This is a genomic window from Rudanella lutea DSM 19387 (assembly GCF_000383955.1).
GTDB lineage: Bacteria > Bacteroidota > Bacteroidia > Cytophagales > Spirosomataceae > Rudanella > Rudanella lutea.
Genome location: NZ_KB913013.1, coordinates 5,375,859 through 5,433,529, shown reverse-complemented (window position 1 = coordinate 5,433,529; position 57,671 = coordinate 5,375,859). Strand labels below are relative to the sequence as shown.

Below are 57,671 nucleotides of genomic sequence, written 5' to 3'. Positions count from 1 at the left end.
GGCTCGTACGATGCCCTGCTGCGGCTTTCGGGGGGCGATGGGCGCAAGCTGCTCAACCTGCTCGAACTGGTGGCTTCGGCACACGTATCGGCCGACCCACTGGTGATTACCGACGAGGGCGTAACGACGGTGGCCCAACAGAATATTGCCCGTTACGACAAATCGGGCGAGCAGCATTACGACATTATTTCGGCGTTTATCAAGTCGTTGCGCGGCTCCGACCCCAACGCGGCTCTGTACTGGATGGCGCGTATGCTGGTGGCGGGCGAAGACCCCGTATTTATTGCCCGCCGGATGTTAATTCTGGCCTCCGAAGACATCGGCAATGCCAACCCCACGGCCATGATTATGGCGTCGGAAGCGGTGCAAGCGATTCGGGCCATCGGTATGCCCGAAGGCCGGATTATTCTGGGGCAGGTTGCGGTGTATCTGGCTACGTCGCCCAAAAGCAATGCAAGTTATGTGGCCATCGACGATGCCATTGCCCTCGCCGAAAAAACGGCGCATCTGCCCGTACCGCTGCACCTCCGCAACGCCCCTACCAAGCTCATGAAGCAGATTGGCTACGGGCAGGATTACCAGTATGCACACAATTACGAAGGCAATTTCAGCCAGCAAAATTACCTCCCCGACGAGCTAAAGGGCCACCGGATTTACGAGCCCGGCCACAACGCCCGCGAGGCCGAAATCCGGCGCAGTTTACAGAAATGGTGGGGCGACTGGTACGGGTATTAGGAGCCGATTTTTTTGTAGATTGGGGACGTATAAACACAACGATAGGCCCGTATTTTCTTATTACAAACACACCACTTTACCGAACATGAAAAGCTCTATTTTCAGAACCGTTTGGAGTATTGGTATCCTTTGGGCTCTGACACAGGCTGTTGCGCAGGCGCAACAGCCGGGCGAACCGTTTTCCTTTTCAACCCGTCGAATGCTTGACGAGTCTACCCGAATTATTGATCAGGAAACCGGTAAGCGAGTTTCTCTGCGCGACGCCATGCGTGTGGTCGATGCACAGCCCAGAAGCCACCATCTGGAACCCGTTTTTGATGAGTATGGGCAGGCCAGCAGCTACAAACTACGGCCGCTGACAGTAGAAGAAAAACAAACTGGAGCTGTAAACACCCGAGATCCGTCCAGAAGGCCGAAGGTGGGCGATATAATCCCTTTGTTCGTCATGAAAGATGTGAACAATAAGAGCTATCGTTCAACCGACTTACACGGGCAAGTTGTTGTTCTGACGTTCCTCCTTGACCTAAACGAACCATTCTGGAATGCAAATCAGGCAAAATCCATTGATAATTTGATAAACCCATCCCGCGCATCGGTTAACCCACTTGTACTGGGAGTGGTCAATACGTCGAAGGCAAAAGTTAGGGAGGTACTAAAAACAGCCCCCCTACCTTTCATACCCATTCCTGATGCGGTGGGATTTCATCAGAAATTTTCCATTATGGGCTTTCCATCGTACATCGTTATTGATCGCACAGGGAAGGTTGCTGCTGTCATCGAGCCGGGTGAAGGGGAACAGCTAAAAGAAATATTGTCCAAACTAAACTAACGTGAATTACGAACAACGTCTTTCCGCAAACAACTTCTTGTTCAACAGCACCTTACAGCAGGCATTATTCGTAACTCACGTTACATGCAGTACCCTATCAAAAACCAACCGACTTCAGTCGCAGACCCGCATCTTCGGGTAAACCAAAGACCAGATTCATATTTTGTACGGCCTGCCCCGACGCTCCTTTGGTCAGGTTATCGATTACACTCGTAATGAGCAGCTGATCGCCGTGCTTTTCCAGATGCACCAGCGCCTTGTTGGTATTTACCACCTGCTTCACATCAATGGGGGCCTCGCTCAGGTGCGTGAACGGATGCGAGGCATAATACGCCCTGTACAAGTCTTTTGCTTCGTCGAGCGTACCGCTGTAGGTTGTATACACATTAGCCATGATACCCCGCGTGAAGTTGCCCCGGTACGGAATAAAATGCACCGGATGGCTCAACTCAGGCTGCAGCATCGTCAGGCTCTGCCCAATTTCGGCCAGGTGCTGGTGTTCGAAGGCTTTATAAATCGAGACATTGTTGTTACGCCACGTAAAGCCGGTGGTGGGCACAAGGGCCTGCCCCGCGCCAGTACTGCCCGTAATGGCGCTCACATGCACCGCATCCTGAATCAGACCGGCGTCGGCCAGGGGCAACAGGGCCACCTGAATCGCCGTGGCAAAACAACCGGGGTTGGCAATCCGCTCCGACTGCCCAATGCGGTCGCGCTGAAGCTCCGGCAAACCGTACACAAAGTCCTCGGATTCGTCGCGGAAGTCGGCGCTCAGGTCGATGATCGAGACATGGTCAGGCACTTCGTTCTCGGCCAGAAACGTTTTGGATGCTCCGTGCCCCGAACACAGGAAAATTACATCCAACCCTTCCTGTTGCAACAACGGAGCCATATCCCCCCCGGCAAAGGTCAAATCGGTATCGCCGATCAGATCGGTGTGTGTCGACCAAACGGGTTTTCCTGCCTGACTTTGGCTATGCGCAAACGCAATGGCTGCAAACGGATGATGAATCAAAATCCGGAGCAATTCGCCCCCGGTATAGCCGGCCGCGCCGATAATGCCTACGTTTATGGTCATGTCAAATAAGGAGTAAGGAGTGATGAACGATGAGTTTGCTGATGTAAATCACTCATCGGTTATCACTTATCGTTCGATAAAGTTCGATATGCTCGCGGATAAAGCGGTCCCACGAAAACAGGGCAGCCCGCTCCAGCGCCTTCTGCGCCAGCTCGGCCCGGACCACCGACGAATTAATCAGCGTTTGTAAGGCCTGACAAAGAGCGTCGGAGTTGGTGGGGGGCACCAGCAAGGCCGCATCGCCAACCACCTCAGGCAACGACGACTGATCGGACGTAATCACGGGCAGGCCGCACTGCATGGCTTCGAGCGGAGGCAGCCCAAAGCCTTCGTATAGCGACGGGTACACAAACGCCAACGCGCCCGAGTAGAGCGGAGCCAGGTCTTCGTCAGGGACGAAACCCGTCAGAATAATGCGCGATTGGAGGTGATCGGTCCGATTGATTTCGGCCATAATCTGATCGAACTTCCAGCCTTTGGTGCCTACCAGAACCAGGTTAAAATCGTCGGGAATGCTACGGGTTTCTACCAGCCGGGCAAAACTCCGAATCAGGTGGTCAATGTTTTTGCGGGGCTCAAACGTAGCCAGGCTCAGAATATAGCTGCCTCCGCCAATCCCAAACCGCTCCTGCACCGCCAAAATACGGTCGGGGTCGGTAACGGGGTAAAACAACTCGCGCGAAGCCGCCAACGGAATTGTACTGACCTGCCGGGGATCAAAACCGGTATGGTTCAGAAAATCCGTTCGGGTAGCCTCCGACACACACACCACGTGCGTATCGGGCGTGAGCGACGCAATCACCTGCCGAACCGTTTGCTCACCGTCACGGAACCACTCGGGCCGTTGAATCGGGATCAGGTCGTGAATGGTCACCACTTTGCGGATATGCCGCGCCTGTGCGACCTCCTGCGGGATCGGAAAAAAAGGCGAGTGATAAATGGTACCGGGCGCCCACTTACCCACCGGTAGCGGACCGGGTTTGATGCGCAACGTTTGCCGAAACTGACCCAGCCCCGCCCGAATGGCTTTTGAGGGTTTGCTCCCCGGCGGCAAAGAGCGGAGTAAGCTGTTTTCCAGGGCCGCCCAACGCCGGTCGGCCGAGTCGTTGACCAGCCGGGGGCCGCTCCGCCCAAAGGTGTAATGCGCGTACCGCTGTGTTTCGGATACGTACGAGGGAGCCGCCAGTGACAAGTGTATCTCTTTCGACTGCCACAGTCCGCGCACCAACTCCTCCACGACCCGGCTCACGCCAGTTTTCGCTTCGGGGTGGTAAAATCCAATGCCCAACGGGCTGGCGTCGATGAATACGTTCAAAATAGTAGGCAGTTGCAGTAGGCAGTTGCAGTAGGCAGTGGCAGTAGGCAGCCTGTTTCGGAGTTACTGCCTACTGCCACTGCTTACTGCTACCCCTTTATGCGTTCGTAAATCATTACCTGGTTGGAGGCCACTTTCGAGAAGCCCCGCACGTCTTCGCCGGTCCAGGCGTTGTTCATTTCGCCGTACGAACCAAACTTAGACGACATCAGGTCGTAGGCCGACTCGATACCCAGCACTGTAAACCGGTAAGGGTCGAGCTGAACGTGAACTTTGCCGGTCACGTGGGCCTGCGTATCGGCCAGGAATGTTTCGATATTGCGCATGACCGGGTCCAGGAACTGCCCCTCATGGAGCATAGTACCGTAGAAATTACCCAGTTGATCTTTCCAGGTCAGCTGATGCTTGGTCAGGACGTGCTTTTCGAGGGTATGGTGCGCCTTGATGATAATAAGCGGAGCGGGGGCTTCGAAACCAACCCGGCCTTTGATACCGATAATGGTATCACCCACGTGAATATCACGACCAATGCCATACGGTCCGGCCAACTCCGTCAGCTTCTGAATAGCTCCTACGGGGTTATCGAACCGCTCAGCATCAATGCCTTTCAGTTCGCCATGCTCAAAATGCAGGGTAATGGTTTTGGGGGTGGTCTCGGTCACCTGCGTGGGCCAGGCCGACTCAGGCAGGTACTGATCCGAGGTAAGGGTTTCTTTTCCCCCTACCGACGTTCCCCAGAGGCCTTTGTTGATCGAGTAGGCCGCTTTGTGCCACTCCTGATCCACACCTTTGCTCTTGAGGTATTCGATTTCGGCCTCGCGCGACAGGCGCAGGTCACGAATTGGCGTGATGATTTCGGCATCGGGTGCCAGAATCCGAAACGCCATGTCGAACCGCACCTGATCATTGCCCGCACCGGTACTACCGTGGGCAATGGCCGACGCGCCTATCTCGCGGGCATATTCGCCAGCGGCAATAGCCTGAAAAAATCGCTCGGCACTCACTGAGAGCGGGTACGTATTGTTTTTCAGCACGTTACCAAACACCAGAAACTTCAGGCATTGCTGGTAGTATTCGTCGGTTTTTGAAACGGTCGCGTGGCTTTTCACCCCGAGGGAGTAGGCCCGCTCTTCAATCGCTTTCAGTTCGGCATCCGAAAATCCGCCTGTGTCGACCAGCACCGAGTGGACTTCCAACCCCCGATCTTCGGTCAGATATTTAACGCAAAACGAGGTATCGAGACCTCCACTAAACGCGAGAACAACTTTCTGAGACATAATAATCAGTGAACAACGAGCAGCGAACAGTCAACAACGAACAGGTAACAGTGAACAGGTAACAGTGAACAACCAGCAGTGAACAGTGAACAATGAATAGTGACTCCTTAGGTACTACGCTATTGTTCGTTGTTGGTTGTTAGTTGTTCACTGTTCCCTATTCGTTGTTCGCGGTGCAAATATCTGGCATTCTGCCCGGAAATACACAAAGGAATTATCTTTACGCGCCCTGCATGATTAAAGAAGGGCATCTACAGACCTTTACTGTGTGAAAGAGCGAATGAGCGAAAAGGCGTTGGGAGAAAGGAATCGTCTCGCCAACATCGCCCACTGCTTCCGCCTGTTCTCTCTTTCGCTATTTCACTTTTTCACTCCTTTTTATGCGACTTTTCCGCTTTGGCCCCGCCGACAACGAACAACCCGGTGTTGAACTCCCTTCTGGCAAACGCATCAGTGTAGCCGCTTTTGGTCACGATTACGACGAGGCCTTCTTTGCATCGGGCGGCCTCGACGGGCTGGCCCAGTGGCTCGAATCCAATGCCGACTCCTGCCCCGAAGTCGACGCGTCGGAACGACTGGCATCGTGCATCAAACGGCCTTCTAAAATTGTCTGTGTAGGGCTTAACTACGCCAAACACGCAGCTGAGACCAACTCGCCCAGCCCGGCCGAACCTATTTTGTTTTTCAAATCGACCTCGGCTCTCTGCGGCCCTAACGATAATGTGGTGATCCCGAAACGCTCGGAGAAAACCGACTGGGAAGTGGAGCTTGCCATTGTGATTGGCAAAAAAGCGACCTACGTTTCTACCGAAGATGCGGTTGACTACATCGCCGGGTACGCCCTCCACAACGACTATTCGGAGCGGGCCTTTCAGCTGGAACGCGGTGGGCAATGGGTAAAAGGCAAAAGTGCCGATACGTTTGCCCCCATTGGGCCGGTTCTGGTCACTAAAGACGAAATCGCCGATCCCAACAACCTGCACCTCTGGCTCGACCTGAACGGCGAACGGTTGCAGGACTCGAACACCAACGACATGATTTTCAACGTGCCGACGCTCGTGAGCTACATCAGCCAGTTTATGAGCCTGCTCCCCGGCGACGTCATCTCAACGGGCACGCCCGCCGGTGTGGGTATGGGTCTCAAGCCGCCCCGGTTCCTGCAACCCGGCGACGTGGTCCGGCTCGGTATCGAAGGCCTCGGCGAACAACAGCAAACGGCGGTATCGTATTCTTAACAGAAGGAGAAAGGGAAAAGGGAGGAAGGAAAAAGGAAAGCTAACCCCCTTCTCCCTTTTTTCCTTACTTCCCTTTCCTCCCCATTTCTATGACAATTGACGCGCATCAACATTTCTGGTTTTACACGCCCGAACGCGACACCTGGATTACCGACGATATGGCGGTGATCCGGCGAGATTTCTTGCCCGCCGACCTGGAGCCCGTTCTGAAAGCCAACGGCATCGACGGCTGTGTGGCGGTACAGGCCGACCAATCGGACGCCGAAACCACCCTGCTGGTGGGGCTGGCCAATGCCTACGACTTTGTCAAAGGCGTGGTGGGTTGGGTGGATCTGCGGAGCAATCAGTTGTACGACAAACTCGAAGTGTATTCGCAGTACGAAGAACTGAAAGGTTTCCGGCATGTAGCCCAGGCTGAGCCCGACGATTTCCTGATGCGGCCCGAGGTAATCCGGGGCATTCGGCAATTGGCAGCCTTCGACTTTACGTACGATATTCTGATCTACCCCAGCCAGCTCAAAGCGGCCTTGCATCTGGTACGGGAAGTGCCCGAAGTAAACTTCGTGATCGACCACCTGGCCAAGCCGTACATCAAGAAACAGGAGATTACACGCTGGTCGAACTGGATGGGCGAACTAGCCAAACACCCGAACGTACACTGCAAAGTGTCGGGTATGGTGACCGAGGCCGATTGGCACGGCTGGTCAAAAAAGGATTTTTTCCCTTACCTCGACGTGGTATTCGAGCAATTTGGCCCCGACCGGCTGATGTTCGGCTCCGACTGGCCGGTTTGCCTCGTTGCGGCTGATTACACCCAGGTAAAAACCTTAGTCGAAGACTACGTAGCGCCTTGGGGTGCTGAAGTCCGCCAGAAGGTATTTGGGGCCAATGCTGTTCGTTTTTATAAACTGTAGACCCTAGATGTATTGGGTGATTAGGTTGTTCTCGCAAGGAACCATTGGAAGGGTTTGGGTTGCTCACTCCCTGCCAGTGGTCGAAGACCCTGGCAGTGGTTGTACGGGACAGCCAAACGGAGAATAACCTTATCACTCAATACATCTAACGTCTCAAAATCTAACGTCTCAAACACCATGAATCTTAATCTTACCGACAAAGTAATCATTGTTACCGGCGGTGCCAAGGGCATTGGCGAAGGCATAAGCCGGGTACTCGCGGGCGAAGGCGCACTGGTGGCCATCGTGGGCCGCAACGAAGCCGACAACCAGAAAACCGTCGAGGCCATCGTACAGGCCGGTGGGAAAGCCGTCAGTATCGTAGCCGAACTGACGCGCCCAGAGGAGTGCCAACAGGCGGTAGAACAAGTATTGGCGCAGTTTGGTCGCATTGATGGGCTGGTGAACAATGCAGGCGTGAACGACAGCGTGGGCCTGGAAAAAGGCTCTTACGAAGCATTTATGGCATCGCTGCACAAAAACGTGGTGCATTACTACCTCATGGCGCAGCACGCTCTGCCCGCCCTCAAGGCGTCGAAAGGAAGTATTGTGAACATTGGCTCCAAAGTAGCCGAAACCGGGCAGGGCAACACCTCAGCCTACGCGGCCGCCAACGGTGGACGCAATGCCCTCACCCGCGAGTGGGCCGTGGAGCTGCTCCCGTACAGCATTCGGGTCAACGCCGTGATTGTGGCCGAGTCGTGGACGCCCCTGTACGAAAACTGGATCAAGACACTGCCCAACCCCGAGGAAACCCTCCAAAAAATAGTGAGCAAAATTCCGCTGGAGCAACGGATGACCACCCCGGAGGAGATTGCCAACATGGTTGCCTTTCTACTGTCGGACAAGTCGAGCCATACAACGGGTCAGCTTATTCATGTCGACGGGGGCTATACCCACCTCGATCGCGCCATCACGAACTAATTAGTTTGTATAATTGCCGTTCACTGTTTCCCCTTTGCCGTTATGCCTTCTCCTACCCCTTCGCTGAGTACTTCAAGCCCAACGGCTCAGGCCGGAAACCACAAAGTGGCGTTTGCGCTGGTTACCAGCCTGTTTTTTCTGTGGGCTTTTGTGCACAATCTGGAGCCTATTCTGATTCCGCACCTCAAAAAAGCCTGCCAGCTCACCGACCTCCAATCGGCCCTGATCGACTCGGCGGTGTACCTCGGCTACTTTCTGATGGCCGTACCAGCGGGGCTTATTATGAAGAAGTACGGCTACAAACAGGGTATTCTGGCCGGTTTGGCCCTCTACGCCCTGGGGGCACTGCTTTTTGTACCGGCGGCCAACACCCGTATGTACCTGCTTTTTCTGGGAGCGTTGTTCATCATTGCGTCGGGCTGTGCCTTTCTCGAAACGGCCGCCAACCCGTACGTGACCATTCTGGGGCCTGCCAGTACGGCCACGACGCGGCTCAACCTGAGTCAATCGTTCAACGGACTGGGGGCGTTTCTGGCTCCGCTTATCGGGGGTAAATTCATCCTGAGCGGCATTGAGCACAGCGAGGCCGAACTGGCCGCCATGACGCCCGCTCAGTTGGATCAGTACCTTCAGTTTGAGGCCGACTCGGTGAAGCTGCCCTACATTATTATTGCCATTGTAGTGCTGGCCGTGCTGGGCCTGTTTGTGATTACCCGAATGCCCGACGTACAAAATCGCGAAGCCGGAAACACAGCCTCGTTGCGCACGGCCCTGCGGCACAAACACCTGGTAGCGGGCATCTGGGCGCAGTTTTTCTACGTGGGCGCACAGGTCTGCGTAACGAGCTTTTTTATCCGGTTTGCCAAATACACGAGCAACGTACCCGAAAAGCAAGCTGCCGACTGGCTGGGCTACGCCATGCTGGGTTTCCTGATCGGTCGGTTTGTGGGTACGTTTCTGACCAGCTTTATCCCCGCCAACCGCTTGCTTACTCTGTATTCACTCATCAGCATGGGCTTGCTGGGTGTTGCCATGACCGTGGAGTCGGAGTTGGCGGTATGGGCCGTTTTTGCCGTTCCGTTTTTCCAGTCGATCATGTTCCCAACCATCTTTGCCCTCGGCATCGACCGGCTCGACGAAGACCGGGAATTGGGCTCGTCGCTGCTCGTTATGGCTATCGCGGGTGGCGCCTTGTTTCCGTTGCTCATGGGCTGGATCTCCGACCAAAGCAACATTCAGCTGGCGTACATTATCCCCCTGCTTTGCTTCAGCGTCGTAGCCTGGTTCGGCTGGCGGGGATATACAGTGAACAGTGAGCAATGAACAGCGTACAGTTGGTCACTAAGCATTGTAAACACGGTTCGTTGTTCATTGAAAACTGTTAACTGTTATGCGCTATTGTCTTGCCCTCGACCTCGTTGATGACCCCACTCTGATTGCGGAATACGAGCGATACCACCAAAAAATCTGGCCCGAAATTGAAGCCAGTATCCGCGACAGCGGCATTACCGATATGCAGATTTACCGGGTGAGCAACCGGCTCTTCATGATCATGGAAACAAACGAGACCTTTTCGTTTGCGGCCAAAGCCGAAGCCGACGCTCAAAACCCCAAAGTGCAGGAGTGGGAACGGCTCATGTGGCAGTATCAGCAAGCCCTCCCCGCTGCCAAACCGGGCGAGAAATGGATGCTGATGGAGCGTATCTTTGCACTATGACGCGATGCTCTCTGGCCTTTGTTGTTTGTCTGCTGGTTAACCTAACTGCCCAATCGCAGAGTCTCACCCTCATGTCGTACAACATCCGGCATGGGCTCAATACCCAAAATAAAAGTAACCTCGTCAGGGTAGGCCAACTGATTCGGGAGCAACGCGCCGACATTGTTGGTATTCAGGAGATCGACAGCGCAACAACCCGCAGTCAGGGGCGTAATCAGGTACAGATTCTGGCCAGGGCAACGGGCCTCAACGCCGTGTTTGGGCGGGCCGTTGCCGAAGCTCAGGGTGGGCACGGACTGGCTATTTTGTCGCGCCACCCCATTATTGCGAGCCAAACATTGCCCCTCCCCTCGCCCGAACCCGGAGCCAGCCGGGTGCTGCTGTGCGCGTACGTGGAGCTACCGGGGGGCAAAACCGTTCGGTTCTGCACAGCCAAACTCGACCCCCATTCTATCCAAAACCGGCTGGCGCAGGCGGCCGCCATTACGGCTTTGCTCAAAGACAGTATTCAGCCGGTGGTTTGGGTCGGCGACCTTCATGGCCATACCGACGACCCCGTTATCCGGCAAATGGCCCGCTACTGGCGCTACGCTGGCGTCAACAATGACGGGGTGACGTTTCCTGATCTGGTGTCACGCTTCGACTACATCATGACCCGACCCAACGGCGAGTTTGGGCAAACAGCCTACCGCATTGTGGAAGAAAACGTTACGTCGGATCATTACCCGGTGCTGGCTACGTTTCGCCTGCGTTGAAGCACCGCTTACCGAGGGCTTTTCCTCTTGAGCCTTTTCGCCTAACTTACAGCCTGGCAACCCCACTGTACGATGCGATTTCTGCTGCTTTTTCTCTTTTTTCTGACCAGTTCGGCACCGGCTCAGATTCGGCTTATTCCGCAGGCTCCTGTGGTACAACCCGAACGGGGCGAGTTTAGCATCCGGCCGGGCTTACGCATCTGGAGTTCAGCGGCCTGCACCTCCGAACGTAACATTCTACAAACTTACTGGCAACAGGCCGACCTGCCGGCGTTGACCTCGGCTGCCAAAGCCCGGCAAGCCGATATTCTGCTCACCGTTGATACCGCGCGCCGGGAAGCCCTTGGCCCCGAAGGCTACGAACTCCACATTTCGGCCCGGCGCATCACGCTCACAGGTGGCAGCTCTGCGGGGGTGTTTTATGGTTTGCAAACACTCCGGCAGGTGCTTCCGGCCACAGGCAACCGCCAGATTCCGGCCCTGCTCGTGCGCGATAAGCCCCGCTTTGGCTGGCGTTCGTTCACGCTCGACGAGCAAACGTACCGCGCCGGCACCGAGCCGCTCAAAACCCTACTCGATCAACTGGCCCGGTACAAATTCAACCGGTTTCATCTGCTGATAAACCCCGATACTTCCCCGGCCGGACCGACGGGTGGGACCTACAGCCCGGCGCAACTTCAGGAGCTGGTTCGGTACGCGCAGGAGCGGCATATTCTGGCTGTAGTGGAGCAGGTAAAACGAGTGGAGACCTCAACAGCCGAGACATCGCGCGTGTACCAACCCGCCACCGGCAGCCCGGTACGGTTCTGGCAAGGTTCGGCGAAGGGATTAGTCGACGCGGCCCGCACGGGTCAACGGCTGGTTAACGCCAGCCGTGCCGACACGGAGCTGAGTCAGCCCCTCAGCACGCTCTCGGTCGAGCGGGTGTACCGGTTCGATCCCATTCCCGACCAGATGCCCGAAGAACTACAACCGCTGATTTTGGGTGTCGATTACAGGTACATTCATCCCGGCCCGTCTAATAACCCATTTGAAGCCCTTCGGCCCCGTTTGGCCGCGGCCGCCGAGGTTGCCTGGACGTTTCTCCAGGCGAAGGACTGGGGGCTTTTCAGGCAGGCATTGCCCCGTTTATCGGCACCCCAACGCCCCTGAGATCCGCTTTTTCGTCATTTCTTTCCGAATACTCAAAAAATTCGGACTGACAAGTACAATATTCTATTTGTCAAGTTAGTTTTACACTTAAACAACTAAACTTGTCAATAGCCATGCTACACTCCTTGCTTTTCCCGTACAACGCCCGTTACGTGGGCTGGTTAATCTTTATCCCGGCCGCTTTGCTGGGCATCGCTACCCTCAACTTTGATTTTATCCTCGATTTCTTGACAGTTCCGTTACCTGAATTCTTCATCACTTCCGATCCACTCGCTGGACTTACTGTAAAAAAGGAACCACCGGTAATAAACCTCACGAATGAGTTAGCTGCAATTGGTACCCTTATCGGGCTGTTTCTAATCGCCTTCTCCCGCGAGCGTATCGAAGATGAATTCATAAGCCGTATGCGGCTGGAAGCCCTGCAATGGAGTGTGGTAGTCAATTACGCCATTCTGGCCTTACTCATCATTCTGGCACACGGGCTCGAATTCATTCTGGTGCTTTCGTACAACATGTTTACCCTGCTAATCGTATTTGTTGCCCGGATGCGGTGGCTCATGTACCGCCATAATCACCAACTGCTCACGCTATGAAAAACCGCCTGAAGGTGCAACGCGCCGAACACAATTTTTCTCAGGCCGACCTTGCCGAGCGCATCGGCGTGAGCCGCCAAACGATCAACTCCATCGAAACCGGCCGGTACGTACCCTCCACAATTCTGGCCCTGAAACTGGCGCACCTTTTCGGGGTACGGGTGGAGGAGGTTTTTCAGCTCGAAGAGGGGGATTGATTTTGGGGCCTGAGGGCTTAACCTGCCTTCAGGCCTAACTTCCAGTATTCGTGGCGTATCACCTTGCTACGCTTATTCAGCAGGGAGAGCTGGTTCATCGCCCCATGAGTAGCAACACTAACGCAACAAGATGCGTACCTGGGAATACAACTAAAATTCTCCCGATGCGTAAGTCTTTTTCGCTACTTGTTTTTCTCTCTCTGGCGGGCATCCTGACCATACTTTCCTGTCAGAAGGACGACTCGACCGTAACCCCAACCTCGGCAACCATTTCTACACTAAACTGCGCAAGCCCCGTTTTTTCGGCAACGGCCGTTAGCGGTAGTGCCTACACCGGCACCCTGACAATTCCGTACACTGGTGGCAACGGAGCAACCTACGGAGCTGGCACCACCGTAGCCTCAACGGGTGTTACGGGTCTAAATGCGGTTTTGCAGGCCGGTTCGCTCACCTCAGGAAGCGGCAATCTGACCTTTGCCATTAGCGGCACCCCATCGGGTGCGGGCACAGCCAGCTTTCCAATTAGTTTTGGGGGTCAATCGTGCAATGTTGCGCTCAGCGTGGGCGCTCCCGGCTCAGGAACCGGGACAACCACCAACTGCACATCGGCAACTGGCCTGGCCCGGGTGGTGTGTCTGGCCGAAGCCTTCAAAGCAACACTTACCGCCACTCAACTGACCACCGTACAGCTGACTTATACCAAGGCAAGCGCCATTCGCTGGTCGAACCTCCCCGAAGCCCTGTACAGTGCCAAACGGGTTGGTATCAATCTGGGCGCACTCAACGCTACGCAGCTTGCCGCTGCCAGGGCCCTTCTGGCGGCTATTATGGCCCAGGGCGTCACCGACGAGGGTTACGACGAAATGGAAGGCAACCTGGCCGCCGACGATTACCTCGGGGCTAATGGCGGAGGCAGCACCTACGGCGCTGGCCAATACTACCTGGCCTTTCTGGGAACACCCAGCACCACCGGCCTTTGGGAGCTTCAGTTTGGCGGTCACCATTACACCTTTGCCAATACGTACAACGGTGGTAAAGTGACCGGGGCCACCCCGGCTTTCCGGGCAGTGGAACCGATGGCTGCGGTTACGACCAATGGTCGCACCTACCAACCCGTGGAGCAGGAGCGAAAAGCGTTTGCCGACATGTTGGCCGGACTGAGCAGCACCGAACAAACAACCGCTAAGCTGTCATCCACGTTTACCGACATTCTGCTCGGCCCCGGCAAGGATGCTCAGTTTCCGGCAACCCGTCAGGGGCTTAAAGTTGGCGACCTGACTGCCGCCAAAAAGGCCCTGGTGCTCAATGCGATCAAACTTTATGTCAACGACCTCGACGCCGAGACAGCCGCTACCATACTGGCTAAATACACGACCGAACTCGACAATACCTACGTGGCCTACTCCGGTACGCTGACCATGAGCTCGGTAAACGACTACGTTCGGATTGATGGACCGAGTGTCTGGATCGAATATTCGATGCAGGGCGGCATTGTAATTCGCAACACACCACACCCTCACTCAGTTTGGCGCGACCGCACGGGCGATTACGGTGGCAACTAAAAACCCCTTTTCTCCTGCGCTGATCGGAATGTACCCTGCTTTTACACACGTAAAATGGGTTTCGAGAACCCATTTTTTCCTTCTATTTTGCCTGAGTCTGCTGGTCGGCCCGAAAGCCGGGGCACACCCCATGCCGAATACGCTGGTTTTGCTCACCGTGCACGACAACCGGATCGACGCGGCTGTGCAAATCCCTCTGAGCGAACTACAGGCCGCTTTTGGGCATGCCGTCAACGACTCGGCAGCCGGACTCATCCAGCGGCTGGGGCCTCAACTCCGGGCATATCTGAAGGCACACACACGCCTTCAAACGCCCGGGGGTAAACCCTGGACGGTGTCGGTGGGGCAGTTATCTGTACAGGAAACCCAAAACCCGATCAACGGCACTTACCGCGAACTGACAGCCCAGCTTCAGTTACTGCCACCGCCGGGCACCGACGTTCGGACGTTTGTGCTCCACTATGATGCCGTACTTCATCAGGTGGTGACGCACAAAATTCTGGTTTCCATCCGGCAAGACTGGGCGCGGGGGCATCTGGCTGAACAGGCTCCCGTACAGGTGGGCGTAATCGAGCTGGACATTGTGAACAATCAGATTCGGCCGTTGTCGGTGCAGCTCGAAGCCGGCAGTAGCTGGGCAGGTTTTGGTTCGATGGTGCGGCTCGGTATTCGGCACATTGCCGACGGAACCGATCATTTGCTTTTTCTGCTGGTGCTGCTGCTACCCGCCCCCTTACGGGTTGAGCACCGGCGCTGGGGGCGGTTTGGCGGTGTAGGCTACAGCCTGAAACGCTTGTTACGCATTGTTACGGCCTTCACCATCGGGCATTCGCTGACGTTGATTCTGGGCACTCTCGCCACGGGGTATGCAGGCCGGCTTCCGGTACCCGACCAACCCATTGAGGTAGCCATTGCCTTTTCCATTCTGGTATCAGCCCTGCACGCCGTTCGGCCGCTGTTTCCCCATCGGGAAGCCTGGGTGGCCACGGGGTTTGGCCTGATTCACGGACTGGCGTTTGCCAGTACGCTGGTTAATCTACAACTCGATACAGGCCCGCTGGCCCTGAGTATTTTGGGGTTCAACCTGGGTATCGAACTAATGCAGTTGGTTGTCATTGCCCTTACCATTCCGTGGCTGCTACTTTTGAGTCGCACGGCTACCTACGCAGCGATACGGCTGTTGGGGGCCGGGGGAGCGGCCATTGCCGCGCTGGCCTGGATGGTCGAACGCATCACAGGGCAAACCAATTCTCTGACCATGCAGGTCGATGCGCTGGCATCGTATGCGCCACTGCTGCTGATCGGTCTGGCCATACTCGCGGGGGTACTAAGCTGGCAACAACGCCAACGGATTAGCCACTGACGAACACCTTTGATTGACTCCGGCCGAACGAACTAACCGGGTCTAATTGATACGGTATCGGTATTTCCATTGATTATCCCCGACCCGCCGGAAACGTTCGGCGGGTTTTGGCTGTTAGGCTTCCAGACGAACGCTTTACCGATTTCCCTCGTGCAAGAAGAAACCAAGTCGGGCAAAATTTTTGACCTTGCGACCCTCCGCCGACTCTATACGTTTATCCGACCGTATCAGGGCCGGTTTTACCTGCTGGTGCTGATTATTATGCTGGCGGCCGCTCTGGCGCCCGTAACGCCCTTGCTGATCCGATACACCATCGACAACGAAATTGCGGCTGGCGACTACAAAGGGCTATCGCTCATGCTGGCCTCGATGGTCGGGGTGCTGGTGGTGCAGGCGGTGATGCAGTTTTCAAACACCTACCTCTCGGGCTGGTTGGGGCAACACGTTATTCGCGACATTCGGGTGCAGCTGTACCACAAAATTCTGCACCTCCGGCTCAAGTTCTTCGATAATACCCCCATTGGTCGACTGGTAACGCGCACGATCTCCGACGTTGAAACGCTGGCCGATGTGTTTAGCGAGGGCATGGCCGCCATTGCGGGTGATATTCTCCAGCTGATTCTGATCATTGGCGTGATGTTTTACACCGACTGGCGGCTGGCGGCCATCAGTCTGTCGATGGTGCCGCTCATGCTGATCAGTACCTACATTTTTAAGGAAAAGATCAAGGCCTCGTTCAACGAAGTCCGGACGGCGGTGGCTAACCTCAACGCCTTTGTGCAGGAGCACATTACGGGCATGAACATTGTCCAGATATTTGGTAGTGAGAAAATCGAGGCCGACAAGTTCCGCGCCATCAACGACGAGCACCGGAAAGCCAATATTCGCTCCATCTGGTACTACTCCATTTATTTTCCGGTAGCCGATATTCTGTCGGCGGCAGGCACAGGTCTGGTGGTCTGGTACGGGGCCCGCGAGATTTTGAACAGCGAGGTAACCTTCGGGACCGTTACGGCTTTTGTGATGTTCATTAACCTGTTCTTCCGGCCCATCCGAATGCTGGCCGACCGGTTCAACACCCTACAAATGGGTATCGTGAGCACCGACCGTATCCTGAAACTCCTCGACAGCGACGACTACACCCAGAACAACGGTTCGTACGTGCCCGAGAAACTCCGGGGCGAGGTGGAGTTTGAAAACGTCTGGTTTGCCTACAACGACGAAAACTGGGTGCTCCGCGACATATCGTTCCGGGTGGCTGAAGGCGAAACGGTTGCGTTTGTAGGGGCTACTGGCGCAGGAAAATCATCGATTATCAACCTCCTGAGTCGGTTCTACGACATCAACCGGGGGCACATCCGAATCGACGGCCGTGATCTGCACGACTACGAGCTGGGGGCACTACGCCGAAACATCGGGGTGGTCTTGCAGGACGTTTTTCTGTTTTCCGACACCATCGAGAACAACATTACCCTGGGCGACCCTACCATCAGCCGCGAAAGCATGATCGAAGCCGCCAAACTGGTGGGTGTGCACGAGTTTATCGAGCGGCTACCGGGCGGCTACAGCTACAACGTGATGGAACGCGGGGCTACACTCTCGGTCGGGCAGCGTCAGTTGATCTCGTTTGTGCGGGCCATGGTTCAAAACCCGCGCATCATTGTTCTGGACGAAGCCACGTCGTCGGTCGATACCGAGACGGAAGAACTCATCCAGCGAGCCATTGAAAAGCTTATGAAAGGTCGCACGGCCATTGTCATTGCCCACCGGCTTTCGACTATCCAGAAAGCCGACAACATCATTGTGGTGGATAAGGGGCATCTGGTGGAGCAGGGCACGCACGAGGAGCTTCTGCAACGGGAGGGCGCCTATGCCAACCTATATCGAATGCAGTACAAGGAAATGGCCTGAGTTGTTATGCTGGCAAATACACCAGAAATGTGGCCCCCTGTCCCGGTTCGCTACGGGCGGTGATGGCCCCGTTATGGTTCTCGGCCACTCGTTTGCAGGTAGCGAGCCCAATACCCGACCCCTCGTACTGACTACGGCCGTGTAGCCGCCCAAACATCTGAAACAGTTTGTCGAGGTATTTTTCTCCAAAGCCGATGCCATTATCGGCTACCCAAATTTCCCAGTACGGTTTGTCTGACTGCGTAAGGGATGCGGGCAACTGCGAAGCGTGAGCCTCCACCAGCCGACTCCCAATCTGCACCACAGGGTCGGTATCGGGACGAGTGTATTTGAGCGCATTGCCCATCAGGTTACTCAGCAGTTGCTGCATCTGCGTTCGGTCGGCCAACAGGGTGGGGAGTTCCCCCACGTCGATTTGGGCGTTTCGGGTCTGAATCGTCAGTTCAAGATCGGTCAGAACCTCAGCCACCACCTCGCCAAGCGACACCGGTTCAAAGTTCTGCGGCTGTGCCGACAGTGACTGCGTGGATAGTTTCGAGTAAGCCAGCAAATCCCGAATCAAATTCGCCATCCGTACCGACGCGTTCTGCATCCGCCGGAGCAAATCCTGCGCGGGCGTTGGGAGCAATTGGCCGTACTGTTCGAGCACATGCCCGCCGAAATATTGAATCTTGCGCAGGGGTTCCTGCAAATCGTGGCTGGCTACGTAAGCAAACTGTTGCAGGTATTCGTTGGATCGTTCGAGGGCCCGGTTGAGCTTCACCAGTTCGCGGGTACGGTCGGCTACTTCCTGCTCCAGTCGTTCGGCCGAAAGTTTTTGCTCGTGTATATCAATCCAGGAGCCCACGTAGGCAAACAACTCGCCATTGGGGTACTGGCTTGGTGCCCCCTGCGCCAAAAACCACCGGTACGAGCCGTCCTGCTTGCGAAGTCGGTGTTCGAGCGTGTACGGCTTCAGTGTCTGAATAGCCTGCCGGAAAGCCTGCCCAACCGATACGCGCTCATCGGGATGCAACAGATCGGTATAGCTAGAGGGTAAAAACTGAGCCTCCGACATGCCCAAATACGCCAGCACCTGCGGATTCATGTACTTGAACGATCCGTCGGGGTTACAGGTCCATACGAGCGTCGGGGCCGCGTCGGCCATGATTCGGAACCGCTCCTCACTTTCTCGAAGGGCGGCTTCGGCCTGTCGTTGCTGCGTTACATCCGTGTGCACACCTACCCACTCGCGTATAGTCCCCTCCCGATCGAACAACGGAATGGCGCGAATCGTGAACTGGCCCCAACGGCCACCTTTGGCCCGAACCCGATGCTCGAAAACAAACATACGCCGTTCGCGGACGGCTTCGTTCCAGGCCTGAATTGTGGGCAGGGCATCGTCGGGGTGTACAACCCTCGACCATCCGTACCCCTGGTATTCTTCGTACGATTGCCCGGTCAGAGCAGCCCAACCGGGTTGCGTCCCTTCCATTTCTCCGCGTGGATTATTCGTCCACAACGTACCCTGCACGGCCGCTATAGCCGCCCCAAACCGATCCTGACTCTGCTCAAGTTGTTGCCGGGCATACACCTGCTCTGATACATCCGTTGCTTGAATGACCAAATGCGTTGGGGTTTCGCCTTCGATGGCTACCGGCTGAAACACAAATTGAAAATACAAGACCCGGTCGTCTCCGTCGGGGGTCTGTACTTGAATCGGATACTCAGCAATGGTCAGCGGCTTTCCCGATTCACCTACCTCATCAATAGCGTACGCTGCACTGTCGGGCCATACCTCCCTCATTGAGCGCCCATTCAGCTGCCCGGATGAACGCCTGAAAAGCTTCTGATAGGGTGAATTGGTAAATACGAAGGTCAAATCGGGCCATTTCACCACCGCCATGGCTGATGGAGCCTGCATGAATACCGATGCTAACAATCGGTTCAAATGCGGTCCGTTTTCGTGTGGTTCAAGATGTAAAATAGAGTCAGGCATGGTACGAGCACAGCAAACCCGCCGAAAACTACCGGTAAAATCTGGGCGACAAAACGATTGGCGAGCAACAGCGTCAAATTAAGCATACTATTTTCTTCATACGAGAAAATAGTTAAAATATTAGGCAATGGGTTTACTTAATCCAAGTAGTCTTACTGCGCAGATTTGGAAAGGACACCAACTCAATCAGGTTTAAGATTATCCTCTTCATCGCGCAGGCTCGCACCGGTCGTTCCTTCCGTAATGGGCTTGTGTTCGGGACCAATAGGCCCCTGCTGCGGAGACACCGGGTTCGTTTCGCCCCGCCCCGAGCCGTCGAGGGCATACGCAATGGAGCTGGCTAAGTCGTCGACCGGAGTCGATTGACCGGCCTGAGGGGGCTCAACCGGGGCGCGTTGCAACTCGGTATCAGCGGCAGCCGGTTCTGCTCCGGTCTGGTCAATAATGTCTTCATCGGCCCGAACATCCTGTTCCATTCCGGTGGGTACCCGGCTGGAGTTCTGGTTCATCATATCGTCGGGACTGGGTGCGTAGCTTTCCATGTGTTGAGTCTGTTGGTACACGTATAATAACCACGTACCAGAAAAGCTGTTTTGGGTTGACCACGAAAAAACCCCGGCCCTGATGGACCGGGGTTTTACTATTGACAAACAACCCACTAAGCCGTTTCCAACTCGCGGTCGTGCCGACGGGCGCGCTGCCGATCCTGAAACCGGAGTAAGATCCGCTCTTTCAGCTTCATCCAGCGTTCGTACAGTTTCGATTCTTTCAGGAAATTCCAGTTTTCCTTCTTCTCCTCTTTCCGGTGTTGCTCGGGGTCGTAGAGCATGCCTGTACACAAGCAGTGCTTCCGGTTGGTCCGGTTCAGAATATCATAGTTCACACAGCTCGAGCAGCCTTTCCAGAACGCTTCGTCGGCAGGCAGTTCGCTCAGAGTTACTGGCTCATAACCGAGATCAGAGTTGATCTTCATGACAGCCAGGCTGGTGGTCAATCCAATGATTTTTGCATTGGGAAACCGCTTGCGCGACAGTTCGAATGCTTTGGCCTTGATCCGGGTTGCAATACCGCTTTTCCGATGATCAGGATGCACGATGAGGCCCGAATTGGCCACAAATTTACCGTGCTCCCAGGTCTCGATGTAGCAGAAGCCGACCCATTCGCCGGCCATTGTCGTAGCGACAATGGCCTTGCCCTCAAGCATTTTTTCCATGACATAAATGGGCGAGCGCTTGGCAATACCGGTGCCCCGGGCTTTAGCGCTGCGTTCCATTTCCTGACAGATGGTCTCGGCCAGACGGAGGTGATCCTCGCTGGCAATCTGTACGATATACTGGTCGTTGACTACTTCGTGATTAATCATCGTCATTTATTGGGCAACGAAAAACGTTGTGACGTTTACCGCAACCGGGGACGTTGTGACCCGTGTGTTGGCTTAGTGATGAATAAAAAAAGAATAGCGGAGGAGTTCTGCCACGTAGGCAAAAGCGATTAGATGGTCCTTTCGGACCTGACTCGATAGGGCGTTGTGTGATAAAAGGCCGCTATGTCGTTCGGTTTCGTCATCGCTGATTAGATAGGCCAAATGAGCCTGAAAAAGCCGACAATGTTAGAGAAATTGCCGGGCTTGTGCAATGAATAAAACGTATTTTTTTGCGCATGGTTCACTTTTAATGCCCAAATAATTAACAATCAATTATTGTAAGATTCGGATTTTATTTATATATCTTTGTCAAAATCAAGCGCCAGCCCAAAACTTAATGAATCAATTAACCGCCGACGATCTCATCTACGGTTACTTAAACGGTATCTTTCCGATGGCCGACGCCGATGGTACGTTATACTGGTACTCGCCCGACCCCCGGGCCATCATACCACTTGAAACGTACAAACCGGCCAAATCATTGCGCCCTGTTCTCAACAAGAAAGCCTTTGAAATACGCATAAATGCTGATTTTGAACAGGTTATGCGTCGCTGTGCTGTACCTCGCTCATCCGACGATAGCACCTGGATCTCTGAGGAAATTATCAGTGCCTACACCACGCTCAACCAGATGGGTTTAGCCCATAGTGTAGAAACGTATATAGATGACCGTTTGGTTGGCGGCTTGTACGGTGTGGCTCTCGGTGCTGCCTTTTTTGGCGAATCTATGTTCTATGAAGTCGACAATGCTTCGAAAGTTGCCTTCCACTACTTGATTCTGACCTTACGAAAACAGCGCTTCGAACTTCTTGACACTCAGTTTATTAATGATAATGTTCGACGCTTTGGCGCGATTGAAATCCCAAAGAATCAGTACCTCAAAATGCTAAAGCAGGCACTCAAACGGAAAGCCCGGTTTAGCGAACCCATGCTCGAACACTTGTTTAACTTTCACGCAGAAGATTAAACAACTTTTTTTGCATCCATTCCAACCTTTTACAGGCATCGAGGGTCTTCAGAACGACAACAGTAAACACGTTTACACATGCGTTCCACTCGATCAACTTCCTTTCTGGCCCTTCTGCTGGGCGGTTTAACCTTCTTCAGCTGCGAAAAAGAAACCTCCCTAAACACCCAATCGAACACCCAGCCCGTTGCGGTTGAACTAAATGGGTCGGCGCGGGTTGGCGGCAATGCCACCGTTCAGGTCAATTCCATTCAGGATAGCCGATGCCCGGCCAATGCCGTTTGCATCCGGTACGGCAATGCCGACGTTACGTTTACCCTCAGTCAGGGAAGCCTGAGTCAGTCGGGCAAACTATGTCTGGGCGAATGCGGGACTAAAGGCTTACACGACAAAGACTCAACCACGCTGCAACTGGGCCCCGACACGTACAAAGTTTTGCTAACTGAAGTCCGCCCCTACCCCGGTACTACCAACGACACGAAGCAAACCGCCCTGCTCAAGGTGACGAGGCAATAGCGCGATGCCTTCAGGCCTAGCCGAGAAAAGTGCAAAAAAGCAGCTCGCATGGGCTGCTTTTTTGCTACAGTGCCGGTCCACTCAAAACGGACCTGTAAACCGATAACCGTAGCATTTAGCTTATCACGACATCGTTACCGGGAACGATTGCGTAAAAAAAGTCAACGCAACTAAGGGTTCTGTCGTGTTTTTAGGGGCATCTTATCCGGCCGGGTTCGTTACATACCCCCCGGCGGGCAATACCTGTTCTTGCCATAATCTAATTTCAGGGCTAAACGATTTAACCGGTTTCGGTAATGAAATTCATTTCACGACTTGCCTTCCTGCTGATTCTGACGGCCTTCCGTCCGGCTGACGATAAACTGCGTATTTTTCTCATCGGCGATTCGACCATTGCCGACAAACGCCCGTTCGACGCGCCCGAAACGGGTTGGGGCATGGTGTTCCCCACCTTTTTCAACGAAGCCGTAGAGGTACAAAACCATGCTGTGAACGGACGAAGCACCAAAAGTTTCCGGACACTGGGCCATTGGAAAACGGTACAGACTAACCTCCGCCCCGGCGATTGGGTCCTGATTCAGTTTGGCCACAACGACCAGAAAGCCGACGATACAACCCGGTTTGCAGCCGCTCAGACCGACTACCGCAAAAACCTTATCCGGTACATTGAGGAAACCCGCGCCAAGGGGGCTAACCCGGTGCTGATTACCCCCGTGATGCGCCGTAAGTTCGATGAAGCCGGTCAGTTCGTCGATCAGCACGGTGAGTACCCTGGCGTGGTGAAAGCCGTGGCGAAGCAGTACCGCGTACCCCTTATTGACCTGCACAGCAGTAGCCGGGAGGCTCTGGTACAACACGGTGTGGAGGGCTCCAAAGCCCTGTTTATGCACTTGCCCACCAAAATGTACCCTAAGTTTCCCGACGGTAAGGAAGATAACACGCACTTTTCGCCCTACGGCGCGGCAGTGATGGCGAGTCTGGTGGCCGATGGCATCCGGCAGAATGTGAGTTCACTGGCAACGTTTCTGAAAGCATCGCCCTTTGCGGGCAAATACGCCTACGAGCTACCGCACGTAGCCGAACCGGCATTCCGGAAAGATACCTTCAACATTGTGCGGTACGGAGCCGTACCCGACGGGGTGACCAACAACGCCCGCGCCATCAACGACGCTATTGAGCAGTGTGCGCGGGCCGGGGGCGGCACCGTCCTGATTCCGAAGGGATTCTGGCTCACCGGCCCCATCGCGCTCAAAAGTGGTGTCAACCTGCACACGCAGGCGGGGGCACTGGTACAGTTTAGCCGCAACACCGCCGATTTTCCGTTGGTCAAAACCACCTGGGAGGGCGTGGAAGCCATTCGGGCACAGGCGCCAATTTCGGGCACCGACCTCGACAATATTGGCATCACGGGTCAGGGCGTGTTCGACGGCGCAGGTGAGGTTTGGCGGCCGGTGAAAAAAAGTAAACTGACGGCCTCGCAGTGGGCCAACCTGCTCAAATCGGGTGGTTTGCTCGACGCCGAAAAAACAACCTGGTACCCCACAGAGCGGGCTCTCAAGGGGGCATCGGCCAAACGCGGGGGCGTGATAGCCGAAGGGTACACCTTGCAGAATACCGAAGACATTAAGGAGTTTGTGCGGCCCAACCTGCTCGTACTCACCCGGTGCAAGCGCGTGCTGCTCGAAAACGTAACCTTTCAGAACTCGCCCGCCTGGTGCCTGCACCCGGTACTTTGCGAACATATCACCCTACGAAACCTGACCATTCGGAACCCGTGGTACGCCCAAAACGGCGACGGTATCGACCTCGAATCGTGCCGCAATGGGCTGGTAGAAGGCTGCACCCTCGATGTGGGCGACGATGGTATCTGTATCAAATCAGGCAAGGACGAAGAAGGCCGCAAACGGGGTATTCCGACCGAAAACATTGTGGTGCACAACAATACCGTTTTTCACGGGCACGGCGGCTTTGTGATCGGTAGTGAAATGTCGGGCGGGGTGCGAAATCTGTTTGTATCGAACTGCAATTTTCTGGGGACTGACGTTGGGTTGCGGTTTAAAACAGCCCGTGGACGCGGGGGCGTCGTCGAAAAGATTTATGTGTCAGACATCAACATGACCAACATTCCGGGCGAGGCTATCCTGTTTGATATGTATTACATGGCCAAAGACCCCGTACCGCAGGCCGGTGAGTCGAACGAACTGCCCACTATTGAGGCCAAGCCCCTGAACGACGGTACCCCACAGTTCCGCGATTTTCACATTCGCAACGTGGTTTGTCAGGGTGCCGAAACGGGCATTCTGATCCGGGGTCTGCCCGAAATGGCCATCAAAGACATCGACATCGAAAATGCCGTGTTGCAGGCCAATGCCGGGCTGGTATGCGTAGAGGCCGATAACATTCGGCTTAAAAACGTGACCCTGCTTACCAAAGCCAAAACCGTCATGACGGTGCAAAACAGCAAAAACCTGACCCTCGACGGAATCCGCTACGCCGACAATGCCGATTTGCTCTTGCGCCTGCTCGGCGACCGCTCGAAAAACATCCGGCTGTTGAACACCGACAAAACAAAGGCTAAAAAAGATGTCGAGTTTGGCGGTCAGGCTACTGCCTCGATGCTGTCTAAGTAAACGGATACCGACAACCTGTTTTACGTGTACACCCGGCGGGTCAACGTGCCTGATGAATACCGGGTTTAACGACCGATAGAATGCAACGAGAACAACGCTTTGTCGACGCAGACACACTGGCCTGGGAAGCAGCTGGCGAGGGTGTAAAACGCCAGATCATGACGTTTGACAACGACCTGATGATGGTAAAAGTAGCCTTTGAAACCGGCGGCATTGGCACGCTGCACAACCATCCGCACACGCAAATCAGCTATGTGGAGCGCGGACGCTTTGAAATCGAAATCGACGGCACCAAACGCGAGCTGAAAGCCGGTGATGCCTATTACATTCCGCCCTACGTGATGCACGGTGCCCTGTGCCTCGAAGCGGGCGTGCTGGTCGATGTATTTACTCCCATGCGGGAAGATTTTCTAAACCATGACTAAACGATTCACCCTTCTGGCGTGGCTGGGCCTGAGTATAGCCGCCTACGCCCAAACAGCGCCCTGGTCGGAGCGCATGGCCGCCACTGTGATGGCTACGCATGCCGACTCCATTGCGTACACCAAAGAGAAAAAAGACGCCCGCTGGGAATACGAAATGGGCGTAGTGCTGCGGGGAATCGAGCAGGTCTGGTACCGTACCGGCGACAACCGGTATTTCGAGTACATCCAGAAAAATCTGGACCGGTACGTTACGGCCGACGGCACCATCCGTACGTACAAACTGGAGGACTATAACATTGACCACGTGACGCCGGGCCGGGGGCTGCTACTGCTGTATCAGCAGTCGTTGCCGGGCAAGGAAAAATACCGCAAAGCCGCCGACCTGCTTCGGAAACAACTGGCCCAACAGCCCCGCACCAACGAAGGGGGTTTTTGGCACAAAAAGCGGTACCCATACCAGATGTGGCTCGATGGACTGTACATGGGTGAGCCGTTTTATGCCGAGTACAGCCTGCTGTTTGGCGAATCGAAAAACTTCGACGACATCGTGAATCAGTTTGTCTGGATGGAGCAACACGCCCGCGACGCAAAAACGGGCCTGCTGTACCACGGCTGGGACGAAAGCCGCGAACAAAAATGGGCCAATCCCCAAACCGGCAAGTCGCCCAACTTCTGGAGCCGGGCGATGGGCTGGTACGCCATGGCCCTCGTCGATGTACTCGATTATATACCGGCCTCGCACCCGCGCCGGGGCGAAGTGGTGGCGATTTTGCAACGGCTGATGCCCGCCGTCGTGAAATACCAGGACCCGAAAGAAGGCGCCTGGTATCAGGTTACCGACCGCATGGGCAGCCCCGGCAACTACCTCGAAGCATCGGGAACGGCCATGTTTGTCTACGCCTTAGCCAAAGGCGTTCGGCTGGGGTACCTACCCGCGCCGATGCTCTCCTACGCCCGCAAGGGATACGCCGGCATGCTCAAAAACTTTATATCGACGGATAGCAAGGGGCTGATTCATCTCGAAAAAACGGTGAGCGTGAGCGGCCTGGGCGGTACGCCCTACCGCGATGGCAGCTATGAGTATTACCTGAGCGAGCCACTCCGGCAAGATGACCTGAAAGGCGTTGGGCCGTTTATCATGGCGAGTGTTGAAATGGAAATTGCCGGGGCAGCCGGGCAAAATGCCGTCGGTGCAGGCAAAACCGTTGCCGTCGATACGTACTTCAACCACGAGTTTCGGAAAGGGATAACGGGCGAGCCGGAAGCGTTTCATTACACTTGGGACGACAAACTGCACTCGGGCTTCTGGTGGTGGGGCAATACCTTCCGCGACCTCGGTGCCAAAACCGTTTCGGTACCTACGGCTCCGGGAGCCGCGGCCCTGAAAAACGTAGACGTTTACATTATTGTCGACCCCGACACCCCGAAGGAGACCGCACAGCCCAACTACATTTCGGAGGCCGACTCCAAAGCCATTGCCGATTGGGTGCGGGCGGGGGGTACGCTTGTGCTGATGGCCAACGACACCGCCAACTGCGAACACAAAAACTTCAACCGGTTAGCGGCTCAGTTCGGGATTCAGTTTCTGCCCAAAAACCGCAACATGGTCCAGAAAGATCAGTTTGAACAGGGCCAAATTACGATTCCGGCCGGGGTTCCTATTTTCCCGTCAACCCGCACGGTGTATATCAAGGAGTTATCGCCCCTCGCGGTGAAAGCTCCCGCCAAGGCCGTTGTGACGGATAGCGGTGATGTGATTATGGCCGTTGCCAAGGTAGGCAAGGGAACGGTATTCGCCGTTGGCGACCCGTGGCTTTACAATGAATACGTGGACGGACGGAAGATTCCCGCTCGCTACGAGAACTTTAAAGCTGGTAAAGAACTCGCTACGTGGCTTCTGGAGCAGGTTCCCTCGAACGCAGCGGCTCTTCGGAAATAATTGGGAGATTGAGTGAAGAATTGGCACACGGATGACGCAGATTGGGCCGATTTTCGCGGATGTACTCATCAGCGCGAATTCGTTAAATCGGTGTTATCCGCGTGCCATTTAAATTCAGAAGAATTGGCACGCGGATGATGCGGATAACACCAATTTCCGCCGATTTACTTATCAGCGCGAATTCGTTAAATCGGTGTTATCCGCGTGCCATTTAAATTCAGAAGAATTGGCACACGGATGGCACGGATTGGGCCGATTTTCGCGGATGTACTCATCAGCGCGAATTCGTTAAATCGGCGTTCTCCGCGTGCCATTTAAATTCAGAGGATTGGCACGCGGATGACGCGGATCGGGCCCATTTTCGCGGATTGGTAATCCGTGGTCATCTGCCCGCTTCGCTTCATCTGCGTTCAATTTTTGGTTACGCCAATCGCTTAGGTATTCATTTTGTCCAGTACTACCCCCTTTTATTCGTCGAGATGGACGTTTCGGCTCCCCCTCCTGAAATCAGGAGGGGGCAGGGGGTGGTGTTAGGCCAACCGTTGATCAAGTTCCCAAAATCAGGAACAACCCTGTTAATAATCCAAGACACAGCAATTGGCTTGTTTACGGTCAAACCCCGCTCGACTGACGGGCGATTAGCTGCGTCGGAATACGGACGGTATCAACCGGGGCGGCTTTTTGCTTGCGTTCGATTAGTTCAATGAGCCGCTCGGCCGCCGTTTGACCGATTTCCTTCGCGGGCTGCACCACCGTACTCATCGGGGGCGACAGCAGGTGCGCTACCCCGATGTTGGTGAACCCCACAATCGAGACCTGTTCGGGAATCACAATCCGGCGAGCCTGTAACGTGGCCAGGCAACCGAGCGCCAGCCGGTCACTCGCAGCGAAAAACGCGTCGGGCGGGGGCGACTGTTCCAGCAAATCGTCGACGATAGGGTCAATTTCGTGCTGCCCAAAACCCACGTACCGAATCAGTGACTCATCGTACGGCAACCCGTTTTGTTCCAGAGCCGCGCGGTAGCCCGCCAGTCGCTCCTGTGTGATCGACATGTAGGGCGGAATAGTCACGTGCGCAATGCGCCGACGCCCCGACCGGATCAGGTGCTCGGTAGCGGCAAACGCCCCCCCGTAGTTGTCCGACACAATTTTTACGGTATCCAGCTCATCCGACACCCGGTCGAACAAAACAATCGGGAAGTTCTTTTGCCTTAATTCCTGCAAATGACTCACATCGTTGGTCTCGCTTGAGAGCGAAATAAGGAGTCCATCCACCTTACGCGCCACCGACTGCTGCACCGTAACCACCTCACGTTCAAACGACTCATGACTTTGGGCGATAATTACGTGGTAGCCCCGGTTGTAAGCAATGGCTTCGATACCGTTGATGGCCTGCGAGAAAAAATCGTTGGCAATCTGGGGCACAATCACACCAATCACCCGACTGCGGTTTTCTTTCAGGCTAAGCGCAATCGGGTTGGGCCGATAGTTCATCCGCTCGGCATACTCCATCACCAGCCGCTTGGTTTCGGGATTGATTTCGTAGCTTCCCCGCAGAGCCCTCGACACCGTTGAAGTCGACAGATTCAGGGCCCGGGCGATGTCTTTTATGGTAACTGCCTCCAAAGCGTATTCTCGCTAAAATCCAAAAAAAGATAAAGTAACCCGTCGTCGCTGAGTCATCAGTAGGAGGGTTTTAAGAACCAAATCTACTGATAAGCCCCCAACGCACGCACCGGAAGGCCAAATTGGCAACGTTCCCGATAACGATTGCATGAATAAATACAGCCTCACCCGTCGGATGAGCTTCCAGACTGGCTATTCTTAACCAATCCGGCTTTTTCAGAACCGGGCACTCTTTTTCGGTACAGATTGAAAAAAGACAATCCGGTTTATCACCGGCGACAGGGCTCAAGATGAATGATCTATCGCTAAAATACCTGCTGGACCAACCGGCCGCTACAAACGCCCACCCAACCCTTGAACAGTTGCTGCAACTGCCCGAAACGGTGCTCCAGTTCGGTACAGGGGCCTTGTTGCGGGGCCTGCCCGATTACCTGATCGACAAGGCCAATCGAGAGGGCCTCTTCAACGGGCGAATCGTAGTTGTCAAGTCAACCGACGGGGGCGACCTTACCGCCTTTCGGCGACAGGACAACCTCTATACGCTCTGCATCCGGGGCGTTGAAAACGGCCGTACCGTAGAGGAGAACGTCATCTGCTCGGCCATAAGCCGGGTTTTATCGGCCCGAACGGAATGGGAATCAGTACTTCAGCTGGCGGGTAACCCCGACCTGAAACTGGTGATTTCGAACACCACCGAGGTAGGCATTCAACTCGTACAGGACGACATTCGGCAAGCGCCCCCGCAATCATTTCCGGGCAAGCTCCTCGCCGTGTTGTATGCGCGCTACCGGGCTTTTGGGGGCGACCCCAACCGGGGGCTGGTGATTGTCCCCACCGAACTGATTCCCGATAATGGCACCCGGCTCGAAGCTATTCTGCTCGAACTCGCGCACCGCAACGGGCTTGAAAGTGATTTTATCGACTGGCTCGAATCGGCCAATACGTGCTGTAATTCGCTGGTCGACCGGATCGTACCGGGCCGCCCCGACCCCGCTACCCTGCACGACCTGGCCGACCAACTCGGCTACGACGACGAATTGCTGACCATTGCCGAAGTGTACCGGCTTTGGGCTATTGAGGTTCCCGACGGCCCTCATGCGAGCCGGGTAACCGAGGTGCTATCGTTCAGCCGGGCCGATGCGGGCGTGTTTATCCGGCCAAACATCAATCAGTTTCGCGAACTCAAACTACGATTACTCAATGGCACCCACACGCTGAGCTGTGGCCTGGCCTGGCTGGCAGGTTTTGATACGGTTCGTGAGGCTATGGACGACGAAACCATGGGAGCGTTTATCCGGTCGCTGATGCTGGCCGAACTGCTACCGGGTATCCCCTACCCGGTGGACGAAAAAACGGCCCAACGCTTTGCCACCGATGTGCTCGACCGGTTTCAGAATCCGTATATCGAACACCGTTGGCTGTCTATTACAATGCAGTACACCGCCAAAATGCAGATGCGCAACGTACCGACCCTGCTCCAGTACTATCATCAGTTGGGCACTACACCGACCTACATGGCATTGGGATTTGCGGCTTACCTCCTGTTTATGCGGGGCACGCATCAGCCCACGAAACCGGGTGAGCTCTGGTACGGCGACCGCGACTGTACCCCCTACCCGATTCAGGATGAAAAAGCCGGGTACTTCGCCGACCTTTGGGCACGGGCTACTCCGGCGCAGGTGGTCAGTACCGTATTAGGCAACAAATCAGTATGGGGCCACGATCTCACGTTGTTGCCGGGCTTTGCCGAGCGCGTACAGGAGGCTCTCGGACAGTTTCTCGATCAGGGTCTTTACGCCACTCTGAAGGCCCGTTTTACCAAATCCGTTTTGCTCGACAAATGAGTTAATCTGTGTAGGCCGAACCTTTAGATAATCACTACTTTCCCCCACTTTCTACATGGTAAACCCCACAAAAACCGGTTTTTAGCAAGGAGTTAGGGTAAGTAATGGCTTATAAATGCTCTTTGCACTATAATCCGGTTCGCCGGTTCAGAAAACCACTTTTTGTGAATGAGTAAAGTTTGTTGTTTTGGTGAGTTGTTACTCCGCTTTTCGCCACATGCCAACGGCGAATGGATTCGACAGGCAACCATGCCGGTTTTTGTTGGCGGAGCCGAACTCAACGTGGCCACCGCTCTGGCAAACTGGCATGTACCGGTTCGTTACAACACCGTGCTTCCCCTCAACGCCCTGGCCGACGATATGCTGAACCAGATCAATACGCTGGGGATCGACACCGCGGGCATGACCCGGTTTGGCAGCCGGGTGGGGAGTTACTACCTGCCGCAGGGCTCCGACCTCAAAAATGCGGGCGTCATCTACGACCGGGCCTACTCGGCTTTTTCGGAGCTGGCCCCCGGCAAAGTAGATTGGGAAGCCGTACTCGACGGCATCAGCTGGCTGCACGTGAGTGCCATTAGCCCGGCCCTGAGTCAGGCCGTAGCCGATGCCTGCCTCGAACTGCTACAGGTAGCCTCCGCCAAAGGCATCACCGTTTCGATGGATTTGAATTACCGCGCCAAGCTCTGGCAATATGGCAAGCGGCCGTGTCAGATCATGCCCGCCCTGGTGGAGCACTGCGATCTGGTGATGGGGAATATCTGGGCGGCACATACCCTACTGGATATGCCGCTCGACCCCACGATTACCGACGAATGGACGGCGGAACAGTACGTGACCCATGCCGCCCAAACTGCCGACGCGATTCGGGCGCGGTTCGGGCGTTGCCGGATCGTGGCCAATACCTTCCGGTTTGATAACCCGCCGGGGGGCATCCGGTATTATGCCACCCTGCATACCAACGGGCAAACGTATGTAGCGCCCGAATTTTTGCTCGACTCGGTCGTCGACAAAGTAGGTAGTGGCGACTGCTTTATGGCGGGCCTCATTTACGGGCACTACAACGAACACGAGCCGCAAGCCATCATTGACTTTGCTGCTGCGGCTGCCGTGGGTAAGTTGCAGGAGTTTGGGGATGCCTCGGCTCAGACAGAGACCGACGTACAACACCGGCTGCAACGTACCCGGTCGGCAACGACTACCCCTTAATGTATTTGTTTATCCAGTCTCTTTTTATCCGCCCCCAACCGGGCACCCCTATCGTTAAACGTCTTACCGTCAAACTTTTATGAACCAACCCAAAGGCGGCTATCGCTGGACCATTGTGGCCCTGCTTTTTTTCGCCACAACGATCAACTACCTCGACAGGCAGGTTATCGGCCTGCTCAAACCGGCTCTGGAATCCGAATTTAGCTGGACCGAAACCGACTACAGCCGCATTGTGATGGCCTTCTCGGCTTCGTATGCGTTGGGTCTGCTCCTGTTCGGCCGGGTAATCGACAAGATTGGCTCCAAAATGGGCTACATCATTTCGATTATCGTCTGGAGTATTGCCGCCATGCTGCACGCTGTAGCCACCAGCACCTTTGGGTTCGGGGTTTGGCGGGCCGTACTGGGTTTGGGCGAGTCGGGTAACTTCCCGGCCGCTATCAAGTCGGTAGCCGAGTGGTTTCCCAAGCGTGAGCGCGCCCTCGCAACGGGTATTTTCAACTCGGGGGCCAACATTGGAGCGGTGGTAGCGCCGGTTATGGTGCCCTGGATTCTGGGGGCTTACGGCTGGCAGGAAGCGTTCATTATTACCGGTGCCATTGGTTTTATCTGGCTTATTTTCTGGTGGATTTACTACGAATCTCCGGCCAAGCAGCCCCGGCTCGGGCAGGAAGAGTACGCCTATATTCACAGTGACAACGATGAAGAAGTGCCTACGGGCGAATCGGTTGGCTGGGGACAACTGTTCCGAATCCGGCAAACCTGGGCTTTTATCCTGGGCAAGTTCCTCACCGACCCGATCTGGTGGTTCTTCCTGTTCTGGCTACCCAGCTACTTCGCATCTACGTTTAATCTGGACCTCAAAAAGCCATCGTTGCCTCTGGTAGTGGTGTACACCGCTACCACGATTGGCAGTATCGGCGGAGGGTATCTGTCAGGCTATTTCATTAAACGGGGTATGCCTATTTTCCGGGCCCGCAAAACGGCCATGCTCATTTTTGCCCTACTCGTGATTCCGATTACACTGGCTCAGTTTGCTACCAACATCTGGCAGGCCGTTGCGCTGATTAGTCTGGCGGCAGCTGCGCATCAGGCCTGGAGTGCCAACATTTTCACCACGGCATCGGATATGTTTCCGAAGCGGGCCGTTAGCTCGGTGGTCGGTATCGGTGGTATGGCCGGCTCGGTGGGTGGTATCCTGTTCCCGATTCTGGTCGGGGCTCTGCTCGACAGCTACAAAGAAGCCGGCAACCTCACCGGTGGCTACAATGTTCTGTTTATCATCTGCGGCTTTGCGTACCTCGCAGGTTGGTTGTGCATGCACTTCTTTGCCCCGCGCATGGAGCCGGTCAAGCTATCGGCAGCTGAGCCGGTAGGCGTCAAATAAACAGCGCGACTTAGGTCTTTGAAACGGGGCACTACTCTTCGGGGTAGTGCCCCGTTCGTTTATCGGAATTATACAATTTGCTTAGAGCTATTGGGCAGCGTTTCCGCAAGGTCTGCCACGCTGCCGACAGATACACTGAGCGGATTATTCCAAATCCGTCTTTGAAAGTGTCTTTTTGGCAACGTTCCCGGCAACGATTGCGTAAAAAAAGCCAATTAAATAGTTGGCGGGTCCAACCGACGGGTATAAAATCAGGGAGGTATACAAGTGAGAGGGGGCTGATTTCCCATCCTTCTTTATTCAAATTATACAATTAGGGTTGTTTTCAAAAGCGATACCGGGTGGTGTCGGGCAATCCGAAGTTTCAAAATAACTCCCATGCATAAACTTCTAACGCTCACCTTACTGCTGTTTGGGTTGCTCTCGGTCGGCTACGCCCAGCAAACCCGGCTCGTTTCGGGACAGGTAAAAGACGGTGGAGCCAACAGCCCATTACCCGGCGTAAGTGTGGTGCTCAAAGGCACCTCGACCGGCACCACCACCGATGGCGATGGCAAATTCTCGGTGCGCGTGCCCGATACCGGCGCGGCTACCCTTACATTCAGCTTCATCGGCTACACCACCCAGGAAGTTGCCCTCGGCAACCGCACCGCTCTCGACGTTACGCTCGAACCCGACCAGAAAACCCTGAATGAGGTGGTTGTAATCGGGTACGGCACCGTAAACCGGCGCGATTTGACGGGCTCGGTTTCGTCGGTTGGCAGCAAACAGATCAAAGACATTCCCATCACCAACGCAGCCGAGGCCATCACGGGGCGGCTCGCGGGTGTACAGGTCACTACGGCCGAGGGTGGCCCCGGTGCCGACATCCGAATCCGGGTGCGGGGCGGCAACTCCATCACGCAGGACAACTCACCCATCTATGTGGTCGACGGTATTCAGCTCGACAACGCCCTCAATACCCTCAACCCACAGGATATTGAGACCATCGACGTGTTGAAAGACGCCAGCGCCACGGCCATTTACGGCGCTCGTGGGGCCAACGGCGTTATTATCATCACCACCAAGTCGGGCCGGACGGGCCGCACAACGGTCAGCTACAACGGCTCGTTTGGTTTTCGCGAAAACCTCAAAAAACTGGGCGCTTTGCAACCCTACGACTATGTGCTCTACCAGTACGAACGCACGCGGGGCAACGCCCAGGACAGCACGAGCTTTGCCAACCAGTTTGGCTCGACCTTCGATACGCTGAGCAATTACCGCAACGCCCCGTTTATCGACTGGCAGGACCGGGTATTTGGCCGGAAAGCCATGTACCAGAACCACAATATTTCGGTGAATGGCGGCAACCGCACCACCAATTACAACCTCAGCCTGACAAGCAACACCGAAGACGGTATTCTGCTCGAATCTGCGTTTGACCGAAAGTTGGTCAACTTCAAGCTCGACCATACCGTGTCGGACAAGTTTAAAGTCGGCTTTGTGGCTCGTTACCTCGGCCAGCGAATCGACGGGGCCGGCACCACCAGCAGTGGCACGGCGAGCACCAACCGGCTCCGGCACAGCATTCAGTACCAGCCGCTCGATTTGCCCCGCACAGGCGTCGACATCAACGAATTCGACGAAGACTATTACAACTCGACCCGACTGAGCAACCCCGTGCTGCTGACGCAGGCCGAGTACCAGCGCCGGAACCAGAACGCAACCAACCTGAGCGGCTATTTCAGCTACCAGTTTATCAAAGGTCTGACCCTGCGCGTAACGGCCGGGTACGATAACAACAGCGGCCGCGACGACCGTTTTTTCAGCAAGATTACGGCCACGGCCCGCAACTATGCCGCTCTGCCGGTAGCGTCCATCGGGACTACCAACCGCGTGACGCTCAACAACTCAAACGTACTGACGTACTCGCGCAAAGGGCTGGGCGGGCGGCACGACCTCGACCTGCTGGTTGGTCAGGAGATTTTTGAAGTGCGCGACCGGGCCACGGGCATCGAAACACGCTATTTCCCGTCTGACATTCAGGCACAGAAAGCTTTAGCCAACATCAACCTGGGTTCGGCACCAGCGGGGGCTATTCAGCCGCTGCCCACCAGCTCGGAGTCGCGTAGTACGCTGCTCTCGTTTTTTGGCCGGGCCAATTACGCCATGGGCGACAAATACCTGGCTACCGTAACCATGCGGGCCGATGGCTCGTCGAAATTTGCGACGGGGCAGCAATGGGGCTATTTCCCCTCGGGCTCGCTGGCGTGGCGGTTCTCGCAGGAGAAGTTCATGGAGTCGCTCAAGTTTATCAACGACGGAAAGTTCCGCGTGAGCTACGGGGTAGCAGGCAACAACCGGATTGCCGATTTCCTCTACGCCCAGTTGTTCAACACCACGGCGCAGTACGCCCTGGGCGAGTCGGTACTACCGGGCTTTGCACCGGCCTCGCTGGCACAACCCAACCTGACCTGGGAAACAACGCACTCGCGCAACATTGGTCTTGATCTGGGCTTGTGGGGTGGTCGGCTTCAGTTCTCGGCCGATGTGTACAACAACCGGACGAACAACCTGCTCGTAAACCTGCCCATCCCGTCGACGTCGGGCTACACTACCCAGATCAAAAACGTAGGAGCCACCTCAAACCGGGGGGTTGAATTTCAGCTAAGCTCAACCGTGCTGCGGACGAAGGACTTCAACTGGTCAGCCAACTTCAACGTGTCGTTCAATAAGAACCGGATCGAAGACCTCGGCCCCGTTCAGCGGCAAACCACTTCATCGGGCTGGCAGGGTTCCGACGGTGCCGACGATTACGTGTTGCAGGTAGGGCAGCCCGTGGGTCAGATGTACGGCTTTATCACGGATGGGTTTTACAAAGTGGATGACTTCAACTACAACGCTACCACCCGTACCTACACGCTGAAGGAAGGCGTACCCAACGGCACCGCCATTTTTGGAACGCCCCAGCCCGGTACCGTTAAACTCCGCGACCTGAACGGCGACGGTCAGATTCGGCTCGAAGACGACCGGACGGTAATTGGCGATGCCAACCCGAAGCATTTCGGCGGTTTCAACAACCAGTTTAGCTACAAAAACTTCGACGCCAGCATCTTCGTCAACTGGGTATTTGGCAACGACATTTACAACGCCAACAAGATCGAACTGACGTCTGGTTTTTACCGCAACGTGAACATGCTCGATGTGATGGCGGGCCGCTGGCGCACCGTAAACGACCGGGGTGCCGTAGTCACCGACCCCACCGAACTGGCCGCCCTGAATGCCAACGCGACCATCTGGCAGCCTATCACCAACAACCGGCCGTACCTGCACTCATGGGCGGTTGAAGATGGTTCGTTCCTGCGGGTCAATAACGTCACGTTTGGCTACACTGTACCCAAGGTAATTTTGACCAAGGTGCGCCTGCAAAACGCCCGTTTCTACGCTACAGTGAACAACCTGGCCACGCTGACCCGCTACTCAGGCTTCGACCCCGAGGTAAACGCCCGCCGGTTCAATCCGCTGACACCGGGCGTCGACTTTGCGGCTTATCCCCGCGCCCGGACGTACGTGTTTGGTGTCAACTTATCTTTTTAACCAACGAACGAGCGATTGAACGAGTGCGGGCTGTAGCCGAAACGTGTCTTCCCCAACCTATGAAGTAACCCGTTTGCTTTGGCGGCCGCACCCGCACTCATTCAGCCGCTTTACCTTTTACGTTCTGTTCCGACATGAAAAAGACTTCTTTCTATAAATCCATTGCTCTAGCTACGGTCATCGCCGTTGGTGGCCTCACTGCCTGCCAGAAGTACCTCGACGTAGCGCCTATTTCGCAGTTCGACAACGAAGCCGTTTTCTCCCACGTGAGCAACGCCACCCTCGCCGTACTGGGGGCCTATGACCTACTCTCGGGCGACCCAACCTACGGGATTCGTATCAGTATGTACTACCCGTATGATACCGATGAGATGATGACGAGCGGCTCGCTCGACAACGGTCGGCGGGGAATTGCCCGGTACAACCTGCTGGCTGGTAACACGGAGCTGGCCAGTTCGTGGAATGCCCTATATCAGGGTATCGAACGGGCCAACCTCTGCATTGCCCAGATCCCGAAAATGGCGCAATACAACAACGGCACCGCCACCGAACAACGTGAGCTCCGGCGGTTGCACGGCGAGGCCCTGACCCTCCGGGCACAGTACTACCTCGAACTGATTCGTACCTGGGGCGATGTGCCTGCGCCGATGACGCCCTCGTACACCCAAACCGACCTGTTTCTGGCTAAAGAAGACCGCGATAAGGTGTACGATAGCCTGCTCGAAGACCTCCGCGTAGCCGCCGACATGCTACCCTGGCGTACCGAAGCCGGTGCCCGCAACGAACGCATTACCAAAGGAGCCGCCAAAGCGCTGCGCGCCCGCATGGCCCTCTACCGGGGTGGTTTCTCGCTTCGGCGCGACACCAGGCAGATGGAACGCCGGGCCGACTTCGCGAAATACTACCAGATTGCCCGCGACGAGACGTTTGCCATTATGCAGCGCCGGGATCAGCACACGCTCAATGCCAACTTCGAAACCCTGTTTAAGCAGTTCGTCAACGGGATGCAGCCCGACCCGGCCGGTGAAATTATGTTTGAGGTAGGGTCGGCCGGTGGGTCGGCTCAATCGGACAGTAAGCTTGGGTATTACAACGGTCCCCGGCTCGATGCAGCTTCGCGGTTCGGTCAGGGCGGAGGGGGTATAAACCCCTTGCCCACGTACTTCTACGCCTTCGACTCGACCGATACCCGCCGTGACGTGACCATCACGCTGTATCAGGTAGCCGCTAACAACAACAAAAGCCCCCAACGCCTGACGACCATCACCGACGGTAAATTCCGGCGCGACTGGCGGGGTACGTTGCTGCCCGGCACGGCTCAGAACCTCGGCTACAACTGGCCCATTATCCGGTTTGCCGACGTACTGCTGATGTTTGCCGAGGCCGAAAACGAGCTTAAAAACGGCCCTACCGCCGAAGCCATTGCCGCCTTTGAAGAAGTACGCAAGCGGGCGTTCCGGGGAAACCTCAACCGGGTAGGCACTACACCCACCACCAAAGCCGCGTTTTTCGACGCTATCGTGAACGAGCGCTACCTGGAGTTTGGGGGCGAGGGTATCCGCAAGTATGACCTCATCCGGTGGAACCTGCTCAAGACCAAAATCGACGAGGCTAAAGCCAACCTGACCGACCTGCTGAACGCCCGGGGCCGGTACGCCAACGTACCGCAGTACATCTACTGGCGTCAAAACGGCGAAGAATATCAGCTGTTCAGCTCGCTGTACCGGCCCAGCCCCTCAACGGGTCAGATTACCGGCTGGACCCGCGTCGACTGGCGGCAGAACGTAACCGCTACGTACATCACCTCCATTGCGCAGTATTTCACGCCCAACAAGAGTGAGCTGTTTCCGATTAATCAGCAGGCCCTCGACGCCAATCCCAACCTGAAACAGGATTATGGGTATTGATTCGGAAAAACAGGGTATCGGGATGAACAGCACACGAAACCGTCAGACGCGCCGGTCAACAGTAGGGAGGTTGGAAGCCGGGCGTTTCTGGCGTGGCTCGTGGCTGCTTGTTCTCGGTCCCTTGTTTCTCTTAGCCTGTTGCCTGCCCAACCAAGCATCTGCCCAGCCTACCGTAGATACGGTGGCTGAGCGGATGCTCCTTTACCAGCGAGCCAACGGCGGATGGCCGCAACCGGGCGGCAACCGGATCGACTACGACAAACCGTTGAGCAAGGCCACCCAGAAAACATTGGCTGCCGAACGCGACCGGCTCGACACGACCATTGACGACGGGGCTACCACCCGCGAGATAAACTACCTCGTGAGTGCCTACGCCAAAACGGGAACCCCAGCCTACCTTCAGGCCGCCGAGCGGGGTATTGCGTTTCTCCTGTCGGCTCAGAACCGGGCAGGTGGATGGCCCCAGTTTTATCCCGATTCGAGTAAGTACCGGGGACAGATCACCTACAACGACGGAGCCATGATTGATGTCCTATGGGTGATGCACCGCACCGCAACGGGTCAGAATGGTTTCGATCGAGTCTCGCCCCGGTTGGTGCCACAGGCTCAGACGGCCGTAAAACGAGGCATCGATTGCATTCTGAAAACCCAGTACAGGCAAGGCGACAAGCTCACGGTCTGGTGCGCTCAGCACGACCGCCGGACCCTTCTACCCACCAAAGCCCGGGCGTTCGAGCTACCTTCGCTGAGCGGCAGTGAGTCGGTCGGGATTGTGCAATTTCTGATGCAGCAGGACAACCCCTCGCCCGAAATCAAAACAGCCATTCGGTCGGCGGTAGCCTGGTTTGAGCAAGTTAAGCTGGTGGGAATCGCCGTGAAAACTATCAATGATTCAAACCAGCCGTCGGGCCGCGATCAGGTTGTGGTGCCCGATTCGGGCTCTACGCTTTGGGCCCGGTTTTACGATCTGGAAACAAACCGGCCGTTTTTTACGGGCCGCGACAGTGTAATAAAATACAAGCTGGCCGATATCGAAAACGAACGACGGGCTGGATACGGCTGGTACGGAACCTGGCCCGCCCGGCTGCTGACCAAAGACTATCCGAACTGGGTAAAAAAATGGGGAAACTAATACGTAACCGCCTGTCTGGCGGAATTTGGATTTTCGGCCTGAGCCTGCTGTTGGCGTCGGTCGGTTATGCCCAGAAGAAACGGATTACGGTGGCACAGGACGGTTCCGGCGACTACCGCACGGTGCAGGAAGCCCTCCGCACCGTACCGGCAAACAACGGGAGCCCGATCACGATTTTTATCAAAAAGGGCGTTTACAAAGAGAAACTTACCCTTGACTCAACTCAGCATTTCGTCACGCTGATTGGGGAAGACAAGCAGAGCACCATCCTTACCTACGACGATTTTTCGGGTCGAACTGTCACCCTGCCGTCGGGCGTCTCGCAAAAGCTGACGACCTCCACTTCGGGCTCGTTTTACATCTTCGGCAACGATTTTCGGGCCGAAAACCTCACGTTCGAAAACACAGCCGGGCCCGTGGGGCAGGCGGTTGCCGCCTTCGTTACGGGCGACCGGGTCGTGTTTGTCAACTGCCGGTTTCTGGGCTTTCAGGATACACTGTACACGGGCAGTCCCCGGCACTGGGGCCGACAGTACTACAAAGACTGCTACATCGAAGGTACCACCGATTTCATCTTCGGGTCGGCTACGGCGATCTTCGACCATTGCACTATTTTCAGCAAAAAAGGCGGTCAGTACGTGACGGCCGCATCGACGCCCGAAAACCGGCCGGTTGGCTATGTGTTTCTGAACTGCACCCTCGTGGGCGATGCCCCCACGGGCAGTGTGTACCTGGGCAGACCGTGGCGCAACTTTGCCAAAACGGTGTTTATCAACAGTCAGCTGGGCGAGCATATTCACCCGGCGGGCTGGCACAACTGGAACAAACCCGACGCGGAGAAAACCGCCGTTTACGCCGAGTACAACTCCAAAGGGCCGGGTGCCGCCCCGCAGCAACGAGCCCCGTGGACGAAACAATTGACCTCTACCGAGAGAGACGGGTACCGCCCAAAGGCGGTATTCGGGGGCGATACGAGCTGGCTGAAGGCCCGGCGCCGATAAGCCGTATCCGGTTTGCGTTGATGCGCCTTTGTAGGCCATCCAGCTCCGAAAACCAATTTTTGCCCGGCTGCTCACGCACGAAGCCGTATATTTGCGGGCATGACGAAACCAGTACTTGTTTTAAAATTCGGAACCGCGTCCATTACCAAACCCACGGGCGAGCTCAACGAGCCCGTCATGGTCGATATTGCCCGGCAGGTAGCCGCCCTTACCCCCCATTACCGTATTGTACTGGTCTCGTCGGGCGCGGTGGGTGCGGGCAAATCGTTTATCCGCAATTATCAGGGCGACATCACCCAGCGTAAGGCAGCCGCAGCCGTAGGCAACCTCTTGTTGCTCAACATTTATAGTCGCTTTTTCGGGGTTTACGGGGTACGGATTGCCCAGAGCCTCTGCGAACGGCACCACTTTGCCCACCGCGATCAGTTTCTGCAACTGAAACAAACCTACGACGAACTGTGGGCTAATGATATTATTCCGATTGCAAACGAAAATGACGTCGTCAGCAGCCGGGAGTTGAAGTTTTCGGACAATGACGAACTGGCTACCCTGCTCGCCGTTGGGTTTGGGGCACAGGCGTTGCTGCTCTGCACCTCGGTGGGTGGCCTGCTCGACAACAACGGGCAGATTATCCGGCACGTACCCACCCTCGACGAATCGGTATTCCGGGTTGTCCGCACCGACAAGTCGTCGTTGGGTTTGGGCGGTATGTCGTCTAAGCTCACGTTTGCCAAGCTCGCTACCCGACTCGGCGTACCCGTAGTTATTTTCGGGTTGAACGAGCCCGACGGGATTCAGAAAGCGGTAGAGGGCCATATCGGGACGCGGTTCGATGCCCAGCCGGCTGGCCTTTCGGCCCGCAACCGGTGGCTCGGTAGTGGCAGCCTTGCCGTAGGTCAGCTACAGGTCGATGCGGGGGCGGTGCGGGCGCTTCAACGTCGGAGTAGCCTGTTGGCGGTGGGTGTGGCTCAGGTACGGGGCGAGTTCGAAGCCGGTGAAGTGGTCGAAATTCTCGATCCCGAGGGTCAGGTTGTTGCCGTTGCCAAAGCCCGCTTATCGTCGGAAGTACTGATTCAAAACCTTCAGCAACAAAACGTGGAAGCCGCACACGCCAATGATATTGTGCTGTTGTGATGCATTCCTCCCTTTTCCTCCGTTTAACCCGCTTTTAACTCACCCTTAATATCCGTTTAAAGGTAAGTGTAGAGATTTGGTGTCGAGTTGGCTTTGTGTCAACCAAACTCTACGTATGGAAACCTCTGTTCTTATCGTATCTGCTTTCGCCAGCCTGGTGGTTCCGTGGCTGCAAACGCGAGGGCGGGCCTTCTTCGAAGTGTTTGTGCATCTGCTGATTACCCTCACGGTTGGCTCACTCACCATCCGGGCCTTAAGTGGCGGAGGAATGCTTCTTATTCCGTTTATGGAAAATTGGCCCCATTCGCCCCTGATGCACCTGAGTCACCTCCGGGTGTATAGCATGTTGGCCATCAGCCTGACCACGCTTTTCACCGTTTTTGCTTTAGACCGTCGACTAATCTGGATGTTGCCCAGTCCAACGGGTCATTCACAACCGTTTGTCGGAACACCGGTCTCCTGCCTGTTTGGGATCTGGTTTCACGTTGCAGCCGTTTGCTTTCTGGCACTGGCGTAGGTGAATAATTGATTGGTAAAAGAATGGATAATGGACAGTGTATAATGAATAATGGATAAGCTGATAATCAACAGTATTTTCCATTATACATTATACACTTTTCATTACACATTATACACTTTTCATTACACATTCACCTATTTCCAAATAACCTCAGATGTAGCCAGCGCTGCCGCAGCCATCAGGGCAAGGCCAATGGCCCCTGTAGCGAGTAAAATCCCGCTCATAGCCCATCCTTTACCCCGAAACTCATCGCGCCGACGGGTTATTTTGGCTAATCCTGCCACACCCAGCAGAATCGACGCCAGCGGCACCATTACAGCCAGCACCCACACCAGCCCTGAAGCCGTACCAAACAGCACCAACCCCTGCGACAGAACTCCGCCCACCACCGAAGCCTTGGCTAGGCCCGGCACCCGACGTTTGGTTGTGGGTACGGGCGCTTCGTGCCGGGGCGCAAACTCCGTAACCGTCGGGTTGCTTTTCACACTCAACTCCCGCAGCCAGGCTGCCCGCTTCGGCTCGCGGGCCTCGGGGTTGCGCACATGATGGGCTTTGGGTCGGTAGGCGGGCGAATGGGCCGGGCCTGCGTCTGCCGCAATGGCTACCGTGGGTTGGGGGGCTTCATTCCGTTGAACCGTAGCGGGTAGGGTGTCGGTCCCAATTGGCCCGACCTCCTGCCGCTCCGTTGTCAGTCGGCTGTGAGCCGGTCGCTCATGCTGAACAATGGCGTAGTGGGTCGGTTGGCAGCCCACCGCGATCATGCCAAGGCCGATCGTTGCCAGACATGAAGCCATGCGGGCAAGAGCAGGAAAGGAAAGCATGCAGAAGTAAAGTTTTACAATAGGGTAGTATACAAGACGGTTTTCGTTGGGAAAACTACCAAAAGCACCCTAATTTTGCAACGATTTACAGAAGTTCTTTTTCTTATCGGTAGAGTTAATAGGATTTAGGCGGGATGATTAATAGACGATTGCTCCGAATTAAGGTCATGCAGGCGGTGTACGCCCTTCGGCAGGCTGAACTTTCCAACCAGCAAATAGCCCTCGACGGGATTGCTGAAAACTTCCAGCCCGACCTCAATTCGATGCAGCCCCAGGACAAACGTCAGCTGGAAGGACACCGAAAACTGGCCTCGGTGCTATTTGAAGAGGCCATCAAAGCGAACCAACCCGCTGAGGATGAAGATGCTCCCACTAAGGTACTAAAAGCCGCCAATGATGGACTGGTGTACTACCGACGCCGGGGTCAGAAAGACCGCACCCACCTCGCTCAAATGATGATTGATGAGGTACAGGGCATCTACGACGACTATCTCCGGGTGTTATTGTTGCTGGTTGAGCTGGGGCATGCGGCCCAAATTGATAAGGAGCGGCAGTACCGGGATGTTGACGAGGCCCCCTTTCCGTTTGAGTCGACCCTGTACGACAACTCGGTGGTGAAAGCCCTGGCGGGCCATCAGCCCCTGACCAACGAGGCCGTTCGGCGGAATGTAAACTGGACCGACGACCTGCTGTTTGTGCGTAAGGCCCTGAAAGAATCGCTCAAACAGGATGCAACCTACCGTGCTTACTGCGAAAAACAAACCCACACGCCCGACGAAGATCAGGCTCTGGTGCAGTATGTGCTGCGGACGCTCATTTTCAAGCACGAGCTGATCCGGGATTTCCTGGCCGAAATTGACCTGAGCTGGACCGAAAACAGCGAGGTAGTGCGCGGAATGGCCATCAAAACCCTCAAATCGGTGCAGACGATGGATGGCCTCAAGCTCGAAGCCCTCACCGACGACTGGGAGGAAGATCTGCTGTTTTTGAACACGCTCTTCAATAATGTGCTCGACAACGACGGGCAGTACGAGCAATTGCTGGCGGATCAGCTCAAAAACTGGGATGTGGAGCGGGTAGCCATGCTCGACCGGATTATCCTGAAACTCGCTGTGTGTGAACTGATGAGCTTTCCCGGCATTCCGGTGAAGGTGACCATCAATGAATATATTGAATTGGCCAAAGCCTACAGTACACCGAAAAGCGGTAAATTTGTAAACGGAATTTTAGACAACCTGTCCACCAAACTCCAGAACGAAGGCAAACTTCGCAAGAGCGGACGGGGACTTTTGGACAATAAATAAAGTTTACAGTTTTCTGTCTTCAGTTTTCAGTTATTCTACTGACTGAACTGAAAACTGTAAACCGAAAACTGTAAACTCATTTTCATAATGAACAAAACTGGCCGTGACTTAGCCCTCTTCCTGACCGGTGCCGCAACTGGCGCCATTCTTGGACTTTTATACGCCCCCGACAAAGGCGAAGTAACCCGCGACCGGCTCTCGTACCGACTGACCAAGTACCGCGATCAGCTTCAGCAGCTGGTTCAGGACCTGCTCAACTCGGCCGACCTGCCCGAAAATTTCCAGAAAAGCGAAGGGCAGCGGGTAGTCAACGATGCCCGCGAGAAAGCCGAGCGGCTGCTGGAAGACGTAGACCGGCTGATGGCCCAAATCAAGCAGCAGAACGCATGAAACAGGTAGCGTATCTGGTCATGCTGGCGGGCTTGTGCCTGGGGCAGGTTGCGTGCGACAACCGTAAGCAGGGTGAAGCGTCGCAACAGGCTGCCACCGGTAAAATGCCCAAAATGGAGTTTGCCGATCAAGGCGTGTACGACTTTGGGACCATTACCGAGGGCGATACCGTGGAGCACAACTTTGCCTTTACCAACACCGGTGAGTTTCCGCTCATTATCAACAACATTACGGCTTCGTGCGGGTGTACCACGCCCGAGTGGCCCCGCGAACCCATTGCGCCCGGCCAGAAATCGTCGATCCGGGTTCGGTTCGACAGCAAGGGTAAAGTAGGTGCGCAAAATAAAACCGTCACGGTTTTTGCCAATACCGAACCGGCCATGTCGGATCTTCAGTTTCGGGTGATGGTCAATGCCAAAGCAGGTGCCGATTCCACCAAATCCTAATCAAGTCTGAATTCTACCATGCACACAATTCTCGCTCAGGCGGCTCCCAATCAAACCGTGTTTACGGTGCTCCTCTATGCCGGTATCATTGGCGTATTTTGGTTCTTTATGATCCGGCCGCAGCAAAAAAAGCGGAAAGAGCAGCAGTCGTTTATTGAAAACCTCAAAAAAGGCGATGCTGTGGTAACCATTGGCGGACTGCATGGCCGGGTGGTTTCGGTTGAAGACACCACCGTGACGCTCGAAGTAGACCGGGGGATCAAGATCGTGTTTGAAAAGACGGCCGTTTCGCGCGAGGCCACGGCCAAGTCGCCGGAAAAAACCGCTTAAAATCGAATTTCTATTCGTTGTCGTTGGTAGTCCTTGTCCATACCGGTCGTTTCGGCGATCGAAGCAGACAACGACTACCAATGCCTGTTTTTTACTATTTCTGTGGCCTCTCCCAACGCTTCAACCCGTACGTTTCAGCCCATTAAGCTGCTGGCCTGCGTACTGGTAGCCGGTTTGTTCTGGCTCCTCAATGCACTGAACAAAGACGGATACTCGCTCAACGTGGAGTTTCCGGTTCGGTTTGTGTACAACGATTCGATGTACGTACCGACCTCGCCCCTGCCCAAAACGGTGATGGTCAACGTGTCGGGCAATGGCTGGAACCTGCTGGGCCATTCCTGGATGCCTTTCCGAACGCCGTCGGTCGATTATGTGGTCAGAAGCCCCCTGCGCGAGTCGACGCTGAACACCTCGGCCATGACGGCCTCGCTGTCGGAACAGATCAAAAATCTGCGCGTCAACTATGTTATTGCCGATACGCTCGAACTGGGCTTTGAGCAACGCATGACCCGCACCATACACCTCGTGCCCGATAGCCTGCACCTCGACATGGCCCCCCGGTTTGTGGTCACAAGCCTGATCAATATTCGGCCCGAAACGATCACGGTAGAAGGTCCCCGCCGACTGATTCAGGGCCTTTCGGATACGTTGCTGGTGCGTATTCCGGGTAAGCGCATCGCTGACAATTACGACGAGGAGGTGCCCATCAATCATTTCCGGCACCCCCTGCTTAAGGCAAGCGCTAACCGCGTATCGGTCAGTTTTGAGGTTGGTGAATTGCTGTCTACGCAATGAAAACACCCCTGCAAATCGGTGTTACGGGCGGCATTGGCTCCGGGAAAAGCCTTATTTGTGCGGTATTTGGGGCATTGGGCGTACCGGTGTATGCCGCCGACGACCGGGCCAAATGGCTCACCGAGCATGACCCTATCCTGAAAGCCGATATTGTTCGGTTGCTGGGGCCAGAAGCCTACACCCCCCTGGGGCAGTATAACCGGCAGTGGGTAGCGAGTCAGGTGTTTCAGAACCCCGAACTCCTCGGGCAACTCAATCAGCTGGTGCATCCGCGCGTGATGGCCGACACCGCCCGGTGGGTGGCGCAACACGCCCACCATCCGTATGTGGTGAAAGAAGCGGCCATTATGAAGCGCGCGGGCGACCACAACACCCTCGACAAGGTGGTGGTAGTACAGGCACCTATGGACCTGCGCATTGCCCGGATTCGGCTCCGCGACCCGCAGCGTTCCGAAGCCCAGATTCGGGGAATCATTCAGAATCAGATGTCGGACGAGGACCGGGCCGCCCTCGCCGACTATATTCTGATCAACGACGAAACTGCCCTCCTGCTCCCGCAAATTATAGCCCTGCACGACCAATTCAGGGCGGGCCGCTGACTCATGTACCGCCCCGTTTCAGTACCGCTTCAAAATCTTCCTTACTGCCCCAGTGCCAGACGGCCGTTGTGTTCGTAGAGGAGCTTACTGCCTGCGTTCAGGATTACTTTCTGCGCCCTGTACAGGCCATTGGCGGGGACTGTAACCGAGTGATTGATGTACACGGCATCGGATGCGTCGGGTAGGCGCGTACACGACCAGATGGTGGGGTCATCCCAGCGACCGGCGCGTATGGTCGTGAGCGGGCCGGGGGTGTAACCCGGCGGTACGCCCGCTCCTGAGCCATTGACCGTAATCGGCTCGCCCAGTTCCCCTATCACAGCGGGCGAAGTCGACCGAACGCGGAGCCGGTAGCGGCCGTTGGCCCACGACGGCAGCGTGACCGGAATCAGGTTACCCGTACCGCTGCCCACCGTAGCCAGGGCGCACCCCGACTCGCTCACCAGATCGACCTCGTAGGTATTGTCGGCGCGCGTAGGTACCGCCGATAGTAAGGGGACATTGACCGACTGACCGGGCGAGGTCACAAACGGGAAAACGTAGCCCGTTGTGAGCAGAATGGGGCGCGTGGGCAACGAGGGTTGTACGCTGGTAAAGAAGGCGTCGCTCAGAGTCTGACTCCAGATGTCGGCCAGACGAATACAGTCCTGCCCCCCAAAATGGACATGGAACGCATCTTCGACCCGGTAGTCGGGATAAATGAGCCCATCGGTTGCCGGGCCGGGCCAGTTGTTGGGTTGCGAAGCCAGAATATTCTGGGCCTCAATAATGTTGGGGTCGGTTTCATGATTGACATATTCGGCCCCAAACGAAGCGTGCAGATACGACACCCGCGACACCACCCAACCCAATTGGCTGAACCCCGACTGCTGCCGGGTGCGGTTGATCACGAAACCGATCTGCGAAACGTACTCATCGCGGGTGCGGTAGTAGTTATCACTCTCGCCCTGGTGCCAGAGAACAGCCCGCACGCCCGTCCGCTTGAGGTAATGCAACATAGCCGACCCCAGAGCACGGTACGGCGCATTACGGTTGTAGTAGCCGTTGCCAACATTTTGCTCGCCGGAAGCAGCCGCAAACCAGTCGGTTGAGCGAGACCCCGGATGCGAGCCCCCAAAAAACATAACTGGTACCCCTAAACGTTGTACCAATCGGTCGCCCAGAGCCCCCCACATGAACACAGGAGCTGCCGGAGCCATGCCACTCTGCCCCCCGGCTCCCAGCGTTGCCGCCACCGCATTGAGGGTGAGTTCGTGTTCTTCAAAATTGCCCGGGCCATTATAATAGGCATTGGGTTGCAGCACCATCGACACCCGATCTTCGAGGGCTTGCCCCTCCACAAAACTGCCACCCCAGGAGTTCGACTGGCCCGATACCACGAATACTTCGCCCACGCCCACACGGCCTACGTAGGCCGCACCAATCTCGGCAAACCCGTTGAACGCCTTAACATCCAGATCGTACCAGCCTCCCACGATGTCGAGGGCAGCTCCCTGAAAGGTACCATTGTCCGGCGCACCGTCGAGTACAAACCAGGGGGTCGATGTGCCACCCTGCCGGGCGCTGAGCCGGGCCTGAATTTGGGTGGTGTTGGCCGGGCACCGGCCGGTGATATATATGGTTGCCCTATTGGCGTTGCTGCGTTGAAATACGAAGCGGGAGGTGGGAAACGTGACGGTTACCTGAGCATACAGGGCCTGCGAAAGCCCCACGATAATAACAACCGTACGAAGAAGTAAGGTAGAAATTTGATTCACTTGATTCAGGATGTAGTTGTGGTGGTACATAGTAAGAACAAAGTGCCCTTAACTAAACGCAAAGTTACTACTTGCTTTAAAAACCATCGCTCCGGCGATTCTGTTTAAAATCCCATACTTTTGCAGTATGAAGTTCAGCGATTACAATATTGCCCCGGAGGTGAAGCAAAACCTGGAAACGTTGGGTTTCAAACGTCCTACAGATATTCAATACAAGGCCATTCCGCCTATTCTGAAAGGCGAGGATGTGCTGGCCATCGCCCAAACGGGCACCGGCAAAACGGCGGCCTTCGCCATCCCGATCATCAGTCAGTTGCACCTGCGCAAAACGTCCTCGCGGGCCGAGGGAATCCGGTGCGTGGTGATGGTGCCGACGCGCGAACTGGCGATTCAGATTGCCGAAGCGTTTACGGAACTGGCGCGCCATACCCGGGTGCGGATTTACGCCGTGACGGGCGGGGTGGATCAGGACCCGCAAATTGCGCGGCTCGAAAAAGGGTTTGATATTCTGGTTGCCACACCCGGCCGGGTGTTTGATCTGGTGCATCAGGGCCACCTGCGGCTCAACCGGGTCGAAATGCTCGTGCTCGACGAAGCCGACCATATGCTCGATCTGGGTTTTATCAAGGATATCCGCGATCTGATCCGGCATTTGCCCCGGCAGCGGCAAACGCTTTTTTTCTCGGCTACCATCGACGAGACGATTAAGAAGCTGGCGTATTCGCTGGTCCACAACCCCATCCGAATCCAGATTTCGCCCGATAACCCGGTCAACAAAAACATTGACCACGCCATTGCCTTCATGGAAATGGACGACAAGCGTTTTTTTCTGGAACGTCTGATCAACGAGCACCCCGAGAGCAAACTCCTTGTTTTTGTCCGGACCAAAGTGCGGGCCGAGCGGGTATTGAAGGCACTCGAACGGGTGGGGCTACGGAGCCAAACTATCCACGGCGACAAAGATCAGCAGGACCGGTTGCAGGTGATGCGCGAGTTTCGCCATGGCACGGTGAAAGTGCTCATTGCTACCGACGTAAGCGCGCGCGGCATCGACATCCCGAACGTGGATTACGTGGTCAATTATGACCTACCCGAGCAACCCGAAAACTACGTACACCGCATTGGGCGCACGGGCCGGGGTACCAGCAAAGGCAGGGCGGTGTCGTTTTGCAGCCCCGAAGAAAACCCCCTTCTGGCCGATATTGAAGACTACATCGGCGGGCCCATCGACCGGGTTATTTTCTCCGACGACGAGCGGCAGCTTACCCGCGACATTAGCCCCGAAGCCAGTTTCAACCTCAAAGCCTTACTGAAAGAAGTGGCCGAGTTTGAAGAAAACGGCAGAAAGAAAAAGAAAAACAAGAAGTAGGAGTTCTTGCTTTATCCCGCAAAGCCGGTGTAACGTCGATACCAGACCGTTACACCGGCTTTTGGTTTTGTACGGGCTCGCTGCCTATACGTAGAAGTTACCGTTCGATAAACTCGTAGCTCGATTATCTCTGATTATCAACGCATCAGCTTGAACGCAAAAAAATAGCGAGTTGCATCACAACCCTTTGGTTAGTTTAAGAATCATTTGTCCAGATAGACAAACACACTCCTATCTTTTTGTATGACAAACCTTTCCAAATCCACCCTTTTCGGGATGTTGTTGGTGCTGCTGAGCGTAGCATCAGTATGGGCGCAAAGCGCGCCAACGGTACAATGGCGTGTTGATCTGGGACAGCCCCCCACGGTAGCAAAGGTCGTTAACGCACCGGGAGGAGAGTATTTCGTTCTTCTCACCCCTCGATTTGGTAGCTCAACGTTGGCACGGTTAACGGCTGACGGGCAGTATCAGCCTATTCGCACCCTGCCTAACTCACCTGATACCTATGAGGCCAATCAGCTTATCAGAACACAGGACGGTGGCTTTTTGATTAGCGGTAACGTTAACCGTGACGGATTCAATGCTCGAGGCTTTATCACCAAGTTAGATGTGCAGGGAAATACCGTTTGGAATACGGTCCCGGACCCATTGCCGTTGGTGCCCGGCATACGCCCTACGAGTTACAGAAATACATTTCTGCTGGAGCGTTCCGATTACTACGTGAAGTTCACAAACATTGGAAGAGGGATTGTTTCAAGTGCATTTCGCCAGCACTTTGACAAAAATGGCCGAGAGCTTACATTCGGACGAACACCGGTCGATAATACTCTGGCCTACGCAGCTTCCACAGAATTTGTGAGCGACCTTGCCGAAGCTGTCGATGGGGGGATTCTTGTCGGATTTGGAAATGGCTTTACAAACCTCAGGAAAATCACAGATACCGATACCAGTTTTGCTCTGCCCGGCTACCCCGGCCCATACCCCAACAATTGGACACGGGCAATTACGCCTACGGTTGCCCGCGATGGTTACTATGTAGCGAGCAGCCAGAAAATCAGCAAAATAAACCCCAGCGGTTATGAAGTCTGGTCGGTCAATCAGGCCGATATTGGAATTTCCAACCCATATAAATTATTGGCAGAACCCAACGGCGTAACCTTCGTAGCCTTTAGCGCGGGCAGAGTGGTGTTGCAAAAGCTGAGCCTGTCAGGCACCCCGCTCTGGCAGGTTGATGTGACCGACGGAGGCCCCTCCGACCTCTTGAAAGCGTCTGATGGCGGGTATATCGTGGCCACAAATACCCCCCGGTTCATCAAGTTCAGCCCCGAACAAACCACCAGTAATTTTGCTCTGACGTCCCCCAACTACGACTGCAATACGGGCCAGCTGACCCTCAACACCTCTGGCGGCAACGGCTCGGCCATCGAGTACCGCATAATCGGCCTGCGCGACTGGGCAGCCAGCAACAGCTTCTCGGTACCCGCCCATCAGCGCAACGGCACCACCTTCAACCTGGAGGCCCGTCAGAATGGGCAAATGATTTCGGTAGGGTTCACCACCGCCTGTGGCACTACCACCCCGCCCCCAAGTACCACCACCACTCCGCCCGTTAATCCACCCGCCAATAGCTTTGAAGTACGTGCCAGCTACGACTGCAACACCGGTCAACTCAGCGCGGTGGTCAACAATCCCAATGGTAGCGTTGAGTACCGTGCCGCCGGTCTGCGTGATTGGTCGGGTAACAACAACTTTCTGGTACCCACCTGGCAGCGCACCAACACCACCTTTAAGATCGAAGCTCGCACCAGCCTGGGCGCTTACACCAGTACCGACTTCACCACGGCCTGCGGGACTACCGCACCGCCCGTCGCCCCACCGGTGACACCTCCTGCGGGAACGGCGCTGCGGTTTGAAACGCCAGCGTTTTACTGCGAAACGGGCCTGCTGCGGCTCATCACGAGCGGGGGCGATGGTTCGCTGGTGGAGTACCGCATCCCCGGCCTACGCGACTGGGGCCCGACCGACTTCACGGTGCCTACCTATCAGCGGCAAAGTACCACCTTCACCCTATATGCGCGCCAGAGCGGTCGCGAAATCAGCACCACCTTCACGGCCAGCTGCCCCGCCAACGCGCGTTTGGCCAGTGCCGAAACAGGCCGGAACTGGCAGGTGACACTGCTGGGCAATCCCGTGGAAGATCAGGTACAGGTGCGCCTAACGGGTGCGGCAGGCCAAACGGTTGTGCTTCGGATGAGTGACGCCACGGGCCGAATCGTGGCAGAGCGGGCGGTGCAGATGCAGGCTACCGAGCAAATCGAGACGCTGCGCATAGGCGGTTCAGCCGGTGTGTATCTGCTGGGAGCCGTGTGCAACGGTCAGCAACAGACGCTGAAAGTAGTGAAGAAATAGAACGAGTGTAGCCATAAAAATACCCCGATCTGTATAAATTCAGATCGGGGTATTTTTATGGCTGGCGGGTGTCCAGAACGTTCAGGATTAGCACCTCTTTCTTTTCTTCAACTACGGTATATAGCAACCTGTAATAAGGCTTAACCCGTATTAGCCTTAGACTGGAGTATCGTTCGTGCTGAATACCCAAATACGGAAAAGCACTGAGTTGATCGGCAACCTTTTGTATTTCATCCGCCAGGCGACTTGTGACACCATCTTCCCAATGTTCCAACATGTAATCCAGAATCGCCCGAATCTCATCTCTGGCATTTTCGGTCCAGGCTATCGTGTATTGCATTGCTTGATTAGCGTAAGAATATCATCCGTAGTGTATGTTTTTTGTTCGCCTACGCTTGCTAGTGACTTTTCAATTTTAGCCAATACTTCAGGTGAGTTAGGATCAAAGTCGCCTTCCCCTCCTCCATATTGCTCATTCACAAAGGCATAAACCTGCAACAGTTGCTCGTCGGTCAGGTCTTCAATGCGTTGGTGAAGTTCAGCTTTTAGTTCTCGTGCTGACATGGCGTTGGCTGTTTCGTTTCTGGAAATTACGAAAAGTTGCGGATTTTATTGAGTGTAAGGCAGGTTCAACATAGGCAGATAGTTGAGGGCGTTTGGTCGGAATAACAAAAAAGGCCTGTTTTACCCCCACTTTGCCCCACAACCTACTTCGCAACCGGCTTCTGATCCAGGTTATCCGTCCGGATATCCTCGGTCACGTCGACACGAGCGAAGGCCCATTCCATCTTTTGGGCATCAAACGCGCCCTCGTTTTTGGCCAGCCAGATAGTAGCCACGCCATTACCAATAAAGTTGGTGATACTGCGGGCTTCGGACATAAACCGATCGACACCCAACAATAGGGCCAGTCCCTCCACCGGAATCACTTTAATAGCCGTAAGCGTACTCGCCAGCACCACAAAGCCACTGCCGGTAACCCCGGCGGCCCCTTTCGAGGTTACCATCAGAATACCAATGATGGTGAGCATTTGGGCCACCGTCAGCTCTACGCCGAACACCTGCGCCAGAAACAGCGTCGCCATGGAGAGGTAAATGGTTGTTCCGTCGAGGTTGAACGAATACCCGGCCGGTACTACCAGCCCCACCACCGAGCGGGCACAGCCCATACGCTCCAGCTTTTCCATCAGGCTCGGCAGGCCCGCTTCCGACGATGAGGTGCCCAATACAATCAGCAACTCCTCCCGGATATACCGCAAAAACGACCACAGCCGGACGCCCGCATGACGCAGAATGAACCACAACACCACAAAAATGAACAGGGCCATGGTGATGTACACGGTCAGCATCAATTTGCCCAACGGCAACAGGGTGGCCAGGCCATATTTACCAATGGTAAACGCCATGCCACCAAACGCGCCAATCGGCGCCAGTAGCATAACCCGATGCAGGGCTGTAAAGACCACCTTAGCCACCCGGTTCAGGACCGGGACAACCCGTTCGCGCCCACTGTATCGGCTCAGGACAATGCCGGTCAGAATAGCCACAATCAGCACCTGCAAGGTTGAATTATCACCCAAAAACTTGAGCCAGCTGAAGGCTTCCGCACTTTTGGTGTATTTGCTGATGTCGCCCCCTTTGACGGCCGCCGTACTCACGCCTACCCCCGGCTGAATGACGTGAGCGACTCCGATACCAATCAGCAGGGCCAACGTGGTGACTACCTCAAAATACAACAGGGCTTTGGCCCCCACTTTACCGACTTTTTTCAGGTCGCCCATGCTCACAATACCGAGCGTGATGGTCAGGAAGATGATCGGATTGATAAACAACTTGACCGTGCTGATAAAAATGCCGCTCAAAAACTCACTGACGGTAGCCCCAATGGTCAGCTCCTGCCCCATAAACCGGGCTTTGAGCGGTTCGTCGAGAACGGGCATCAGGGCCAGGTCGGGCCGGTAATGGCCAAGGAGAATACCGGCCGTAATGGCCGTAAGTACCCAAAACGTCAAGTTAGTCAGCAGCTTCATGAGAGCGGTTTACGAGGCTAATCACCGCAATTACGGTTATTCACACAACCGAAACAACCATCCCATACTGAGGCTATCATACCTGCCTGAAACACACTCCACTACCCAAACCGCCCATAAACGTTGCTCCGGTTTCACTTGAGAAGGCATCACCTTCCGTTCAAACATTGTTTTGGCGACTTCATCCGTTTCAGGTTGCCCGGCCCTCTGTTCCCATCGTAGATTGAACCAAACAACACTACTTCTGAACATGACCACTTCTGCTCCCCTTACCCTTTCTCCGACCGTTGCTGCTACCCGGGCCCCGCGCATCGAAACGGTTGACGCCCTGCGCGGGGCGGCCCTCTTTGGCATCCTGCTCGTTCATGCCGCGCAATGGTTTGCGGCCGGCCCACTGCCGGGTAGCGTTTATGGGGCACACGCGAGTGGCGTGGGCAACACGATTACCCAAACAATTGTCGGCATTTTCTTCGATGGTAAATTCTACACCTTTTTCTCGTTTCTGTTCGGTCTGAGCTTTGCGCTCATGCTCACCCGCTCCACCGATTCGCCGGGCCGTTTTTATGCCCGTTTTGCCTGGCGATTGGTTATCCTCGGCGCCATTGGTCTGCTACACCATGCCCAATGGCGGGGCGATATTCTGTCGATCTACGCCATGCTCGGTTTTCTGATGCTCCCGTTCGGCCGGCTGTCCAACAGGGTAGTGCTGATCGTTGGTTTGTTGCTTGTCGCCAACCTGCCCAATCGGGTTCAGTCCGTGTACAACGCCATTGCAACAGCGCCCGCCAAGGCCCAAGCTGGACAACCCCCTCAAAATTTCGAGAAAGAAGCGCAGGCCTATTACGATCTGCTGACGAAAGGCAGTTACGCGGCTCTTGTTGAGTCGAACCTGAACGCCTTCGACGATAAAATGCAGTTTCAGATCGATAGCGGCCGCATTTACATTACGCTGGGTTTCTTCCTGTTGGGTCTGTACGCCGGTCGTCGGCGACTGTTCCAAAAAATAGGCGAAAACAAGCGGCTGTTCCGTCAGCTAACCCGATCCTGCGGATTTGGCGTGCTGGCCATTATCCTTCTATTCCTGACCGCCATCGCCATCATCGGCCAAAACAACCAGCCTCCCAAGGCCATTGATCTGACATTGGGCTTTCTCTACGATGTGGGCAACTCCGCCCTGACGATCTTTTACATCACGGGCCTGACCCTGTTGTTTCAGCGTGCCAACTGGCAAAAGATCGTCCGGCTGCTGGCATCGGTCGGCAAAATGGCCCTGACCAGCTACATCCTCCAGACCGTGATCGGGTGCCTGTTATTTTTTGGGTACGGCCTGGGGCTACTCGGCAAAACCGAACTTTGGCAGGCGGCATTGCTCACGTTCCCCATTCTTTTTGTGCAGATCCTGTTCAGTCAGTGGTGGTTAGCGCGGTTCCGGTACGGCCCGCTCGAATGGCTCTGGCGGTCTTTAACGTACGGGAAAGCGCAACCTATGCGGGTGTAACAGGTGCCAAAGCAGCAAATGCCGTAGTGTGATCGGGGCTTCAACCTGATCACACTACGGCATTTTTTATGGAAATGGCTGACGCGCGTGAGCAACAAATGACGTTTTGTCTGCAAATACTCGCCAACCACTCTTTTTTACGCCAAAATGTCCTGAATAACACCTCGGCCCGGCATTTGTTGTTAACAGTTTACAACGACCAACGACCAACGAACAGTGAACAACGAACAGTTATTAGAGAACGGTTGCTTGTACGTTGTTCGTTGTCCGTTGATCACTGTTAACTGAAACCGGCCATGAACTTTAACAACTATACTATTAAGGCGCAGGAAGTCGTGCAACACGCGGCTCAGATGGCGCAGGGCAACGGGCAACAGACTGTCGAAACCGGCCATGTGCTCAAAGCCATTCTGGAAGAAGACCCCAACACGGTCGGATTTCTGGCCAGGAAACTCGGCTCCGATACGAAAAAACTGACCCTGGCACTCGACGCTATTGTAAACGGTTACCCGAAAGTATCCATCAGCGGTGGTTCGCAGCAGGGTATCTACCTCGGCAACGAGTTGAATGCGGCTTTGCAACGCGCACAGACGCAGATGAAAGACTTTGGCGACGAGTTCGTCAGCGTCGAAATGATGCTGCTGGGCCTCGTGGGCGGTAAAGACGCCGTCGCTACCCTCCTGAAAGACATTGGTTTTACCGAAAAGACCTTAAAAGATGCCATTCGCGAACTGCGTGGCAAAAACAACCCTGTGAAAGACCAAAATGCAGAAGCCACGTACCAATCGCTCGAACGGTACGGCATTAACCTGAACAAGCGCGCCAGCGAGGGCAAAATTGACCCCGTTATCGGTCGCGACGAAGAGATTCGGCGGGTGCTTCAGATCCTGAGTCGCCGGACCAAAAATAACCCGATGCTGCTGGGTGAGCCCGGCGTCGGCAAAACCGCCATTGTCGAGGGCCTGGCCCAGCGGATCGTGCAGGGCGACGTTCCCGAAAACCTCAAGTCGAAGATCATCATGTCGCTCGACATGGGTCTGCTCGTGGCCGGTGCCAAGTACAAAGGCGAATTTGAAGAGCGCCTGAAAGCGGTTATCAAAGAAGTGACCGACTCCG

The 57,671-nt window shown here is 55.3% G+C and carries 50 protein-coding genes (2 of these 50 cut by a window edge); 38 read left to right on the top strand and 12 right to left on the bottom strand.

Annotated elements, in window-relative coordinates:
- On the top strand, positions 1-735 hold the 3' portion of the coding sequence (locus RUDLU_RS0122300; protein WP_019990655.1) for a replication-associated recombination protein A. 537 nt of this gene lie to the left of the window's left edge; only the last 735 of its 1,272 coding nucleotides appear in the window; the start codon falls outside the window, past its left edge; the stop codon is at positions 733-735.
- Between the two features lie 85 nt (positions 736-820).
- The gene (locus tag RUDLU_RS27990; protein ID WP_019990654.1) at positions 821-1,564 is read left to right on the top strand and encodes a TlpA family protein disulfide reductase; all 744 of its coding nucleotides are present in this window, start codon (positions 821-823) and stop codon (positions 1,562-1,564) included.
- Between the two features lie 97 nt (positions 1,565-1,661).
- Here RUDLU_RS27990 and argC read toward each other — a convergent pair whose 3' ends face one another.
- From argC to argG, 3 genes are all read right to left on the bottom strand, one after another.
- On the bottom strand, positions 1,662-2,642 hold the full coding sequence (argC, locus tag RUDLU_RS0122290; RefSeq protein ID WP_019990653.1) for an N-acetyl-gamma-glutamyl-phosphate reductase: 981 nt from the start codon (positions 2,640-2,642) through the stop codon (positions 1,662-1,664).
- Between the two features lie 52 nt (positions 2,643-2,694).
- Positions 2,695-3,957, bottom strand: a complete 1,263-nt coding sequence (locus RUDLU_RS0122285; RefSeq protein ID WP_019990652.1) for a glycosyltransferase family 4 protein — start codon at positions 3,955-3,957, stop codon at positions 2,695-2,697.
- Positions 3,958-4,046: 89 nt separating this feature from the next.
- Positions 4,047-5,234, bottom strand: a complete 1,188-nt coding sequence (gene argG, locus RUDLU_RS0122280; protein ID WP_019990651.1) for an argininosuccinate synthase — start codon at positions 5,232-5,234, stop codon at positions 4,047-4,049.
- Between the two features lie 380 nt (positions 5,235-5,614).
- On the opposite strand from argG, the gene RUDLU_RS0122275 reads away from it, so the two are divergent.
- The 12 genes from RUDLU_RS0122275 (at position 5,615) to RUDLU_RS0122215 (ending at position 17,596) form a co-directional block, all read left to right on the top strand.
- On the top strand, positions 5,615-6,469 hold the full coding sequence (locus RUDLU_RS0122275) for a fumarylacetoacetate hydrolase family protein (protein WP_019990650.1): 855 nt from the start codon (positions 5,615-5,617) through the stop codon (positions 6,467-6,469).
- Between the two features lie 89 nt (positions 6,470-6,558).
- Entirely contained in the window at positions 6,559-7,383 is an 825-nt protein-coding gene (locus tag RUDLU_RS0122270; protein ID WP_019990649.1) for an amidohydrolase family protein, read from the top strand.
- A 177-nt stretch (positions 7,384-7,560) separates the two neighbouring features.
- Positions 7,561-8,346 carry an L-fucose dehydrogenase gene (locus RUDLU_RS0122260; protein ID WP_019990648.1) on the top strand — a complete coding sequence of 262 codons (786 nt, stop codon included), beginning with the start codon at positions 7,561-7,563 and terminating at the stop codon, positions 8,344-8,346.
- Positions 8,347-8,388: 42 nt separating this feature from the next.
- Entirely contained in the window at positions 8,389-9,669 is a 1,281-nt protein-coding gene (gene fucP, locus RUDLU_RS0122255; RefSeq protein ID WP_027303301.1) for an L-fucose:H+ symporter permease, read from the top strand.
- A 67-nt stretch (positions 9,670-9,736) separates the two neighbouring features.
- Complete coding sequence (locus tag RUDLU_RS0122250; RefSeq protein ID WP_019990646.1) at positions 9,737-10,063, top strand: L-rhamnose mutarotase; 327 nt, start codon at positions 9,737-9,739, stop codon at positions 10,061-10,063.
- Positions 10,060-10,818, top strand: a complete 759-nt coding sequence (locus RUDLU_RS0122245) for an endonuclease/exonuclease/phosphatase family protein (RefSeq protein ID WP_044129644.1) — start codon at positions 10,060-10,062, stop codon at positions 10,816-10,818. The genes RUDLU_RS0122250 and RUDLU_RS0122245 overlap by 4 nt, the downstream gene beginning before the upstream one ends.
- A gap of 72 nt (positions 10,819-10,890) precedes the next feature.
- On the top strand, positions 10,891-11,970 hold the full coding sequence (locus RUDLU_RS0122240; protein WP_019990644.1) for a beta-N-acetylhexosaminidase: 1,080 nt from the start codon (positions 10,891-10,893) through the stop codon (positions 11,968-11,970).
- A 113-nt stretch (positions 11,971-12,083) separates the two neighbouring features.
- The gene (locus tag RUDLU_RS0122235; RefSeq protein ID WP_019990643.1) at positions 12,084-12,563 is read left to right on the top strand and encodes a hypothetical protein; all 480 of its coding nucleotides are present in this window, start codon (positions 12,084-12,086) and stop codon (positions 12,561-12,563) included.
- The gene (locus tag RUDLU_RS0122230; protein WP_019990642.1) at positions 12,560-12,760 is read left to right on the top strand and encodes a helix-turn-helix transcriptional regulator; all 201 of its coding nucleotides are present in this window, start codon (positions 12,560-12,562) and stop codon (positions 12,758-12,760) included. Before RUDLU_RS0122235 ends, RUDLU_RS0122230 begins: the two co-directional genes overlap by 4 nt.
- A 164-nt stretch (positions 12,761-12,924) precedes the next feature.
- Positions 12,925-14,322, top strand: a complete 1,398-nt coding sequence (locus RUDLU_RS0122225; protein ID WP_019990641.1) for a DUF3500 domain-containing protein — start codon at positions 12,925-12,927, stop codon at positions 14,320-14,322.
- Between the two features lie 130 nt (positions 14,323-14,452).
- A complete protein-coding gene (locus RUDLU_RS0122220; protein ID WP_019990640.1) occupies positions 14,453-15,685 on the top strand; it encodes a HupE/UreJ family protein in 1,233 nt (410 codons plus the stop codon).
- Positions 15,686-15,835: 150 nt separating this feature from the next.
- Complete coding sequence (locus RUDLU_RS0122215; RefSeq protein ID WP_027303300.1) at positions 15,836-17,596, top strand: ABC transporter ATP-binding protein; 1,761 nt, start codon at positions 15,836-15,838, stop codon at positions 17,594-17,596.
- Between the two features lie 4 nt (positions 17,597-17,600).
- Here the strand turns inward: RUDLU_RS0122215 and RUDLU_RS28945 are convergent, their stop codons facing one another.
- The 3 genes from RUDLU_RS28945 to RUDLU_RS0122195 form a co-directional block, all read right to left on the bottom strand.
- Entirely contained in the window at positions 17,601-19,526 is a 1,926-nt protein-coding gene (locus RUDLU_RS28945; RefSeq protein WP_019990638.1) for a PAS domain-containing sensor histidine kinase, read from the bottom strand.
- A 230-nt stretch (positions 19,527-19,756) separates the two neighbouring features.
- A complete protein-coding gene (locus tag RUDLU_RS0122200; protein ID WP_019990636.1) occupies positions 19,757-20,116 on the bottom strand; it encodes a hypothetical protein in 360 nt (119 codons plus the stop codon).
- A gap of 116 nt (positions 20,117-20,232) precedes the next feature.
- The gene (locus RUDLU_RS0122195) at positions 20,233-20,937 is read right to left on the bottom strand and encodes a GNAT family N-acetyltransferase (RefSeq protein ID WP_027303298.1); all 705 of its coding nucleotides are present in this window, start codon (positions 20,935-20,937) and stop codon (positions 20,233-20,235) included.
- A 397-nt stretch (positions 20,938-21,334) separates the two neighbouring features.
- Here RUDLU_RS0122195 and aat point away from each other — a divergent pair, with 397 nt between their 5' ends.
- The 5 genes from aat to RUDLU_RS0122170 all read left to right on the top strand — a co-directional run bounded on the left by aat (position 21,335) and on the right by RUDLU_RS0122170 (position 27,474).
- The gene (aat, locus tag RUDLU_RS0122190) at positions 21,335-21,964 is read left to right on the top strand and encodes a leucyl/phenylalanyl-tRNA--protein transferase (protein ID WP_019990634.1); all 630 of its coding nucleotides are present in this window, start codon (positions 21,335-21,337) and stop codon (positions 21,962-21,964) included.
- A 78-nt stretch (positions 21,965-22,042) separates the two neighbouring features.
- Positions 22,043-22,480: a hypothetical protein gene (locus tag RUDLU_RS0122185; RefSeq protein ID WP_019990633.1), complete on the top strand. Its 438-nt coding sequence runs from the start codon at positions 22,043-22,045 to the stop codon at positions 22,478-22,480.
- Between the two features lie 296 nt (positions 22,481-22,776).
- Positions 22,777-25,110 carry a glycosyl hydrolase family 28 protein gene (locus tag RUDLU_RS0122180; RefSeq protein ID WP_019990632.1) on the top strand — a complete coding sequence of 778 codons (2,334 nt, stop codon included), beginning with the start codon at positions 22,777-22,779 and terminating at the stop codon, positions 25,108-25,110.
- A gap of 80 nt (positions 25,111-25,190) precedes the next feature.
- Positions 25,191-25,535, top strand: a complete 345-nt coding sequence (locus tag RUDLU_RS0122175) for a cupin domain-containing protein (RefSeq protein ID WP_019990631.1) — start codon at positions 25,191-25,193, stop codon at positions 25,533-25,535.
- Positions 25,528-27,474 carry a DUF4350 domain-containing protein gene (locus RUDLU_RS0122170; RefSeq protein ID WP_019990630.1) on the top strand — a complete coding sequence of 649 codons (1,947 nt, stop codon included), beginning with the start codon at positions 25,528-25,530 and terminating at the stop codon, positions 27,472-27,474. Before RUDLU_RS0122175 ends, RUDLU_RS0122170 begins: the two co-directional genes overlap by 8 nt.
- A 612-nt stretch (positions 27,475-28,086) precedes the next feature.
- Here RUDLU_RS0122170 and RUDLU_RS0122165 read toward each other — a convergent pair.
- Positions 28,087-29,100: a LacI family DNA-binding transcriptional regulator gene (locus RUDLU_RS0122165; protein ID WP_019990629.1), complete on the bottom strand. Its 1,014-nt coding sequence runs from the start codon at positions 29,098-29,100 to the stop codon at positions 28,087-28,089.
- A 290-nt stretch (positions 29,101-29,390) separates the two neighbouring features.
- Between RUDLU_RS0122165 and RUDLU_RS0122160 the strand changes: the two genes are divergently transcribed.
- From RUDLU_RS0122160 to RUDLU_RS0122120, 9 genes are all read left to right on the top strand, one after another.
- On the top strand, positions 29,391-30,944 hold the full coding sequence (locus tag RUDLU_RS0122160) for a tagaturonate reductase (RefSeq protein WP_019990628.1): 1,554 nt from the start codon (positions 29,391-29,393) through the stop codon (positions 30,942-30,944).
- A gap of 168 nt (positions 30,945-31,112) precedes the next feature.
- On the top strand, positions 31,113-32,150 hold the full coding sequence (locus RUDLU_RS0122155; protein WP_019990627.1) for a sugar kinase: 1,038 nt from the start codon (positions 31,113-31,115) through the stop codon (positions 32,148-32,150).
- Between the two features lie 79 nt (positions 32,151-32,229).
- Positions 32,230-33,537, top strand: a complete 1,308-nt coding sequence (locus tag RUDLU_RS0122150; protein WP_019990626.1) for an MFS transporter — start codon at positions 32,230-32,232, stop codon at positions 33,535-33,537.
- A gap of 378 nt (positions 33,538-33,915) precedes the next feature.
- Positions 33,916-37,113 (top strand): SusC/RagA family TonB-linked outer membrane protein, encoded by a 3,198-nt coding sequence (locus RUDLU_RS0122145; RefSeq protein WP_019990625.1) that lies wholly within the window; start codon positions 33,916-33,918, stop codon positions 37,111-37,113.
- Positions 37,114-37,247: 134 nt separating this feature from the next.
- Positions 37,248-39,020, top strand: a complete 1,773-nt coding sequence (locus RUDLU_RS0122140) for a RagB/SusD family nutrient uptake outer membrane protein (RefSeq protein WP_019990624.1) — start codon at positions 37,248-37,250, stop codon at positions 39,018-39,020.
- Positions 39,010-40,152 (top strand): pectate lyase, encoded by a 1,143-nt coding sequence (pelA, locus tag RUDLU_RS0122135; RefSeq protein WP_019990623.1) that lies wholly within the window; start codon positions 39,010-39,012, stop codon positions 40,150-40,152. The genes RUDLU_RS0122140 and pelA overlap by 11 nt, the downstream gene beginning before the upstream one ends.
- Entirely contained in the window at positions 40,140-41,153 is a 1,014-nt protein-coding gene (locus RUDLU_RS0122130; protein ID WP_019990622.1) for a pectinesterase family protein, read from the top strand. Before pelA ends, RUDLU_RS0122130 begins: the two co-directional genes overlap by 13 nt.
- A gap of 99 nt (positions 41,154-41,252) precedes the next feature.
- The gene (gene proB / locus RUDLU_RS0122125; RefSeq protein WP_019990621.1) at positions 41,253-42,287 is read left to right on the top strand and encodes a glutamate 5-kinase; all 1,035 of its coding nucleotides are present in this window, start codon (positions 41,253-41,255) and stop codon (positions 42,285-42,287) included.
- A gap of 115 nt (positions 42,288-42,402) precedes the next feature.
- The gene (locus RUDLU_RS0122120; protein WP_019990620.1) at positions 42,403-42,804 is read left to right on the top strand and encodes a hypothetical protein; all 402 of its coding nucleotides are present in this window, start codon (positions 42,403-42,405) and stop codon (positions 42,802-42,804) included.
- 137 nt (positions 42,805-42,941) lie between these two features.
- Here the strand turns inward: RUDLU_RS0122120 and RUDLU_RS28940 are convergent, their stop codons facing one another.
- Positions 42,942-43,628 carry a DUF4190 domain-containing protein gene (locus RUDLU_RS28940; protein ID WP_052316756.1) on the bottom strand — a complete coding sequence of 229 codons (687 nt, stop codon included), beginning with the start codon at positions 43,626-43,628 and terminating at the stop codon, positions 42,942-42,944.
- 167 nt (positions 43,629-43,795) lie between these two features.
- Between RUDLU_RS28940 and nusB the strand changes: the two genes are divergently transcribed.
- From nusB to coaE, 6 genes are all read left to right on the top strand, one after another.
- Entirely contained in the window at positions 43,796-44,932 is a 1,137-nt protein-coding gene (gene nusB, locus RUDLU_RS0122110) for a transcription antitermination factor NusB (RefSeq protein ID WP_019990618.1), read from the top strand.
- 87 nt (positions 44,933-45,019) lie between these two features.
- Positions 45,020-45,322 (top strand): YtxH domain-containing protein, encoded by a 303-nt coding sequence (locus RUDLU_RS0122105; protein WP_019990617.1) that lies wholly within the window; start codon positions 45,020-45,022, stop codon positions 45,320-45,322.
- Positions 45,319-45,768, top strand: a complete 450-nt coding sequence (locus RUDLU_RS0122100) for a DUF1573 domain-containing protein (RefSeq protein ID WP_019990616.1) — start codon at positions 45,319-45,321, stop codon at positions 45,766-45,768. The genes RUDLU_RS0122105 and RUDLU_RS0122100 overlap by 4 nt, the downstream gene beginning before the upstream one ends.
- Before the next feature lie 18 nt (positions 45,769-45,786).
- A complete protein-coding gene (gene yajC / locus RUDLU_RS0122095; protein WP_019990615.1) occupies positions 45,787-46,098 on the top strand; it encodes a preprotein translocase subunit YajC in 312 nt (103 codons plus the stop codon).
- Between the two features lie 102 nt (positions 46,099-46,200).
- On the top strand, positions 46,201-46,893 hold the full coding sequence (locus RUDLU_RS0122090) for a YbbR-like domain-containing protein (protein ID WP_342663156.1): 693 nt from the start codon (positions 46,201-46,203) through the stop codon (positions 46,891-46,893).
- A complete protein-coding gene (gene coaE, locus RUDLU_RS0122085; RefSeq protein WP_019990613.1) occupies positions 46,890-47,492 on the top strand; it encodes a dephospho-CoA kinase in 603 nt (200 codons plus the stop codon). The genes RUDLU_RS0122090 and coaE overlap by 4 nt, the downstream gene beginning before the upstream one ends.
- A gap of 41 nt (positions 47,493-47,533) precedes the next feature.
- On the opposite strand, the gene RUDLU_RS27975 is transcribed toward coaE, so the two are convergent.
- Positions 47,534-49,249 (bottom strand): sialate O-acetylesterase, encoded by a 1,716-nt coding sequence (locus tag RUDLU_RS27975; protein WP_169578067.1) that lies wholly within the window; start codon positions 49,247-49,249, stop codon positions 47,534-47,536.
- Positions 49,250-49,376: 127 nt separating this feature from the next.
- Here RUDLU_RS27975 and RUDLU_RS0122075 point away from each other — a divergent pair, with 127 nt between their 5' ends.
- Both RUDLU_RS0122075 and RUDLU_RS0122070 read left to right on the top strand, forming a co-directional pair.
- Complete coding sequence (locus RUDLU_RS0122075; protein WP_019990612.1) at positions 49,377-50,618, top strand: DEAD/DEAH box helicase; 1,242 nt, start codon at positions 49,377-49,379, stop codon at positions 50,616-50,618.
- Positions 50,619-50,861: 243 nt separating this feature from the next.
- Positions 50,862-53,027, top strand: coding sequence for a T9SS type A sorting domain-containing protein (locus RUDLU_RS0122070; RefSeq protein WP_157580349.1), 2,166 nt, complete (start codon positions 50,862-50,864; stop codon positions 53,025-53,027).
- Positions 53,028-53,082: 55 nt separating this feature from the next.
- On the opposite strand, the gene RUDLU_RS27970 is transcribed toward RUDLU_RS0122070, so the two are convergent.
- From RUDLU_RS27970 to RUDLU_RS0122055, 3 genes are all read right to left on the bottom strand, one after another.
- The gene (locus RUDLU_RS27970) at positions 53,083-53,367 is read right to left on the bottom strand and encodes a type II toxin-antitoxin system RelE/ParE family toxin (protein WP_019990610.1); all 285 of its coding nucleotides are present in this window, start codon (positions 53,365-53,367) and stop codon (positions 53,083-53,085) included.
- Positions 53,352-53,591 (bottom strand): hypothetical protein, encoded by a 240-nt coding sequence (locus tag RUDLU_RS0122060; protein ID WP_019990609.1) that lies wholly within the window; start codon positions 53,589-53,591, stop codon positions 53,352-53,354. Before RUDLU_RS0122060 ends, RUDLU_RS27970 begins: the two co-directional genes overlap by 16 nt.
- A 143-nt stretch (positions 53,592-53,734) precedes the next feature.
- Positions 53,735-55,057: a cation:dicarboxylate symporter family transporter gene (locus RUDLU_RS0122055; protein WP_019990608.1), complete on the bottom strand. Its 1,323-nt coding sequence runs from the start codon at positions 55,055-55,057 to the stop codon at positions 53,735-53,737.
- Positions 55,058-55,307: 250 nt separating this feature from the next.
- On the opposite strand from RUDLU_RS0122055, the gene RUDLU_RS0122050 reads away from it, so the two are divergent.
- On the top strand, positions 55,308-56,555 hold the full coding sequence (locus RUDLU_RS0122050; protein ID WP_019990607.1) for a DUF418 domain-containing protein: 1,248 nt from the start codon (positions 55,308-55,310) through the stop codon (positions 56,553-56,555).
- Between the two features lie 296 nt (positions 56,556-56,851).
- On the top strand, positions 56,852-57,671 hold the 5' portion of the coding sequence (gene clpB / locus RUDLU_RS0122045; protein ID WP_019990606.1) for an ATP-dependent chaperone ClpB. Its footprint extends 1,832 nt past the window's final position; 820 of the gene's 2,652 nt are visible here — the first part of the coding sequence; the start codon lies at positions 56,852-56,854; its stop codon lies off the right edge, out of view.

Bases quoted from the DNA above. Each gene is read 5' to 3' on its own strand.
- RUDLU_RS0122170 (WP_019990630.1), top strand. From the start codon at position 25,528: ATGACTAAACGATTCACCCTTCTGGCGTGGCTGGGCCTGAGTATAGCC.
- argG (WP_019990651.1), bottom strand. From the start codon at position 5,234: ATGTCTCAGAAAGTTGTTCTCGCGTTTAGTGGAGGTCTCGATACCTCG.
- RUDLU_RS0122250 (WP_019990646.1), top strand. From the start codon at position 9,737: ATGCGCTATTGTCTTGCCCTCGACCTCGTTGATGACCCCACTCTGATT.
- nusB (WP_019990618.1), top strand. From the start codon at position 43,796: ATGCAGGCGGTGTACGCCCTTCGGCAGGCTGAACTTTCCAACCAGCAA.
- RUDLU_RS0122225 (WP_019990641.1), top strand. From the start codon at position 12,925: ATGCGTAAGTCTTTTTCGCTACTTGTTTTTCTCTCTCTGGCGGGCATC.
- RUDLU_RS0122275 (WP_019990650.1), top strand. From the start codon at position 5,615: ATGCGACTTTTCCGCTTTGGCCCCGCCGACAACGAACAACCCGGTGTT.
- RUDLU_RS0122260 (WP_019990648.1), top strand. From the start codon at position 7,561: ATGAATCTTAATCTTACCGACAAAGTAATCATTGTTACCGGCGGTGCC.
- yajC (WP_019990615.1), top strand. From the start codon at position 45,787: ATGCACACAATTCTCGCTCAGGCGGCTCCCAATCAAACCGTGTTTACG.
- RUDLU_RS0122100 (WP_019990616.1), top strand. From the start codon at position 45,319: ATGAAACAGGTAGCGTATCTGGTCATGCTGGCGGGCTTGTGCCTGGGG.
- proB (WP_019990621.1), top strand. From the start codon at position 41,253: ATGACGAAACCAGTACTTGTTTTAAAATTCGGAACCGCGTCCATTACC.
- aat (WP_019990634.1), top strand. From the start codon at position 21,335: ATGAATCAATTAACCGCCGACGATCTCATCTACGGTTACTTAAACGGT.
- RUDLU_RS0122195 (WP_027303298.1), bottom strand. From the start codon at position 20,937: ATGATTAATCACGAAGTAGTCAACGACCAGTATATCGTACAGATTGCC.
- RUDLU_RS0122130 (WP_019990622.1), top strand. From the start codon at position 40,140: ATGGGGAAACTAATACGTAACCGCCTGTCTGGCGGAATTTGGATTTTC.
- RUDLU_RS0122105 (WP_019990617.1), top strand. From the start codon at position 45,020: ATGAACAAAACTGGCCGTGACTTAGCCCTCTTCCTGACCGGTGCCGCA.
- RUDLU_RS0122180 (WP_019990632.1), top strand. From the start codon at position 22,777: ATGAAATTCATTTCACGACTTGCCTTCCTGCTGATTCTGACGGCCTTC.
- RUDLU_RS0122145 (WP_019990625.1), top strand. From the start codon at position 33,916: ATGCATAAACTTCTAACGCTCACCTTACTGCTGTTTGGGTTGCTCTCG.
- RUDLU_RS0122050 (WP_019990607.1), top strand. From the start codon at position 55,308: ATGACCACTTCTGCTCCCCTTACCCTTTCTCCGACCGTTGCTGCTACC.
- RUDLU_RS0122270 (WP_019990649.1), top strand. From the start codon at position 6,559: ATGACAATTGACGCGCATCAACATTTCTGGTTTTACACGCCCGAACGC.
- pelA (WP_019990623.1), top strand. From the start codon at position 39,010: ATGGGTATTGATTCGGAAAAACAGGGTATCGGGATGAACAGCACACGA.
- argC (WP_019990653.1), bottom strand. From the start codon at position 2,642: ATGACCATAAACGTAGGCATTATCGGCGCGGCCGGCTATACCGGGGGC.
- RUDLU_RS0122055 (WP_019990608.1), bottom strand. From the start codon at position 55,057: ATGAAGCTGCTGACTAACTTGACGTTTTGGGTACTTACGGCCATTACG.
- fucP (WP_027303301.1), top strand. From the start codon at position 8,389: ATGCCTTCTCCTACCCCTTCGCTGAGTACTTCAAGCCCAACGGCTCAG.
- RUDLU_RS27990 (WP_019990654.1), top strand. From the start codon at position 821: ATGAAAAGCTCTATTTTCAGAACCGTTTGGAGTATTGGTATCCTTTGG.
- RUDLU_RS0122140 (WP_019990624.1), top strand. From the start codon at position 37,248: ATGAAAAAGACTTCTTTCTATAAATCCATTGCTCTAGCTACGGTCATC.
- RUDLU_RS0122240 (WP_019990644.1), top strand. From the start codon at position 10,891: ATGCGATTTCTGCTGCTTTTTCTCTTTTTTCTGACCAGTTCGGCACCG.
- RUDLU_RS0122070 (WP_157580349.1), top strand. From the start codon at position 50,862: ATGACAAACCTTTCCAAATCCACCCTTTTCGGGATGTTGTTGGTGCTG.
- RUDLU_RS0122230 (WP_019990642.1), top strand. From the start codon at position 12,560: ATGAAAAACCGCCTGAAGGTGCAACGCGCCGAACACAATTTTTCTCAG.
- RUDLU_RS0122185 (WP_019990633.1), top strand. From the start codon at position 22,043: ATGCGTTCCACTCGATCAACTTCCTTTCTGGCCCTTCTGCTGGGCGGT.
- RUDLU_RS0122200 (WP_019990636.1), bottom strand. From the start codon at position 20,116: ATGGAAAGCTACGCACCCAGTCCCGACGATATGATGAACCAGAACTCC.
- RUDLU_RS28940 (WP_052316756.1), bottom strand. From the start codon at position 43,628: ATGCTTTCCTTTCCTGCTCTTGCCCGCATGGCTTCATGTCTGGCAACG.
- RUDLU_RS0122075 (WP_019990612.1), top strand. From the start codon at position 49,377: ATGAAGTTCAGCGATTACAATATTGCCCCGGAGGTGAAGCAAAACCTG.
- coaE (WP_019990613.1), top strand. From the start codon at position 46,890: ATGAAAACACCCCTGCAAATCGGTGTTACGGGCGGCATTGGCTCCGGG.
- RUDLU_RS0122235 (WP_019990643.1), top strand. From the start codon at position 12,084: ATGCTACACTCCTTGCTTTTCCCGTACAACGCCCGTTACGTGGGCTGG.
- RUDLU_RS0122120 (WP_019990620.1), top strand. From the start codon at position 42,403: ATGGAAACCTCTGTTCTTATCGTATCTGCTTTCGCCAGCCTGGTGGTT.
- RUDLU_RS0122220 (WP_019990640.1), top strand. From the start codon at position 14,453: ATGCCGAATACGCTGGTTTTGCTCACCGTGCACGACAACCGGATCGAC.
- RUDLU_RS0122160 (WP_019990628.1), top strand. From the start codon at position 29,391: ATGAATGATCTATCGCTAAAATACCTGCTGGACCAACCGGCCGCTACA.
- RUDLU_RS27970 (WP_019990610.1), bottom strand. From the start codon at position 53,367: ATGCAATACACGATAGCCTGGACCGAAAATGCCAGAGATGAGATTCGG.
- RUDLU_RS0122175 (WP_019990631.1), top strand. From the start codon at position 25,191: ATGCAACGAGAACAACGCTTTGTCGACGCAGACACACTGGCCTGGGAA.
- RUDLU_RS0122150 (WP_019990626.1), top strand. From the start codon at position 32,230: ATGAACCAACCCAAAGGCGGCTATCGCTGGACCATTGTGGCCCTGCTT.
- RUDLU_RS0122155 (WP_019990627.1), top strand. From the start codon at position 31,113: ATGAGTAAAGTTTGTTGTTTTGGTGAGTTGTTACTCCGCTTTTCGCCA.
- RUDLU_RS0122060 (WP_019990609.1), bottom strand. From the start codon at position 53,591: ATGTCAGCACGAGAACTAAAAGCTGAACTTCACCAACGCATTGAAGAC.
- RUDLU_RS0122245 (WP_044129644.1), top strand. From the start codon at position 10,060: ATGACGCGATGCTCTCTGGCCTTTGTTGTTTGTCTGCTGGTTAACCTA.